The organism is Weissella ceti (assembly GCF_018394055.1).
Lineage (GTDB): Bacteria > Bacillota > Bacilli > Lactobacillales > Lactobacillaceae > Weissella > Weissella ceti.
On sequence record NZ_CP074441.1, the window covers coordinates 173015 to 230685 of the forward strand.

The window sequence follows — 57671 nt, forward strand, 5'->3', positions numbered from 1 at the left end:
AATTATATTTGGTATGCGGGTTTTTGATATGAGATATTAATCGTTAGAAGTGATCTCCACTACGAATAGTATTAGGTACAATAACAAAGTCTACATCCTTCAAAACAGCGATAGAGTCACCACCAGCATAAGAAATAGCAGATTGTAGATCTTCTTGCATTTCGTGGAGTGTGGCATAGATACTACCACGATATGGAACCATCAATTTTTTACCTTCTACGTTCTTGTATTCACCCTTTTGGAATTGAGAAGCTGAACCAAAGTAAGCTTTGAATGTCTTGCCATCAATGGTTAATAGTTCACCGGGATTTTCATCATGACCGGCTAGCATTGAACCAACCATGACCATTGTTGCGCCGAAACGTAAAGACTTAGCAATATCACCATTAGTACGTAAACCACCATCGGCAATAATGGGCTTTGTTGCAACTTGTGCACATTGTTCAATAGCAGCTAATTGCCAACCACCAGTACCAAAACCAGTCTTCAGTTTTGTGATACAAGCCATCCCCGGACCAACACCAACCTTAGTTGCGTCAGCACCAGCATCTTCTAATGCGATGACCGCATCAGGTGTCGCGACGTTACCAGCAATTACAAATGTATCAGGTAACTTCTCCTTAATGTACTTAATCATGTTGATCACAGTATCAGCATAACCATGTGCGATATCGATTGTGATATATTCTGGAATTAAACCTTCACTAGCTAATTCATCAATAAATGTGTATTCTTCTGGCTTAACACCAACAGAGATAGAAGCAAAAGTGTCTTTATTATGAGCATCTTGAATAAATGCTTTACGTGTAGACGGGTTAAAGCGGTGCATAACATAGAAGTAACCTTCTAATGCTAATTCTAGTGATAGTTTTTCGTCGAGCACAGTTTGCATGTTGGCGGGCATAACGGGTAGTTTGAATTGACGACCACCAAGTGACACGTGTGTATCAGCTTGACTGCGACTTGTTAAGACACAGCGACGGGGAATTAGTTGCACATCTTCGTAATCAAACACTTTTGTTTCTAACATGAAAAGCCTCTTTCTTTATTTAAAGTTCGTGTTTTGGTTGATTTATGATATCTATCACCAACCAAATAGTATTATACACGAATTATAAATAAGTAAAACACTAAATGTTCGCGAAATGGATAATTGTTAGATTTTCTAACGCGTATTGTTCGTTTTTTTGATATACTAGATAAGTAATATCTCGGGGTCGTTTTGGAATCGACTAGTATTGTTCGAGCTAGTACTGCGTTTAGGGGTTGTGGCCCTATAATCCACTCAGACGAATTAACTGCAAACAATTCAAACAACTACGCTGTCGCTGCTTAAAAAACAGCACACGTGATCATTCCTAGCTGTGATTGCCAGCTACCGAGTGGTTTTATAAATTTAGTAATCTGCGCGTAACGGCCTCCGATTGGGGTTTTTACGAAGAGGATAATCAATCTAGTCATTTGATCGCCGTGTTACATGGCGTGCACATGATGAATTTTAAATGATGTGACTATGAACGTAGATGTATTAGTGTCGTGGTGCTAGGACAGGGGTTCAAATCCCCTCGGCTCCATTAATTGGGTGTTACCGCACCTACGATGAAAAAACGCTGTCTCACATTGAGATAGCGTTTTTTTATTGCTCAAATGAGTATAAGTGCAGCACGTTGCAGAGAAGATTATTGTAAATATGAATAAAAAAATGGTAATGCGTTTTATTTCCTGCTTTTGCAAGTAAACAACCTGATAATAAATGGGCAACCCGTTATAGTTGATAACGTGGTGGGGCAATTTATTCTTGTAACCGACCATGTTGAGAAAGGCCTTATGCCAATTTAAGTGTACACACCCCTCATTTACTTAATTCTTAGGAGGTGCAAACATGAATAAAAGGAAAGGTTCTATTAGTGTAAATAATGTGATTGAGTGGGCGATTGGTATCTCAATTATTCTTGGTGCTATTGGTACGTTCATCGTTAAATTAGCTAAAGCTGATTATATACGTCGTAGTGATCCAAACGGCAAAAAGAAAAACGACCACTCCGGAGAGTAGTCGTTACACACATATTTACACTTAATTCTTAACCGCGTTAGGTAGCAGCAACTACCTAACGCTTTTTCTTTACTCCAATATCTTACAACGATTTAGTCGTGTCTGGCAAGTCAAGGTGAAAGTAGTAGATACCATGCTATCCACGAGTCATTTATTTATGTGTTGGTTAAATGATTTAGTCTATATTAGTTTGAGGATAGTTTGTATTTTTATGCTATGATTTATATATAACCAACATGGGAGTGAAAAAGATGACTGAATTTGAAAAAATGTTGGCAGAAGAGCTTTATGTACCAGCGGATTCAGAGTTAGAAGAACTGCGACATAAAGCACATCAATTGAGTCAATTATATAATCAATTGGATGAATCTGATACAGGACGTGCTGAAGTTTTGGGAAAGTTGTTAAGAGATATGGGAGATGGTAGTTATTTCCAGGGACCCATACAATTTGATTACGGAATAAATACTAGTGTTGGAAAGAATTTTTTTGCAAATTTCAACTTAACGATTTTTGATTGTGCAGAGGTGACGATTGGCGATGATGTGATGGTCGGACCAAATGTATCATTGCTAACACCGCTCCATCCGTTGCGTTTTCAAGATAGAAATGTGCGAGTGAATACAGACGGGCACATGGTGAATTATGAATATGCGGCACCGATAACAATTAATGATAATTGTTGGATATCAGGGGATGTCAAAATATTGGGCGGTGTGACGATCGGAGCAGGTAGTGTTATTGGGGCCGAGAGCGTTGTAACAAGAGATATCCCTGAAAATGTCATTGCAGTTGGAAATCCATGTCGTATTGTACGAGAAATAACAGAAGCAGATCGTATGAAATTACCAGAGTAAGAGGGAAAGAAAATGAGTATGTTTAAGCGAATCATGTCAGTGATTATTTGGCCAATTTTGGCTTACTTAATGTTCGAACTATTAGAATTTGTGACGTCTGTCGCGTTAGATGATGATATTTTGCAGTTTGCTCGTCGAGATGCCACTGAATTTATTTGGATATTCTTTGCATTATTTGTTTTCTTTATTGTGATTAGTGTCTTCGTATTGTTTTTAAATCATCGTTTGTTTGCATTGAAAGGCACATATGATGGTGCTTCTGCCTCTTTGAACATGGTCACAACCTTTACCAGTGTAACTGCATTGGTTGTGCAATTTGCCGGTGGTGAGATTCCAAAAGGCTTCTTGACCTTTACGCTAGGAACAATTTTGATCTCAATGTCACTATCAATTACGTCTAAAGTGTTGAAGTGGCGACGTGCACATAACATTAAGAAGAGTTTTAAGTAAGATATATTGACAATGTACATGAAAAGCCTGTTTTAAGCGATAATATGGGTGTTGTATGACGTAAAATTTGATAGAATGTTTAAAGCAGTGTCGGATAAAAATCCGAACATTCGAATGTAGGGGGAGATTGTCATGCAGGCGATAATTTATTATTTTATGATCATGCTTTTCGTGATTAGTACGATTTTTACACTTGTCTTCATGACAAACATTGACGACGAGGTAATTCCATTGTCATTACGTCGTCGTCTAATGTTCCCGCTTTATTTCGGGTTTACATACATTATTGCTTCACTATCAGATAATTCGATGGGAATGGTAATGATGGCATACGTACCAGCCGTGATTGCAATTGTATTTTCTGATTGGAAAACGGCGTTGGTTGTTGCAATTGCAAAACCGTTGATTAATACCTTGTATTTAGAAACACGATATTTTGAATATGAAATCCCTCATATCTGGCAATCAATTTTAATTAGTTGGGCAGCATTGTTAATCTTGATGCTAGCTTTTTATAAGTTTAGACATTCAAAGGCTTTTTATATGATTGTGGCGGTCGGAATGGGGATGTTAGAAGATATGCAGGCGTTCTTCTATCCTACTGATTTTAATGGGGCACATGTTGTTTTGGTTGTTAATGTATTTAGTTATGTTGTCATTTTATGGTTTGCGACTTCATTGCGTGATCGTTTACATCGTTACCAACAAAAGGTATCGGATGAACTATTACGAGATCCGTTGACTAATGTTTATAATTTAAAAGCTTTTAATGAAGGTAAGACCAATAATCCAGAAAAGAACCCATATGTGATTGGTGTGGTGGACGTTGATAAATTTAAGCAATTGAATGATACGTTAGGGCATAGTGCTGGGAATCGGGTCATTCAAATGATGGCAGATACGTTACTAGAAACGATGGACGCACATTTCCCAGACCAAGAAAAGAACAAAAAGGCATACCGTGTCTTCCGCTTTGGAGGAGAAGAATTCGTGGTTGTGTCTATGTACAATGGGAATCTTAAAACTGGAATGTTAGAATTAAAAGCAACATTAGATGAAGCAAATGTGTTATTTGATCAAAAGGTTCAGGCTGAATTTGATCGTCCTGCAAGTTTCTCGGGAGGGATTACTAATAGTAATTCGCATGAACGTGGATATGCATCGTTCCGTCAAGCCGATTCGTTGCTATACAAAATGAAACGTTCTAAGCCAGGTGAAATTGCAATCGATACAGAAACAAAGTAGTGATAAATACATGCTAGTCTTAGCACAAATGGGAACAATAGAAACGTACTACGATATTTATAATTAAGGAATAATTATAAATGTTAATCTGAGTACAGAGGGAGTTAGTGTGGCAGATTTATTAGATGAATTTTTGAGTTTTAGTTTGGTCACATTCTTAGTCTTAAGTACCATTTTTTCTCTGGTATTTATCACTAAGCTTAGTAAGAAGATTCCAAAGAATACGCGTCGCTGGTTAATGTACCTGTTGTACTTTGGGTTTACGTACTTAATTGTGTCATTGACTCATGCAACAGTCGGTATTGTAATGCTGGCATATGTACCAGCATTAGTCGTAATTATGTTTGATGATTTTAAAATTGCTGTGGTTGTGTCATTGATTAAGCCGATTATTACGTTGATGTTTTTAACGTTGATTGCACCAGGAGAAATTCGGGATTTGACGTTATCTTTTGAAATTAGTTGGATTACGTTGATGCTTTTGTTATGGATTTTCCGACGTGTTGGGCATCACATATGGGTGTATTATGCGGCGGCAATCATTTTGGCAGTCCTTGAGGATGAATTAGGCTTGCTAGGGCCATCTAATTCATCGTTAGTTGTTGTGGTTAGTATTGCCACATATATTCTGGTTGTGTCATTTATGCTATATCTACAAAAACATTTAATTGCAGATGAGCAAGCATATCTTGCAGAGTTGAATACTGATCCACTAACGGGTCTGTTCAATTTACGTGCGTTTAAACAAGATGTCGAAAACAGATATGTGAATAAAGAATATGTTATTTTAATTATGGACGTGGATAAGTTTAAAATGTTGAATGATACATTGGGACATCCAACCGGTAACTTAATTCTGCAACGAGTTGCAAACAAGACAAAAGAAATGTTAGCCATGAACTTTTCTGACATGGATTTTAAAGTCTATCGATTCGGTGGCGAAGAACTAGTTTGTGTGATTGAAAATCGTGGGAGTATGTGTCGTCTATCCGCGGAAATTAAGTTCTTGTTCAATCAATTGAATGAAGATTTAATGCATGACATGCAAGCAGAATATAAAGTTGATGTGACGTTCTCAGGAGGACTTTCAAGTAGTATCTGGAACGATTCTGATGCTGATGAAACATTTAAGCAAGCTGATCGTTTGTTGTATCAGGCGAAACGAGCAGGTGGTCACAAAATTGCAATCGATGAACACGTGTTAACGTGTGAAAAGTGTAATAACATCGGAGATAGTGTATTTGACTAGTAGGGAGAAAATAGGGATGAACGCAGAAGTAATGTTCAAGCGATTAGATGAAAGTATTCAACAAGTGGAAAAACGACACAAGTTCTATGTACGTTTAAATGCATGGACAAGTATGCTAAGTATTGTCTTGTCTTCAAGTATTCCGATTTTGATTAGCATGGCGAGCCGCCATGTGAGTCTTCTGTTGATTGTATCTATTTTTTCTGCGTTGATTACATTGATTCAAACATTCAAATCAACCTTTAACCTATCAGATAAGATTCAAAACCTAAGCGTTGTTGTTACAGCGATGAAGAAAGAACAACTACTTCTTGTGACACATACAGCGCCGTATGACGGTACTGATGAAGAAAACATGCATCTTTTGGCACATAAGCTAGCAGACAATGCGGATGAATTTATTCAACATTTAGAAGATAATAATAATTAATAAAAATATAGACGTATATAACTGGATAGATTCTAGTTATATACGTCTTATTTTTTTGATATTTTTAAGATATTATATATGTTTTACATGTGAAAAATGACGCGGTGTCATGTTTTGTTATATAAATAACAACATGATATAGTAAATGTGGTTAATGAATATATATTTTGGAGGATAGAGATATGGCAATTTTTCTACATATTTTGATTGGGTTGATGGCGTTTGTTGGAGCTGGTGTTTTGAGCATTAGTTTCATGGATAACATGCAAGAATTAAATGCAATCCAAAAGTGGTCAATGGTTGCAACTGTAAGTGCAATCGGTATTACTGCAGTATTTGGGTTCTATATTGCCGCTGGACCTATCGGCGCAGTTTTGTCAGCAGCATTGCTAGCTATCTTTGAATACGAATGTTTCTTCAAGATTCGTCAAGCAGCTTAAGCACAAAAAAAGCGTAACCATTACGGTTACGCTTTTTATTTATCTTCATTTCACTACACACATTAAATGATGAAGAAGATAGAATTACTTGTTCTTCTTAACGAATGTGTCGAAGTTAGCACCTACGCTAGCCAAGAATTCAACTGTGCTTTCGTTGTAGATAACACCGTTTTCGTCAGCCAATTCAGGAGTGTTTCCAATGTACAATTCTGGTTGTTGCATGATGTTCATGTCCAAGAAACCAAGAGTTGTCTTCAATGAGTGGTTAGCCAAGGCTCCACCGATACCTGCGATTGATTGTGAAGCAGGCAATACAGGCTTACCAGCCCAAACGTTTTGTCCCCAAGGACGTGAAGCAATGTCCAACGCATTCTTCAACGCAGCTGAGATGTTACGGTTGTGTTCTGGAGTTGCGATGATGAATGCATCTTGTGCGGCTACAAGTTCACGGAATTCAGTGTAAGCTGCAGGTGAATCCATGTCTGTGTCTTGATCGTATAGAGGCAAGTCACGAATTGATAGGTAAGTTACTTCTGCATCTGCAGGCAATCCAGCAACCAATGCCTTAGCAACACCTTCTGTGAATGAACCCTTACGTAGTGAACCAACAATTACACCATACTTAGTCATAATATATATCCTCTTTTTCTTTTTGTTTTCTTTTTAATTACTAAAAGTAATAAAGGACGTGTTTTAGAAAAACAACCCTTAAGTTGGAAAAAATGCAAAAAAATTGATTTAAAAATAAAATTTAATTGAAAATTGTGTAAATCAACGTGAGAAAGCGTTTACGTTTAGTGTGACATAATGCTAAACTATTTGTATAAAGTGTTAAACGTTTAACTGTTGTCGGGATAAATGTTATAAATAAGGTGACTTATTTGGACATCTCGGACACAAATTCCTGTGGAAACAGATGAACGAAATGATTACGTTCAGGTGCGTAACCAAAAGTTTGAGCTGATATTCAGTTCAATAAATCATTAAGGAGCGTATCATGCGTAAGACGAATCTTTTGAATACACAACTTTCAAATGCTATTTCAGAAATGGGGCATACACAATGGCTAACAATTGGTGATGCTGGCCTGCCTATTTTAAATGATGGTCGCAAAATTGATTTGTCTGTTATTCGTGGGCTACCAAAATTTATTGATGTTTTGACAGCAACCTTATCTGAAATGAAAGTACAAACAATTTATTTAGCTGAAGAAATTAAGGATAATAATCCAGAACAATTAGCTGCAATTGAATCTGTGATTGATTCAGATGTGGAAATAGTGTGGGTTGAACACGAAAAATTGAAGGCGATGAGTCGTGATGATAACAATATTGCGACTGTGCGTACAGGAGAAGTAACGCCTTATTCAAATATCGTTTTGGAATCTAATGTAGATTTTATTGGCGAAGCAATTAAATAATGGGTCTATAAATTAAAGAAAAAAGTAGAATGTTCATTCTATAGAAGAAAGATGTCATAAAATTATACAAAAAACCGGTCTAACACATGATGTACCATGTGTTAGACCGGTTTTTATATATTATTTTTAATGCCCACTTGTGACTTTGATTCCAATGATACTAATTAGAAGCAGTGCAATAAATAGCCAAGTCATTGGTGCAATGTGATCACCGAAGAACACAAAACCAACAATCACGGCACCAACAGCACCGATTCCTGTCCAAATTGGATAAGCGGTACTTAGGGGTAATGTCTTTGTGGCTTGTGATAGTAACCAGAAGCTCAAAATCATCCCAATAATAGTTAGAGCTGCATAATTAAGTTTAGAAAATCCTTCACTCAACTTTAGCGTTGATGCCCAAACGACTTCAAATAGTCCTGCTAATGTTAAATAAATCCATGCCATAATAATTGCCTCCCAATAGCGAATGTCTTATGTGAAATATGTAAGTATTGACCAATTTAGCACACTAATAATATAAGGGCAAGGCATGCATTGGTTAATCATGTATAATGAACCCAAGAGAAATGTTGAAAGGATGAAAGCATGGAAAAAGTTATTTTAAATTGGATCAATGCCAATATGATGCTAGTTGAAAGTATCGAAGCGCTTATCATTGTATTGTTAAGTTGGCTTATTGGAAAATATTTGGTGAGTCGCGTATACGACATGGTTACAAAACGACTAGTTAACCGTCATACATTAGCTACATTGGTACATGCATTAATTGTGCCAACTCGGTGGCTAGTTTATCTAGCTGGGATGTGCCTAGCAGCATATACACTACACTTACCTAAAAATATGATGATTATCGTTGGGCAAATAGCTGGGACGGTTTTAGCAATCTTAATTGCCGTTACTTTCTATAGTTTAATGCCCACTTTATTTGGCGCAGTCAATAAAGTTGGTACACATCTTGATGTTGATATTGATGAATTGGTATCGCCGTTTATGACCCGTATTCTCCAAGCAATTATTGTTGTTGTTGATTTCTTTGTGGTATTTGCTATTTGGGGAATTAATGTAGGGGCTTTGTTCACAGGAGTTGGGTTAGCTGGTTTGGCTGTTTCAATGGCTGCTCAAGATCAAATTCGTAATTTGTTAGGTGGAGTAGTGATTATTACGGAAAAGCCATTCACTATTGGAGACAAAATCAAATCTCCATCTGTATTAGGTGTGGTTGAAGATATTACTTTCCGTTCAACACATCTTCGAACACCTGATGGGGATCTGCAAGTCGTACCGAATGCGACGTTATCAAATGAGCCGATTAAAAACTTGTCGCGTGTGGATGTCCCACATATTACATTACAATTCGTACTGGCAAACGATACAACTAAACAACAATTAGATAAGCTATTTGATTCTATTTTGGCATTTTTACGAGAAGACGATCGTTTTATGGCTAAGCATATGGAATATCGGGTACAGGTTGATGAATTTACAGAGCGAGGAATATCTATTTCTGTAAACGGGCCATTGTCTGAATTTGGCGCTCAAGAAGTCGCTGATACAAAAAACGATTTAAATATTGAAATTTTGAAATTAGTAGAGTTACAAGAATTACAATTTAATTAACAAGTTTTGAAATCGTTTTCTTTTTACTTGTGTAAACGTTTTCCTTGTGGTATGATTTCAAACATTGAAACAAATGAGCAGGAGAAAAATCTGCCAAACGGAAGAGGAGAGTTTACATATGTCAATTTTGATTGCGCTGATTCCAGCACTAGCGTGGGGAGCAACTGGAATCGTTACAACAAAGATGGGTGGGTCTGCGGCCCAAGGAACACTTGGAATGACTTTTGGGGCATTGTTGTTTGCCCTAGCAACATTCTTTGGATTTGTTTTGCCAACTTACGGTGCTGAATTTGCAATGAACCCACGTATCTGGGTCGTTGGATTTATCTCAGGTATGGCATGGACTGTTGGTACTGCAGGACAATTCGTTGCCTTTAAGAAACTAGGTGTTTCTGTTGGTGGACCTTTGTCAACTGCAGGACAAATCGTGATGAACGCGTTGTTGGCAGCATCATTGTTGGGTGAATGGAGCACAGCAAAGATGTGGGTTATCGGATTGATTGCAATCGTTGCAATTGCTGCCGGAGCTGTTTTGACTGCTTTGCCAGATCCAGCCGACAAGACAGTTAACACACAACAAACACAATGGACAAGTGGTGGAATTGCGTTGATTATTTCAACAATCGGATACATGACTTACTTCATCGTGCCAAACTTGCTACGTAACGCTGGTTACATCAGTAACGAAATTGCAGGTAAGGATAACGGACTAGCATACATTACAGGTATCGTTGGACCACAAGCTATTGGACAAGTTCTAGGTGCATTCATCATTGTTATCTTCTTCATGAAGGAAGGAAAGACAATGTTTGAAATCGGAACTTGGCGTAACATTGTAACTGGACTTGTTTGGGGAATTGGAAACTTGTTCATGTTCATCTCAGCTGCTAACCCAGAAATTGGACAAGCAATGGCTGCCACATTCTCACAACTTGGTGTTATTGTTGCCACATTCGGTGGAATCTACATCTTGGGAGAAAAGAAGACAAGCCGTCAAATGGCTATGATTTTGGTAGGGACATTCTTGATTGTAGTTGGAGCGATTGTTATTTCTAACTTGGCTACATTCTAAAGCTAACTTCAATAAAGCGCTTATTTCTATGGAATAGGCGCTTTTTTTATGCAAAAAAACCAGAAAACGTTTCCATAGAAAAACATTCGTGATATAATCGGTATATACCAATTTAGAACTTAAGGAGAATTATTATCATGGCAACACTTAAATTTGATTCATCAAAGCTAGCGCCCTTCGTTCGCGAAGAAGAGTTGGACTTGATTCAACCTTTGGTCAACGTGGCTGATCAATCTTTGCGTAACGGAACTGGAGCAGGTTCAGACTTCCTTGGATGGATTGATCTACCAGTTAACTACGACAAGGACGAATTTTCACGTATCAAGCAAGCAGCAGAAAAGATCAAGAACGATTCTGAAGTTTTGGTTGTTATCGGAATTGGTGGATCATACCTTGGTGCACGTGCCGTGAACGACTTCTTGAGTGACTACTTTGACAATGCATATGACAACGCAGATCGTAAGATGCCACAAGTTGTCTTTGCTGGAAACTCAATTTCACCACAATACTTGAACTCATTGATTCGTATGATTGGTGACCGTAGCTTCTCAATTAACGTTATTTCTAAGTCAGGAACTACAACAGAACCTGCCATTGCATTCCGTGTATTCAAGGAATTGCTAGAAAAGAAGTACGGTGTAGAAGAAGCGCGTAAGCGTATCTACGCAACAACTGATGCCCACAAGGGTGCGTTGAAGACAATGGCTGATGAAGAAGGATACGAAGAATTCGTTGTTCCTGATAGCATTGGTGGACGTTTCTCAGTTTTGACTGCTGTTGGTCTATTGCCAATTGCTGCTGCTGGACACGATATCGACGCTTTGATGGCTGGTGCCGCTCAAGCGCGTGAAGATTACCAAAACCCAGATGTTAAGGAAAACGACGCATACGCATACGCTGCTTACCGTAACATCTTGTACCGTAAGGGATACACAACAGAATTGTTGATCAATTACGAACCAACATTGCAACAATTCGCCGAATGGTGGAAGCAATTGCAAGGTGAATCAGAAGGTAAGGATGGTAAGGGAATCTTCCCAGCATCAGGAAACTTCTCAACTGACTTGCACTCATTTGGACAATACATCCAAGATGGTCGTCGCAACTTGTTTGAAACTTTGATTCGTGTATCAGAACCTAAGGAAGACGTTGTCATCCCTAGCTCAGATGCTGAAGACGGGTTGGCCTACCTAGAAGGTAAGACAATGAGCTTCGTTAACCGCATGGCTTCAGAAGGAACATTGTTGGCCCACGTTGATGGTGGTGTGCCTAACATGGTCGTTGAACTAGACGAACAAAACGAATTCGCCTTGGGATACATGATCTACTTCTTCGAAATTGCCGTTGGTATCTCAGGATACTTGAATGGAATTAACCCATTCGACCAACCTGGTGTTGAAGCTTACAAGAAGAACATGTTTGCATTGCTAGGAAAGCCTGGATTTGAAGAAATCACAGCTGAATTGCGCGCACGTTTGTAAGAATTAAATTGAAGTAAATGAATGTTTCTACTGTATGTATGGTAGAAACATTTTTTATTTGTTACCTATTTGTTAGAAATAAATTGCCAAGTGGGTGGTTTTTAATAGTGAAAACTGGTAACATAATGCAGAAAGAATAAACAATTTTAGGAGATCTCAATCATGGCAACTATTGGTATGAATGATTTGAAGACTGGTTTGACAATTTTGTATAACAACTCAATTTGGCGTGTTTTGGAATTCCAACACGTTAAGCCAGGTAAGGGAGCTGCCTTTGTGCGCTCAAAGTTGAAGAACTTGCGTTCTGGTGCGGTTAACGAAATTACATTCCGTCCTGGTGACAAGTTTGAAACTGCAAACATCGTTAGCGAAGACATGCAATACTTGTACGCTGAAGGTGATGCACACACATTCATGAACACTGAAACTTACGAACAATTCTCAATTCCAGCTGACCAAATCAGCGACGCATTGAAGTTCATTTTGGAAAACATGATCGTTAAGGTTACTTCATACGAAGGTGAAATCTTGGACGTTGAAGTGCCAAAGACAGTTGAATTGACTGTTGCAGAAACACAACCTGGAATCAAGGGTGCTACTGCTAACGGTGGTGGAAAGCCAGCAACAATGGAAACTGGTGTTACAGTTACTGTGCCTGACTTCATCAACGTTGGAGACAAGTTGATCATCAACACTGACAACGGTGGATCATACTCAGCACGTGCCTAATTAGAATAATGTCTGATTTTATGGCATAATAGAATCAAACAACTATTTAATAAGGATGTCATAAAGTGCCGACCGGTTGCCGGCCGGCGCTTTTGTGTTAAAGAAGGAGAGTTCTCATGGCAGAAGAAACCATTGTATTACACCAAGTAGATGAAACGAATGGCTCAACACAAGTTAATGTTCGTGTGATTGACATTATTGCTAGCTTAGCCGCGCAAGAAGTTGACGGAGTCGCTAGTTTGCGTGGTTCAATGTCAGAACGAGCTCAAGAAGCCTTTGGTCGTCGTATTCAAGGTAAGGGTGTTGAACTAACACAAACAGAAGATGGCTTGGTCATTGATGTTTATGTACTATTGAAGTATGGAGTAAACGTACCAAAGGTAGCACAAGCTATCCAAGAACGTGTACAAACACAAATTTCAGCGATGACTGAAGTTGATGTTGCGACGGTTAACGTCCATGTTGAGGGGATGGTATCTTCTAAGACAGCGGCGTTGATTGATCCTAACAATCTCTTTGGAGAAGCCGTTGAAGAGGAGATTGAAGATTAATGCATGAATTAAATCGTCACCAACAACGTCAAATTGCGTTCCAAACGCTATTTGGACTAATGATGAACCCAGAAGCTGAAGCAGAAGTTATTGTGCAACAAGTGTTGGATGGTGACCCTGAAACAGTCTGGGAACAAGACTTGCCTGCGGATGTACTAGCTTTTGTTAACGGTGTTCGTGAAAACGAAGCGAACCTAAGTGTACAAATTGCAGACAACCTAGCGAGCGGATGGACTATTGATCGTCTAAACAAGACAGACCTAGTTTTGATGCAACTTGCTTTGTATGAAGCTCAAGAAACTGACACACCTAACAATGTGGCAATCAATGAAGCCTTGCAACTAGCGCATGAGTTTACAGATGAAAAGTCTCGTAAGTACATTAACGCTGTGTTGAATAAGGTGTTGACAGAGAATGTTTAATTCTCTATAATAGTTTATTGTTAAGGAATAAAGTAATAGCGCCCGCTATTCACCTAGTTGAGAAAACTCAACGGGTCAATCACTTGATACATTATCTAATGATGTTGACTAGCGGGTTGTCGTGTAAAAGCGGCAAGCCGCTTTTTATTTATATTTCAAGTTTTTCTGGAGGTAAGGATCATAGCAAACGCACGCCAACCGCAACAACCACAAGACCTAATCAATGACCGCATCCGCGCTCGTGAAGTTCGTTTGATTACCGATGACGGTGATCAAGGAGTCATGGCCAAGAATGATGCCCAACGCATTGCTGATGAAGCTGAGTTGGACTTGGTATTGGTGCAAGCAAATGCTAAGCCACCAGTAGCAAAGATTATGGATTATGGGAAGTTCAAGTTTGATTCACAAAAGAAGCAACGTGAACAACGCAAAAACCAAAAAGTCGTTAGCGTTAAAGAAATCCGCTTAAGCCCAACGATTGATGACAATGACTTTAACACTAAGAAGAAAGCTGCTATTAAGTTTTTGGAAAAGGGTAACAAGGTCAAGGTTTCAATCCGTTTCCGTGGACGTGCTATCACGCACAAGGAAATCGGGCGTGAAGTCATGGATAAGCTTGCTAACGAACTAGCTGAAGTCGCTAAGGTTGAAGCTAGAGCCAAGATGGAAGGGCGCAGCATGTTTATGGTGCTTGCACCCAAAGAAGCGAAGTAATTTAATTTTCAGTACGAAGGGGAAGAATTATGCCAAAGTTTAAGACACACCGTGCCTCAGCAAAGCGTTTCAAGAAGACTGCCAATGGTGGTTTGAAGTCAGGTAACGCGTTCACATCTCACCGTTTCCACGGTAAGACAAAGAAGCAACGTCGTCAATTGCGTGGAACTTCAATGATGAACAAGACAACATTGAAGAACTACATCAGCATGTTGGCTCGTTAATCATAACGATTACCAATTTACTAATTTAAAGCAATTACACATTAAGAAATACTGGAGGATTTATCCATGCGAGTTAAAGGTGGAACAGTGACGCGTGCACGTCGCAAGAAGATGATCAAGTTGGCCAAGGGTTACCGTGGTCAACGTAGCATTAACTACAAGGTTGCTAAGCAACAAGTTTGGAAGGGTTGGTCATACGCCTTCCGTGACCGTAAGAACACAAAGCGTAACTTCCGTAAGCTATGGATTGCACGTATCAACGCTGCAGCCCGTATGAACGGATTGTCATACTCACGCTTCATGAACGGTTTGTCATTGATGGGTTCAACTTTGAACCGTAAGATGCTTGCTGACTTGGCTATCACAGACCCTAAGGCATTTGCTGGTCTTGCTGAACAAGCTAAGAAGGCTTTGGCTGATAACGGACAACACGTTCCTTCAATCACACCAGCTACTATCGAAACTGAAATCCAAATTGCTACAGAAGCTGCTGCTCCTGCTGCTAAGGAAGAAGTTGCTGCTGGAAAGCCAACTGCAAAGAACACTGTTGCAGAAATCAAGGACTACTTGAAGGCTAACAACATCGAATTCGCTGCATCAGCTAAGAAGGCTGACTTGCTAGAATTGGTTTAATTAGCATAAAAGAAAAGACCTAACACTATGTTAGGTCTTTTTTGTTGGTTAGAAATGTAATGTCTCAAAATGTTATTTAATCGTGTAATTTTAAGCGTAAGACTTAGTCAAAATACGCCGATGACTAGCCAACTCAGTGCTAAGGAAGGAACGAAGGGCGCTGCCGCAGTGGTTCGCGTATCTAAGTGCTGTAAAATGACTTGGCATAGACATGCAACAAGTAACCATTCATACCAGGTGATAAGCGATACCAAGCAATATCCAATCCAGAGTAGATCGATATCCCCATTACCAATGAACCGTTCATCAAGTACAATGTTACAGATTAATATGGTTAAATATAATAAAAGTAATAATACGTTTTGTGGGTGGGATAGGATAATCATCGCAATTAACCCGATTACATACTTAATATGAAACGTTTGTGTACGCCAATCAATCTCTGCGATAGAAATAAGAACTAATAAAAATAAAAAATTCAGCATATTTTTCTCCAATCTTTGACATCTGTAAAGCGTTGTTCCTATGCGTTTTTGACAAATGACACGCCCGGGATTGTGGACCAACTAAATGCCTTTAAATAGGCTTTTTTATCAAAAAACTATTGCAAGTATTTGCGCAGAATGGTATATTATTATTTGTGCTTTGAGTGAGCAGGGTATTCGTAGAGATACGATGTGCTGAACTCTTTAGCGAAAAGTACCAATTCTTCCGCGTTATTAAGCGACACGCCTGGTAATGTGGACTAAACACTATAGAAAATATCTGAAAGGGGACTCTTAGACATGCCTACAATTAACCAATTGGTTCGTAAGCCTCGTAAGTCAAAGAGCACGAAGTCAAAGTCACCAGCTTTGAACTTCGGTTACAACTCACAAAAGAAGAAGTTGACGCGTGTTGACTCACCACAAAAGCGTGGTGTTGCTACCCGTGTCGGAACTATGACACCAAAGAAGCCTAACTCAGCTTTGCGTAAGTACGCCCGTGTGCGTCTTTCAAACTTGATTGAAGTTACAGCTTACATTCCTGGTATCGGTCACAACCTTCAAGAACACTCAGTTGTCTTGATCCGTGGTGGTCGTGTTAAGGACTTGCCTGGTGTGCGTTACCACATCATTCGTGGTGCTTTGGATACTGCCGGTGTAGATGGACGTATGACATCTCGCTCAAAGTATGGTACAAAGCGCCCAAAGAAGTAAAACATAGGGGGACATAAATAATGCCACGTAAAGGTTACACTAAGCAGGCTGAAGTCTTGCCTGATCCAATTTACAACTCAAAGCTAGTTTCACGTTTGATCAACCGTTTGATGCTTGATGGAAAGCGCGGAACTGCTTCAACAATCTTGTACGATGCCTTTGACATCATCAAGGAACAAACAGGTCAAGAACCATTGGCTGTGTTTGAAGAAGCTATGAACAACATCATGCCTGTCTTGGAAGTTAAGGCTCGCCGTATCGGTGGATCTAACTACCAAGTGCCAGTTGAAGTTCGCCCAGAACGTCGTGTGACATTGGGACTTCGTTGGTTGGTACAATACGCTCGTTCACGTGGAGAACACACAATGGACCAACGTTTGGCCAAGGAAATCATGGATGCCGCTAACGACACTGGTGCTTCTGTTAAGAAGCGTGAAGACACACACAAGATGGCTGAAGCCAACCGTGCCTTCGCACACTACCGTTGGTAAGATTAAAAAATTTGGCTACAGTCATTTGGCAGTAGCCATTTTTCTGTATTATGCGGTATAATAAGAAATATAAATTGGGTTGAAATACCCAAATATTTAAGGAGATTATTACTCATGGCTAATAAGCGTGAATACCCACTTAACCGTACGCGTAATATCGGTATCATGGCCCACATCGATGCTGGTAAGACAACTACAACAGAACGTATCTTGTACTACACTGGTAAGATCCACAAGCTAGGTGAAACTCATGATGGAGCTTCACAAATGGACTTCATGGAACAAGAAAAGGAACGTGGAATCACGATCCAATCTGCCGCAACTACTGCCGTATGGCGTGGATTCCACGAACAATACGACAAGGATGCATTCCGTGTTAACATCATCGACACACCTGGTCACGTGGACTTCACTATCGAAGTTGAACGTTCATTGCGTGTTCTTGACGGAGCCGTTGCCGTATTGGACGGAGCTGCCGGTGTTGAACCACAAACTGAAACTGTTTGGCGTCAAGCTGAAACATACGATGTTCCTCGTGTCGTGTTCGTTAACAAGATGGACAAGATGGGTGCCGACTTCGGTATGTCAGTTGACTCATTGAAGAGCCGTTTGGATGCAAACGCTAAGGCTATTCAATGGCCAATCGGTGCAGAAGATGACTTCGAAGGAATCATCGACTTGATCACTAAGGAAGCATGGTTCCCATCATCAGAACACGGTGAAGTTTGGGAAACTCGCGAAATCCCTGCTGATTACGCTGAATTGGTTGAAGAAAAGTACGACGAATTGGTTGAAGCCGTTGCTGACGTAGACGAAGAAATCATGGACTTGTACCTTGGTGGAGAAGCTATTCCGGAAGACGTTTTGAAGGCCGGAATCCGTCGCGCAACTTTGTCATTATCATTCTACCCAGTTCTTGCAGGATCAGCCTACAAGGACAAGGGTGTTCAAATGATGTTGGACGCGGTTGTTGACTACTTGCCATCACCATTGGACGTTAAGCCATACATCGCTGAAGACCCTAAGACTGGTGAATCAGTTGACTTGATCGCTAACGACGAAGACCCATTTGCTGCTTTGGCATTTAAGGTTATGACTGACCCATTCGTTGGACGTTTGACATTTATCCGTGTTTACACTGGTACTTTGCAATCAGGTTCATACGTAATGAACACTTCACGTGACAAGCGTGAACGTGTTGGTCGTTTGCTACAAATGCACGCAACTAACCGTACTGAAATCGAAGAAGTCTTCTCAGGAGACATCGCCGCTGCTATCGGTTTGAAGGACACAACTACTGGTGACTCATTGACAGCCGTAGAACGTCCTTTGATCTTGGAATCAATGGAATTCCCTGATCCCGTTATCCAATTGGCTATCGAACCAGCTACTAAGGCAGACCAAGACAAGATGTCTACTGCTTTGCAAAAGTTGGCTGAAGAAGACCCATCATTCCGTGCCGAAACTAACCAAGAAACTGGTGACACTTTGATCTCTGGAATGGGAGAATTGCACTTGGACATCATCGTTGACCGTTTGAAGCGTGAATTCGGTGTTGACGCCAACGTTGGTGCACCTCAAGTTGCTTACCGTGAAGCCTTTACTCAAACTGTTGAAGCGCGTGGATTCTTCAAGCGTCAATCAGGTGGTAAGGGACAATTCGGTGACGTTTGGATTGAATTCTCACCAAACGAAGAAGGTGCAGGATTCGCCTTTGAAGACGCTATCGTTGGTGGAGTTGTGCCACGTGAATACATCCCTTCAGTTGAAGCTGGTTTGCGTGACTCAATGAACAACGGTCCTTTGGCTGGATTCCCATTGGTTGACTTGAAGGCTAAGTTGTTCGATGGATCATACCACGATGTCGACTCATCTGAAGCTGCCTTTAAGATTGCTGCTTCATTGGCTTTGCGTGAAGCTGCCAAGACTGCTGGTGCCGTTATCCTTGAACCAATCATGAAGGTTGACATTGTTGTTCCTGAAGATAACTTGGGAGATGCCATGGGACACGTTTCTGCGCGTCGTGGTATGCTTGAAGGTCAAGAACAACGTGGTAACTCAATGATGGTTCTTGCTAAGGTTCCATTGTCAGAAATGTTCGGATACGCTACTACTTTGCGTTCAGCTACACAAGGTCGTGGAACATTCCAAATGGCATTTGACCACTACGAAGCCGTTCCTAAGAATGTCCAAGAAGACATTATTAAGAAGTACGGAAAGAACAACGAAGAAGACTAATCTATTAGTTGGATTTTGTTCTTAAAAGAAACACTCCTCTTTTTGAGGGGTGTTTTTTTGTGCAATCAATACTTATAAAAAAGTAGTGATTAACCTAGGTCAATTGACAACGCTTACTTAACAAGCGTATATTTAGCACATATTGATTATTAAAGATAACTTTTTGTTACCGAAGGAGAAAAAGTATGTTGAATGTTGGTTATGTGGGATTTGGAAAGAGTACAAATCGTTATCACCTACCTTATGTAGAACAACGATTGGATCGTATTAATGTTAAGCGTATCTATGCGCGTACATTGGGAAAGCGTCCAGAAGATGAAGCTAAGTGGGAAGCACGTGGTACGGTGTTTTCTAATGACATGGCAGATATTATTAATGATAACGAATTAGATTTAGTGATTGTTGTGACACCAGCACCGAGTCATTTTGAGACAGTTAAGACGCTTTTGTTGGCTGGTAAAAATGTGATGGTGGATAAGCCAATGGCACGTACAAAGGCTGAAGTAGAGGAACTAGTCTCAATTGCGAAAGAAAAGGGCTTGTTCTTAATGCCTTTCCAAAACCGTCGTTTTGATAGTGACTTTTTGACATTGAAGCATGTATTATCTACTGGCTATGTCGGTGAACCAGTAGAATTAGAATTACACATGGATCACTATCGTCCAAATGATGGTAGTGAAAAGGGAGACCATATTGACGGTGACTGGTATGGGCATGGTGTACATCTGGTTGATCAAATGGTTTCATTATTTGGTAAGCCTGAAGCGGTTAGTTATGACATTAAATCTATTCGTGTACCTGATAGTGTCATGGATGATAACTTTGAAGCAAACATGTTTTACGCGAGTGGCTTTAAGGCTACTGTGCAAGCGACTGAATTGGCCGCGGTACATTATCCAAAGTGGATATTGCATGGAACAAAGGGAAGCTACATTAAGCACAATATTGACCAACAAGAATATGACCTAAAATCAGGCATTATGCCTGGTGACATGAACTTTGGAATTGATGCACCGCAAGATTATGGTCAAGTAACTTACTATAATCAAAATGGTGATCGTTTAGAAAAGACAATCCAAACAATTACTGGTGATTATGGACGTGTGTATGATCATGTGTATGAAACATTGGTTAATGATGCAGCACCGCTTATTTCATTCGAAGAGATGACAAATGTCATTGATATTTTGGAACAAGGGGCCGTTGAATCTCGCCCACATACAACATGCTTTGCCTAAGTGATAAAAAAAGATAAACAAAAACCGCCTCAGTGGACATAACGTCTATTAAGTGAACTGAACCCCATTAGTTGGAGTAACAATCCAACTAATGGGGTTTTACTATGTTCTCAAAAGAAATTCAGTTACAAGCAATTCAGATGTATTTGGATGGTGTCCCTACGAGACACATTCAAAAAGAATTTAATATTAAAGGCAGCGGCACCTTATACACGTGGCTTCGCCATTATAAAACTGACGGTGAGTCCGGGTTAAATAAAACGAATCGTCGCAAGACAAAGTACACAGATTCATTTAAAATCGAAGTTATCACATGGCGACTGACTCATAATGTCTCTTACCCGATAACTGCGAAGAAGTTTGGCATACGAAGTTATATGTCGATTTGGCAATGGGAACGCGATTTAGAGACTGGTCGTCTCAAAACATCTAAACAAAGGCGGACCAGGATTATGTCACAACAACAAGATAACCGAATGAAGCAACTCGAAGAAGAAAATGAACGACTACGCATTAAGGTGGCTTACTTGGAAAAACTAGATGCCTTAGTTCAGAAAAAGTCTCAAATCAAGACAAAGCGCAAATAATTACTGAACTAAGGCGAGAATTCGACGTATCTTTAGCAGTCATTTTAGAAGTTGTGGGAATGTCTAGCAGCAGTTATCACGATGCCATTAAGCGTTCATACAAGTCAGGTAATACAAAACTATTAGAACAAATCAAAGCGATTAGAGCCGAACATAAAGAGTACGGATATCGTCGTATCACTTTAGAACTACGCAATCGCGGCATCATCGTAAACCACAAAACTGTTTTGAAAGTTATGAAGACCTACGGTCTTCTGTGTACTTCATTCAATCGCATCACGCGAAAGTACAACTCATACGCTGGACATATTGGACATATAGCTAAGAATCTTATTAATCGCCGATTCAGTACGGATCGTCCGTTTCAAAAAATAGTAACTGACGTTACCGAAGTACGTTGGGGACAAAAATCTACCAGTGAACGGGCTTATTTCACTGCGTATATTGATTCCTACACAGGAGAAATATTAACTTGGAATATTGATCGACACCCCACGGTGTCATTTGTCACAGAATCATTAGATGAATTATTAGCTATTCGTCCTAACCTGAACTACAGAATGACAATCTATTCTGATCAAGGATTTCAGTATCAAAATGCGGAATATGTATCACGACTAAAGCATAGTCGTGTTTTTCAAAGCATGAGCCGTAAGGCAACATGTCTAGATAACGCCATAGCAGAAAGCATCTTTCATCTAATCAAAGTAGGAACAGTCCATAACAATGACTATCAAACATACGATGAGCTAAAAGGTTCACTTTCAGACTATGTTTATTACTACAATAATAAGCGGATAAAAACAAAACTGGCCGGAAAAACTCCGGTACAATACCGATGTCTTTCCGACCAGTTATCTGCGTAAACTCTCACTCCAATTTTTGGGGTTCAGTTCAAAGGCGGTTTTTAATTTAGATAATTCCTGTACTTGTAGTACTTATTACGGCGATAACAAAAAGTGATATTCGGATTAAACTAGTTAACTTTGCGACAAAGAAAAAACGCCGAAGCAATAGCAACGACGAATAAGAACATTATATATCTTTAGAAACTGAGCGTGTTAACTTAGACAAAACGCCTTTATTTGCGTATCTTTAAAAATTAACAGAAATAAAATTTATCACGATTATGCAGGTTCGAAAATAGGCGAAGGAGAAACCTTTTTTCTTTCAAATGGTTCCATATCCGTTTTAGGTCGGCTTGTAGTATAATCGAGAGTAATGAAAAACGTCGTGGAGGTGCGTAATGCCAGATATTATTGAATTTAAAGAAGTCGCCATGCGCTATGGTGAAACTGAAGTATTAAAGTCGGTTGACTTGAATATTGAAGCGGGTAAATTTTATACCTTGCTGGGTCCTTCAGGATCTGGAAAGACCACCATTTTGCGATTGATTGCTGGTTTTTTGACACCAACCGCAGGTGATATTTTGTTCGAAGGAACAAAGATTAACAATACACCGCCTGAAAAGCGTAAGGTGAACACTGTGTTCCAAAACTACGCGCTTTTCCCGAATATGAATGTGTACGATAATGTGGCGTTTGGTATGACCCTTAAGGGGAAAAGCGACGCACAAATTAGTGAAAAAGTAACTGAAATGTTGAAGCTAGTGAAGTTGAATGGTTATGAAGACCGTGAAATTTCAGAGCTATCTGGTGGACAACAACAACGTGTGGCCATTGCACGTGCGTTGGCAAATGAACCAGAAATTCTCCTATTAGATGAACCTTTGTCAGCGTTGGACTACAAGTTGCGTAAGAGCATGCAATATGACTTGCGTGAAATCCAACAACGTTTGGGGATTACATTTATTTTCGTGACACACGATCAAGAAGAAGCTTTGGCCATGTCTGACTGGATTTTCGTTATGAACGATGGAAAGATTTTGCAAAACGGAACGCCGGTTGATATTTATGATGAACCGATTAACCATTTTGTTGCCGAGTTTATTGGGGAATCGAACATTGTGCCAGGAGTTATGAAGGCTGATTATCTAGTATCTTTTGCTGGTAAGGAATTTGAAAACGTTGACGGGGGAATGCGTGTTAATGAACCTGTTGAAGTGATTCTGCGTCCAGAAGATTTGGACTTGGTCGCTGAAGAAGATGGTAAGTTGGTTGTGACGATTGATGATCAATCATTCCGTGGTGATTACTATGAAATCACAGCCCACGATGATGATCAAAACACTTGGCAAATTCAATCAACTAACGGGGCTGAGATTGGTTCACGTAAGGGTTTGTTCTTTGATCCAGAAGACATTCACATTATGCGTATGAATGAATCTGAAGAAGATTTCGATGCGCGTCTTGAACAATATGATGGCGAAGAGGAGGATGAAGCATGACTCCGAAACGTCCCATGAATTATATGATTCCGTATCTTGCATGGATTTTCTTGTTTGTTCTAGCACCATTGGTGTTGTTAGTCTTTCAATCATTTCATGATGTAAATGGACAACTAACACTAGCTAACTACCAAAACTATTTTTCAGGTACGTACTTGAAGATGACATTCAATTCTGTTTTCTTTGCCTTTTTGGTAACAGCGATAACATTATTGATTAGTTATCCAACAGCGTACATTATGAGCAAATTAAAGAATGCGCAATTCTGGTTAATGCTCGTTATTTTACCAACGTGGGTAAATCTACTATTGAAAGCATATGCTTTTATTGGTTTATTTAGTCAATCAGGTAGTGTGAATGAATTCTTGACTTTTATTGGTATTGGACCACAACAAATGATGTTCACCAATGGTGCCTTCTTATTTGTTGCAGCTTATATTGAAATTCCATTTATGATTCTACCTATCTATAACTCATTGATTGAAATGGATCGTAGTTTAATTAATGCAGCGCGTGATTTAGGGGCGAATGCACGTCAAACACTTTGGCGTGTTATTGTGCCACTATCTATGTCAGGAGTTAAGACAGGAATTCAAGCTGTCTTCATTCCAACGCTATCATTGTTTATGATTACGCGTTTGATTGGTGGAAACCGTGTAATTACCTTGGGAACAGCCATTGAAGAACATTTCTTAGTGACGCAAAACTGGGGGATGGGTGCAACGATTGGAGTTGTCTTGATTGTTGCAATGGCGATAACAATGTATGTTACACGTGATGACAAAAAGAAGAAGCGAGGTCGTTAAGATGCGAGAAATTAAATCTAAATGGTCATATGCCTACCTTGGACTTGTATTCTTCATTATGTACTTGCCGATTTTCTATTTGATTTTCTTTTCATTTAACGCTGGTGATTATATGAGTGATTTCTCTGGATTTTCACTTCGTCACTATGCCGATATGTTTAGTGATCTGCGTTTGATGCAAATTTTGTTGAATACATTTATTGTGGCTTTCCTATCAGCACTGTTAGCAACCTTAATTGGTACCTTTGGTGCACTAGGAATTTACTACACAAAAAATAAGGGTATTCGTCAAACAATCTTGTCATTAAATAATGTTTTGATGGTTTCACCAGACGTTATTATTGGGGCAAGCTTCTTGATTCTCTTTACGATGTTAGGAATGCGTTTAGGTTTCGTGTCTGTCATTATGGCGCACGTTGCTTTTTCAATTCCGATTGTCGTGTTGATGGTATTGCCTCGTTTGAACGAAATGAATCCAGCATTGATTGATGCGGCGCGGGACTTAGGTGCTAATAATGGTCAAGTTCTAAGTAGAGTTGTGTTGCCATTTGCGTGGCCAGGTATTTTAGCAGGGTTCTTTATGGCCATTACGTACTCACTAGATGACTTTGCCGTAACATTCTTCGTTACTGGAAATGGATTCTCAACATTGTCAGTTGAAATTTATGCACGTGCACGACAAGGAATTGACTTATCAATTAATGCTTTGTCTGCGGTGATGTTCTTGATGTCTTTGGGATTGGTCGTGATTTACTACTTTATTTCACGTCGCGCCTCAAAGGGTAAGAAGCGTCGTGGTGCAGGAATGGTGGTGCGCTAATGAAAAAATTGATGTGGTTAACAGGAATTATTCTGGCTGTAGTGAGTGTGTTATGGGCTGGAACAGTGTATCTTGAAAAAGAACAGCATCGAGATTTGAATCAAAGCCGTTCTAAAGCCGATAATGTCTTAACAATTTTTAATTGGGGAGATTATATTGATCCAGAACTAATCAAGAGTTTCCAAAAAGAAACAGGGTACCAAGTAAACTATGAAACTTTTGATTCTAATGAAGCAATGTTTACTAAGATTAAGCAAGGCGGAACATCTTATGACATTGCGGTTCCATCAGAATACATGGTTTCAAAAATGCGCCAAGCTGATATGTTGGAACCATTGGATTATAAGCGTCTGACTGGATTAGAAACGCTTGATGAAAATTTCTTAAAGCAAGATTTTGATCCAAAAAACGAGTATTCACTCCCTTATTTCTGGGGAACACTAGGCATTGTCTATAACGATCAAATGGTTGATGGTCAAGATATTAAAACTTGGAACGACCTATGGCGTTCTGAATTCAAAAAGAAAATCATGTTAGTTGATTCAGCTCGTGATATTTTGGGGATGACACTTGTTTCAAATGGTAAGTCAGTAAATACTAAGAGTATTCCTGACTTAGCTGCTGCGGATGGTAAATTAGCAACGTTAATGCCAAATGTTAAAGCAATTGTTGCTGATGAAATTAAGATGTATATGGCGCAAAATGAAGCCGCAATTGCCGTGGATTACTCGGGTAATGCAGCAGAAATGATGAGTCGTAATGAGCATTTACATTATGTTGTGCCTGAAGACGGGGGCAATCTTTGGTTAGATAACTTTGTGATTCCAAAGACAGTGCGTAATCGTGAAGCTGCATACGCATTTATTAATTTCATGAATCGCCCAGAAAATGCAGCAAAAAATGCGGAATACGTTGGCTATGCAACACCAAATAAGGTAGCGAAAACTTATTTGCCTAAGGAAATTCAAGATAATAAAGCTTGGTATCCAAAGGCAGATGTTCTAGATAAATTAGAAGTTTACCAAGACTTGGGCGTTAAATGGACTGGTATCTATAATGATTATTTCTTAGAGTTTAAAATGCATAAGCAATAAGGGGAAATACTGTGAAGAAATTTAAGGTGGAATACGTCATTGGACTAGTAGTTGCTCTTGTCGTTTTCGGTGGATTTATTTTTATCTATCAACAACAAGCAAATGCTTATCAAGATAAGATTGCGCAAGAAGCGAAAGCAACTGCTGGTAAGAAGGCAAATAAGGCTGAATTAGACAAATTGGATTTTCCACAATTAACAAATGAAGTTGCAAAAGAAGATGCAGTTGTTAAGTTGAAGACCACTGCAGGTGATATTAAGATCAAAATCTTTAATAAATACACACCATTAGCAGCTGAAAACTTCATTACACATGCTAAAAATGGCTATTACAATGGAACAATCTTCCATCGTATTATGCAAGGGTTCATGATTCAAGGTGGTGATCCCAAGGGAACCGGTATGGGTGGTGAATCTATTTGGCATAACAAAGACACTAAAAAAGATAGTGGTAACGGATTTGTGAATGAGTTGAGTCCAGCTTTGTACAATATCCGTGGAGCCGTTTCTATGGCTAATGCTGGGCCTGATACGAATGCGTCTCAATTCTTTATCAATCAAAACAAAGATGATCAGGCTGTTAAGTTAGATAAGAATGCCTACCCAACTAAAATTACTGAAGCCTATAAGAAGGGTGGAAACCCAATGTTGGACGGTGGTTACACAGTCTTTGGGCAAGTCATTAGTGGCATGGACGTTGTCGATAAGATTGCGGCAGGCAAGGTTGAAAATAATGATGGTGGCGAAAACTCAAAGCCTGTCAAGCCAATTAAAATTACTGGTGTTGAAGTAGAAAAAGAAGGTCAAGTTAAGAAGTAAAAATATTGCAAGCTAGTTGAACGCTGTGATATACTGTCTTTATGCGATGAGTCGAGAAGATCATATTAGATCTTTACAAACGACCTACGTGAAGGGCCGTATGCCTGTAGGTTGTAAGGTTGGTTGTGGAACCGCCTTACTTGCACATGACTAACAGCTATTTATAGCTGGTGTACGTTGACTGGTGAGAAATCACCACCTGAGCTAGAACAGGTCTTTTCTAGCAATGCCAAGCGAAAACGTCGATCATTATATGATCGGCGTTTTTTGCTATCAGAGGGCGTTTCTTTTGGTATAATGAGTTATAAATAAGTAAAAATAGAGGTAACTATGCGAGTCTATTCATTTCAACGGTTACGTTTTTCACAACGTGTACTGATTAATACGTTAATGTTATTAGCATTAGCAGGATTGTTTCCACAGGGAATTCATATTTCATCAGTGTGGACAGCACTGTGGGCAGCATTTGTCTTGGGGATTTTAAATGCGGTATTGCGTCCAATCTTGCAACTATTTGCTCTGCCATTAACGATATTGACTTTTGGCGTTTTTGCTTTTGTGGTGAACGGCGCAGTATTGTGGTTAGCGTCATCCATTGTTGGAACGGGATTTCAATTCATGAGTTTCGGATGGGCATTGTTGATTTCAATTCATGAGTTTCGGATGGGCATTGTTGATTTCAATGATTATGGCAGCAGTTAATTTTATTATTACAAGTTACCTAACTGGTGAGTAATGACACAGGATACGAAAAAGAGGATGGGATGATGGGAAAGCGGATTACGGTAAAGAATCTATTAGCAAATACACACTTAGATGTTGTAACAGGTGAAGAGTACTTAGATCGAGTGATTTCAACAGCGGATATTTCACGTCCAGGATTGGAAATGACAGGATATTTCAATTACTATGCACCTGAACGTGTACAATTAATGGGAATTACTGAAACGGCCTTTGCACAACGCATGGGGCATGATGAATTAACCATGATTGCTCGCAAGATGATGCAACCAAATACGCCCGCCTTTGTTGTCTCAACAGGTCGTGAATTACCAGAAGAATTCATGCGTGTTGCAGAAGAAACACACGTGCCAGTTTTGTCTACAGAACTAACGTCATCACGTATTCTTTCTAACATGTCTTATTACCTAGACGGAGAATTGGCTGAACGTCAATCAGTTCACGGTGTATTAGTGGATATCTTCGGATTAGGAGTATTGATTACTGGAGATTCTGGAGTCGGGAAGTCTGAAACAGCGCTTGAATTGATTCAACGTGGACACCGTTTGATCGCAGATGACCGTGTGGACGTGTATGCGCAAGATGAAGAACGTCTCGTCGGTGAACCACCTGCAATTCTACGTAATTTGATGGAATTACGTGGAGTTGGAATCGTGGATGTTATGAATCTATATGGTTCTGGTGCTGTGCGATCACATGCTACGATTTCAATGAATCTTCATTTAGCCCAATGGCGTAATGACCAAAAGGTTGATCGTCTTGGGAATGGTGAAGAAACACTAACAATTCAAGGTGTTGAAGTCCCACGATTTGTGTTGCCGGTTCAAACTGGACGAAACTTAGCAGTGCTTATTGAAGCTGCGACAAAGAATTTCCGTGCTAAAAAGATGGGGTTCGACGCAACTGAAACATTTAACAATAATCTAAATAAATTGATTGAACAAAACGCAGCTGAAATGGACAAGTAAATCTTAAATATTTCAGCTGTGTATACTTTTTTGAAAACGCTTTAAATTTGTGATATCATACTGTTTGGGTATTCTGATTTATAAGCTAATAAGGAGAAATACTTTGACTGAACATAAAATTGCAGTACTTGGTGCAGGTTCTTGGGGAACAGCGCTAGCTAACGTTGCTGCTGAAAATGGACACAACGTTATGTTGTGGACATATAAAGAAAGCCAAGTGCCGGAAATCAATGAACTGCATACTAATGCGCAATACTTAGGGGATAATCCATTACACCATGGTGTAATTGCAACAGCCGATATGAAAACAGCTGTTGATGGTGCGGAGTTAGTGCTAAGTGTTGTACCAACAAAAGTCACGCGACAAGTTGTTAAGCATCTTGCACAAGTTCTAGTAGAACTTAATCAAAGCCCAATTGTTATGGCAGCTACCAAAGGACTTGAACCAGAAACATATTTACGTGTATCAGAAGTTTTGTCCGAAGAAATTCCAGCCAAGTATCGTCGTGGGTTAGGGGTTATTTCTGGACCTTCTCATGCCGAAGGTGTAATCAAGCATGATCCAACTTTGGTAACCGCTGTGAGTGAAAATCTTGCAATTGCTCAAGCAGTACAAGGATTGATGACCAATTCCGATTTCCGTATGTATACAGGTACCGATGTTATCGGTGCTGAAATCGGGGGAGCATTGAAAAATGTTATTGCAATCGGTGCAGGAGCGCTAGAGACACTTGGATATGATGCCAATGCGAAAGCTGCTTTGTTTACGCGTGGATTAGCTGAGATTGGTCGTTTGGGGCAAGCATATGGAGCCAATCCAATCACATTTATGGGATTGTCAGGGATGGGTGATTTGTTTGTTACGGCAACATCAGTACATTCACGCAATTACCGTGCTGGACAACAATTGGGTGAGGGTAAGTCTCTTGCACAAATTGAAGCTGACATGGGGATGATTATTGAAGGTATCTCAACAACAAAGGTTGCGCATGAGATTGCGCAAGCAAAGCACGTTGATATGCCAATTACTGACATGATTTATGAAGTATTGTATAATGATAAAGATATTAAGTTAAGTGTTTGTGAGCTAATGGGGCGTCCAACACATCAAGAAGGGAACTAAAAATTATGAAGCCAGTACGTAAAGCCATTATTCCAGCCGCAGGATTGGGAACTCGATTCTTGCCAGCAACTAAGGCTCTAGCTAAGGAAATGCTACCAATTGTTGATAAGCCAACAATTCAATTTATTATTGAAGAAGCGCTTGAATCAGGAATTGAAGAAATCGTTATTGTTGATGGAAAGTCAAAGCGATCAATTGAAGACCACTTTGACTCAAACCCAGAACTAGAAAACAACTTGCGCGAAAAGGGTAAGATGGAAATGCTGAAGATGGTTGAAGAAACAACAGATATCAACCTGTACTTTATCCGTCAATCACACCCACAAGGTCTTGGAGATGCTGTTTTGACTGCTAAGGCCTTCATTGGTGATGAACCATTCGTTGTTTTGCTTGGTGATGACATCATGCAAGATGAAGTTCCTTTGACAAAACAATTGATTGAACGCTATGAACAAACTGGTGAATCAACACTTGCTGTTATGGAAGTGCCACATGAACAGGTTTCTGAATACGGAGTTATCAACCCAGAAGAACAAGTTGAAACTGGATTGCACCGTGTTTCTAACTTCGTTGAAAAGCCAAAGCCTGAAGATGCACCTTCTGACTTGGCAATTATTGGACGTTACTTGCTAACACCTGAAATTTTCGAAGAACTAGAACGTACAGAACCTGGTAAGGGAAATGAAATTCAATTGACAGATGCAATTGATGCATTGAACAAGCGCCAACACGTTTACGCACACGAATTCAAGGGAAAGCGTTACGATGTTGGGTCAAAGATTGGTTTCTTGACTACTAACATCGAATTTGGTTTGAACCACAGTCAAACTGGAGACGCTTTAAAGACATACATCAAGGATCTTGCAAAGACACTTGACTAAACTTTAAATATTTAAGCAACGACTAATGTCGTTGCTTTTTTGTTTTTCGGTTACTTACTTTTTGTAAGCTTGACGGAATGGCAGATGGAGCGTAAAATAACGTTATCAATAAAGTACAGAAAGAGGCGACAGATGACACAAAAATATGATGTTGTGATTATTGGGGCTGGACCAGGTGGTATGACTGCGGCAACCTACGCATCACGTGCAAACATGTCAGTATTGATGTTGGACCGTGGCATTTACGGTGGACAAATGAACAATACGGCCGAAATTGAAAATTACCCAGGGTACGACAGTATCATGGGAGCAGATCTGTCTGAAAAGATGTACGCGGCATCAATGCAATTTGGTGCGGAATATGCCTTTGGAACAGTGATGAATATGGAACGTCAAGCAGATCAAACTTGGTTAGTAACAACTGATATGGCAACTTATGAAGCTAACTCAGTTATTGTGGCAACAGGTTCTGAATACAAGAAGTTACATGTACATGGTGAACAAGAATATTCAGGTCGTGGTGTTTCTTACTGTGCGGTCTGTGATGGTGCATTTTTCCGTGGACAACATGTTTATGTTGTTGGGGGTGGAGACTCAGCAGTGGAAGAAGCTGTTTACTTATCTGGAATCGTAGATCAAGTGACGATTGTACACCGTCGTGACACATTACGTGCACAACCAATTCTACAAAAGCGTGCTTTTGATGCTGAAAACATTGATTTTCTATGGAACACGGAAGTGACACAAATTATTGGTGATGATACCAAGGTTACGAACCTGAAGTTGCGCAACAATGAGACAGAAGTTGAAGAAATTGTTGATGCTGGTGGAATCTTTATTTATGTTGGTCTATTGCCAATGTCTGATTCAGTAGATGGGCTAGACGTAACTGATGAAGAAGGTTGGATTGTAACTAATGAACGTATGGAAACAAAACAACCAGGGTTGTTTGCATTAGGTGATGTCCGTAAGAAGGAATTGCGTCAAGTTACTACAGCTGTTGGTGATGGGGCAATTGCTGGTCAAAATGCTTACGCTTATAATGAATCATTACGTGATACGCAACGAGGATAAGCGATGATTGATTACAATGCAATTTTAGAAGAATTACGTACAGGCAAGCGAGAATCATTTGAATTGAATTCAGAAGATTTTACAGCTTTTTATGAAGTATGGCGTGACTATCCTTATCAAAATGCAATTGTTGGCCAGGCTGTTCGTGGCGGTAAGGTTACATATCGTCCAAAACAATAGAAGACCAATAAAACCTGTTTACATTTGTAAACAGGTTTTATCATTATTAGACTGCGTTTTTTGATTATGAAAATATCTGTGAAAGCGCTTGCCGTTCGTTTTCAAATCTGCTAGAATTTAAGAAGTGGAACGGTAGGACGCAAGTTTTACAGAACACCGATTTACTAAATAAACAATTAAATGCCTATAAGGCGATAAAAGGAGATTGAATCATGGACTCACGCGAATTTCACATTGTAGCAGAAACAGGTATCCACGCTCGCCCAGCAACTTTGTTGGTACAAGCAGCTTCAAAGTTCTCATCAAACATCCACCTTTCATTCCAAGGTAAGGAAGTTAACTTGAAGTCAATCATGGGTGTTATGTCACTTGGTGTTGGTCAAGGTGCAGATGTTACTATCTCAGCCGAAGGAGCCGACGAAAAGGAAGCTATGGACGCTATCTCAGAAACTATGAAGTCAGAAGGATTGATCGACTAATTTTTTTCTGAACAGATTAAAGCACTAAACATTGAACAATGAGGGAAGAGTGTATGACTAAGAAGATTAATGGGATTGCAGCATCAAACGGTGTTGCAATTGCTAAAGCATATAAGTTGGTCGATCCTGATTTGTCTTTTGAAACGCGTACTATTGACGACGTTCAAGCTGAAGCCGACCGTTTAACGGCGGCTTTTTTAGCATCAAAGACAGATCTTGAACAAATTCGTGATAAAGCAGCTGAATCAATGGGAAAAGAAGAAGCTGAAGTCTTTACTGCGCACATTATGGTTCTGGAAGATCCAGAGTTTACAGGTGGTGTAGCAGGAAAGATTGAAAACGAAAAAGTAAATGCCGAAGCTGCCCTAAAGGATATTTCAGACATGTATATTCAAATGTTTGAAAGTATGGGAGACGACAATCCATATATGGCAGAACGTGCAGCAGATATTCGTGACGTGACAAAGCGTATCATGAGTCATTTGTTGCAACGCACTTTGCCAAATCCAGCGTTGATTAACGAAGAAGTGATTATCATTGCAAATGATATGACACCTTCAGATACTGCGCAATTGGATCGCCGTTACGTGAAGGGATTCATTACAAACGTTGGTGGACGTACGGCGCACGCTGCTATTATGGCACGTACGTTAGAAATTCCAGCCATCGTTGGGTCTGAGGTTGCTACTAAGGAAATCGCCGAAGATGACATGGTTATCTTGGACGGTCTAGACGGCGTAGCAATTGTTCAACCAACTGATGACCAAATCAAGTCATACCAAGAAAAGGGTGAAGCTTATGAAGCCAAGAAGGCAACATGGGCACGCTTGAAGGACGAAAAGTCAGTATCTAAGGATGGAAAAGAATTTGTCATTGGGGCAAATATCGGAACTCCTAAGGATTTGGCTGGTGTCTTGGAAAATGGTTCTGAAGGAATTGGTTTGTACCGTACTGAATTCTTGTACATGGATTCAAAGGAACTACCAACTGAAGATGAACAATTTGAAGCATACAAGTCAGTTCTAGCTGGTATGGATGGTAAGCCAGTTACTGTTCGTACAATGGACATTGGTGGAGACAAGTACCTACCATACTTGCCACTTGACGAAGAAGAGAACCCATTCTTGGGATACCGTGCGATCCGTATTTCATTGGACCGCACTGATATCTTCCGTACACAATTGCGTGCATTGTTGCGTGCATCTGTTTATGGTGAATTGTGGATTATGTTCCCAATGGTGGCAACATTGCCAGAATTCCGTGCAGCTCGTGACATCTTCAATGAAGAAAAGACGAAGTTGCAAGCCGAAGGTGTAGAAGTAGCAGATAACATCAAGCTTGGTATCATGATTGAAGTGCCTGCTGCTGCTATCTTGGCTGACCAATTTGCGCAAGAAGTTGACTTCTTCTCAATTGGAACAAACGATTTGATTGGTTACTCAATGGCCGCAGATCGTGGTAATGATAAGGTTTCTTATCTATACCAACCATACAATCCTTCAATTTTGCGTCTTGTTAAGTACGTTATTGAATCAGCGCACAAGCATGGGAAGTTTGCTGCGATGTGTGGAGAAATGGCTGGAGACCCAATCGCCTTGCCTATCTTGATGGGAATGGGATTGGATGAATTCTCAATGTCAGCCACATCAGTGCTTCAAGCACGTGATTTGATGAGTAAGTTAGACACTACTGAAATGGCCAAGTTGGCTGAAGAAGCAGTGAACATGCAAACAAATGAAGATGTCATTGCGTTGGTACAAGCTAAGGTTTCTGAATCAAACGATTAATGACGACTAAAGCGTTGCTATCAAATGATGGCGACGCTTTTTTTGTTTTAGAAACACATGTTAGACTAGTAAAGAGAATGTGAACATATATCGAAAAATTTGAGAGGCAAGAAATATGCGACGTAAAATTGTGATGGCAAACTGGAAAATGAATAAGTTGCCAAGCGAAGCGACAAGCTATATTGCTGATGTAGGATCGCGCGTCTCTGCATACACGGATGTCGATAAAGTCTTAGCAGGGCAAGATGTTTTGCTCGAGAAAATGGTTGATGCAGCGAAAGATACATCAATTGTCATTGGGGCAGAAAATATGTATTGGAAAGAGCGCGGTGCATATACCGGGGAAACTAGTCCAGCTGCTCTATCTGATTTAGGAATTGCCTATGTAATTATTGGACATTCAGAACGTCGAAACTATTTCCGTGAAACTGATGAGATGGTTAACTTGAAGGTTTTGGCGGCTTTACGAAATGGAATTAAGCCGATCATTGCTATTGATGAGGCACTACAAGTTACAGCACATAATGACCAAATGCATTGGGTGGTAAATGAAGTGATTGAAGCACTAAAAGGAGTGTCTGCCTCTGATGTGAAGGAAGTACTTTTTGCTTATGAGCCAACACAAGCAATTGGAAGTGGGCAAGCGATGGATGCGCCAGCGGCTCAAAAACATGTGGCTCTTATTCGTGAAGCAATTGCCGACATGTTTGACGATGAAGTTGCTGCAGCAGTCCGTATTATGTATGGCGGATCAGTTAAGCCAGCAAATGCCTATGATATCTTGAAACAACCTGATATTGATGGTGTATTAGTTGGGGACTCAGCATTAGATCCCAATAACTATGTTGAACTAGTCCAATTGGCTCATCAAGCCGGTGTATGGCAAGATTAGTAAGTTTTCAAATGAGTTTTCAAAAAAAATAACAACTGAAAGTGAAATCATATCCCATGAGTGTGAAATATGTTACAATGAGACACGTAAGGGTAATAACCTATTAAACTTTCTATATCGTAAGGAGAAGAAGAATGTCTGCAATTACTGATATTTACGCACGCGAAGTCCTTGACTCACGTGGAAACCCAACTGTTGAAGTTGAAGTGTACACTGAAGAAGGTGGATTCGGTCGTGGAATCGTTCCATCAGGTGCCTCAACTGGTGAACACGAAGCTGTTGAACTACGTGATGGTGATAAGGCTCGTTACAATGGTAAGGGTACTTTGAAGGCCGTTGAAAACGTAAACACAACTATCGCTAAGAAGTTGATTGGTATGGATGTTACTGATCAAGTTTTGTTGGACCAAACAATGATCGCATTGGATGGAACACCAACTAAGTCAAAGTTGGGAGCCAACGCTATCTTGGGTGTATCAATCGCCGCTGCACGTGCTGCTGCTGACGAATTGGGAACACCTTTGTACAACTACTTGGGTGGTTTCAACGCTAAGGTTATGCCAACACCAATGATGAACGTTATCAACGGTGGTGCGCACGCATCTAACTCAGTTGACTTCCAAGAATTCATGATCATGCCTGTTGGTGCAAAGTCAGTTACTGAAGCTGTTCGTATGGGTTCAGAAACTTTCCACGCCCTACAATCATTGTTGAAGGAAGCTGGACACTCAACTGCTGTTGGTGACGAAGGTGGATTCGCTCCTGACTTCGGATCAAACGCAGAACCTTTCGACTTCTTGTTGAAGGCTATCGAAAAGGCTGGTTACACTCCTGGTAAGGATATCGCCATCGCCGCTGACATCGCCTCATCAGAATTCTTTGATGCAGAACGTGAAATTTACGTCTTGGAAGGTGAACCTTCAAAGAAGGAATACACTACTGACGAATTCATCGACTACCTAGAAGCATTGGTAGACAAGTACCCAATCGTTTCAATCGAAGATCCTTTGGATGAAAACCAATGGGATGCTTGGGTTAAGTTGACTGATCGTTTGGGAAAGCGCGTTCAATTGGTTGGTGACGACTTCTTCGTTACTAACACTGAATACCTAAAGAAGGGTATCGACATGGGAGCCGCTAACTCAATCTTGATCAAGGTTAACCAAATCGGAACTTTGACTGAAACTTTGGAAGCCATCGAAATGGCTAAGGAAGCTGGTTACACAGCCATCGTTTCACACCGTTCTGGTGAAACTGAAGACACAACTATCTCTGACTTGGTTGTTGCTACAAACGCAGGACAAATCAAGACAGGATCATTGTCACGTACAGACCGTATCGCTAAGTACAACCAATTGATGCGTATCGAAGACTTGTTGGGTGATAAGGTTGCTAAGTACAACGGTATTAACAGCTTTTACAACATCGACAACGATGCTCGTTCAGCCGTAACTGGTTGGGAAGCTTAATCTACGTCTAAAAGAAACAACTCACATTTTGTGGGTTGTTTTTTTGTTATCTGAAATTTTTGGGGCCCTGATTTGAGTTATACATGTCATTATGCTATGATAATCAAGTATAAATTCAATCGAAAAAAGGGGAGGCACCTGATATGTACGATACGTTATTGACGGCAATGTTGATTGTCGGATTCTTAATTATTGTTGCGGTGCTAATGCAACCATCTAAGCAACAAGACGCCCTATCTGCATTGTCAGGTGGTGGTGGTGATCTATTCGCAACTCAAAAAGCTCGAGGATTCCAAGCTGTTATGCAACGCATTACAGCGATCCTTGGCGGAATTTGGTTCGTGCTAGGTCTTGCATTAGTCTACCTATCTTCACATTAACAAATGAAGGGCCCCTCGTTGTTGTTTGGCGAGGGGTCCTTTCCGTACTCAGGTGATTGATTGATCACAGTCGGTATAAAACAAAAAGAAAAGAGAATAGCAATGACAGAAGACAATCTACAAAACCAACTATATGGTTTTCTAAAAGCCAATTCTAGTCAAGCTTTCCCAGCCCAAACACTAGTTGATGGGCTACGTTTAGACGAGACCAATGCTTTCACAAAAGTTGTGCAAGCACTTGCGGCCTTGGAACGTGTTGAAAAGATCAAAGTCACAGACGATGGTGATTTCCAATACAATGAACAAAAGGAAGGCGTGATTAGTAACTTCCGTGCAAATGACCGTGGATTCGGATTTGCACATTATGATGATAATGAACCAGATATCTTTATCAACCCAGACAACACGTTGTTCGCCCTACAAGGGGATGAAGTCCGTGTAAAGTTCCTATCTAAGGGAGACGGAGATCGTGGTCCTGAAGGACAAGTTGTTGAAATCGTGAACCATGGACGTAGCCAAGTTGTTGGAACGTACAAGGCCGGCAGCGAATATACAAACTTTGTGGGATCAATTAAGATCACTGATAAGAAGACTGCCTCATACCAATTCTTGGTTAAAGAAGGTGGTGTAGAAGCGAATGACGGTGAAGTCGTTGTCGCAACTATTGATGAATATCCTAACCAAGATACGCCTAAGCGTATGACTGGAACAATCTTGAAGTCTATTGGACATCAAGATGATCCAGGGGTTGATATCTTAGAAGTTGTTTACAACCACGAATTACCACACATTTTCCCTGAAGATGCGATGAAGGAAGCTGAAGAAGTTCCAGATGTTGTCTTGGATAGCGAACGCGAAGGCCGTGAAGACGTGACGGACCAAACTTTGGTTACAATTGACTCAATCGAATCAAAGGACTTGGACGACGCCGTTGTTGTTGAACGACTAGACAATGGAAACTTCCACCTAGGAGTTCACATTGCTGACGTTTCACACTACATTCAAGAAAAGACAGCATTGGATGCGGAAGCCTACAACCGTGGGACATCAGTTTACTTGACTGACCGTGTTATTCCAATGTTGCCACGTAAGATTTCTAACGGAATCGCTTCATTGAACCCTGGTGTTGACCGTTTGGCAATGTCATGTGAGATGGAATTCACACCAACTGGAGAATTGGTTAACCACCGTATTCACCAATCAGTGATGCGTTCCCACGCTCGTATGACTTACAAGGCCGTTAACGCGATTCTTGAAGGAGATGAAGAAACACGTGAAGAATACGCAGAACTAGTCCCTATGTTTGAAGCAATGAACATGTTGCACAATGCATTGGCTGCTAAGCGTAAGGAACGTGGAGCCATTGAATTCGATGCACCTGAAGCAAAGATTATTGTGGACGAAACTGGAAAGCCAACTGATATTGAACTACGTGAACGTGGAACATCAGAACGTATGATTGAATCATTCATGTTGGCGGCTAATGAAACAGTTGCGATGCACTATGACTTGGCCAACGTACCATTCATGTATCGTATTCACCAACAACCTGATAAGGAACGTGTTGCTAAGTTCTTCGAATTTGCCAAGGCGTTGGGATGCCCAGTTAAGGCGAACCCTGAAAAGGTTAAGCCAAGTGACTTCCAACAAATCCACAAGTACTTCTTGGGTCGCCCAGAAGAACAAATGGTTTCAATGATGATGCTGCGTGCTATGCAACAAGCTAAGTACTCAGATGATCCAGTTGGTCACTTTGGTATCGGTGCGGACTACTACACACACTTCACATCACCAATTCGTCGTTACCCTGACTTGATTGTGCACCGCTTGATTAAGTGGTACGAACAAAATGGTATGGGTGAAGAAGCGCAAGCAAAGTACCGTGGTAAGTTGGCTGAAATTGCATCAGAAACTTCAATGAAGGAACGTCGTTCTGTTGATACTGAACGTGATGTTGATGCGATGAAGAAGACTGAATTCATGGAAGATAAGGTTAACCAAGAATTTGATGCCGTTGTTAACGGCGTTATGAAGTTTGGAATGTTCGTTTCACTGCCTAACACAGTTGAAGGATTGATCCACACGTCTAACCTAACTGATGATTTCTACCACTTCGATGAATCACACCAAGCATTGATTGGGCGTCGTTTCCACCACATCTACCAAGTTGGACAACCTGTTAAGGTTCGTTTGGTACGTGTTGACAAGGAACAAAGCGCGCTTGATTTTGTTTTGGTAGACCCTAAGGATGCACCATTGACAGACATCAAGGTTCCTGAACCTCGTAAGCCATTCAATAAGAACGGTAAGAAACCTTTCAATGGACCTAAGGGTGGCAACTTCAACAAGAAGCCAAATGGTAAGCCAATGGATCATAAGGAAGCTCACGCAAAGCGTACAAACACTAAGCACAAGTAAAGTGGAGGTTTGAGATGGCCAAAAAGCAAAAAGTAACACAAGATGCCTTAGCAACAAATAAGAAAGCTCGCCATGACTATGCGATTGGTGAGACGTTTGAAGCGGGGATGGCGCTAACTGGTACAGAAATCAAGTCTGTACGAGCTGGTCGTGTAACAATCGCAGATGGCTTTGTTCAAATTCGCCATGGTGAAGCCTGGTTGGATAATGTGCATATTAGTCCATTCGAACAAGGAAACCAATTCAATCACGAACCGGTTCATCCGCGCCGACTATTACTGCATAAAAAGGAAATCCGCGCCTTAGCCGCGGCAACCGATCAACAAGGTAAAACAATTGTGCCGCTTAAAATTTATTTGAAGCGTGGTTTTGCCAAAGTACTTATTGGTGTTGCAACTGGTAAGCACAATTATGACAAGCGCCACGACTTAAAGAAACGTGATCAAGAACGCGATATTCAACGCGCACTACGTGACCGTTAAACCGAATTTAATTCAAATTAAGACACCCTTAGGGGTGTCTTTTTTAATTTAATTTTAATCTATTGTTAAGTTTTCTCACATATTCAGTCCACAAAAAGTAAGTTACATGCTAATATTTTATAAACTTAAAATTATGGAGGGTGTATGGATGAGAAAATGGCGCTTGGGTGTTTTGACCGCAGTGTTTGTGATGTTAGGTATGATGGGGGTCGTACCTAATGCTAATGCGGCAGATAAGCCACATTACACAGTCGCAACGGATACAACGTATGCACCGTTTGAATTTCAAGCGGATGATGGGAAGTATCGTGGAATTGACATGGATATGCTGGAAGCAATTTCTAAGTCAGAAGGATTTACATACGATTTGAAGCCAATGAGCTTCAATGCTGGAGTACAGGCTGTCCAAGCGAAGCAAATTGATGGGCTGCTAGCAGGAACGGCTATTACGGATGAACGTAAGAAGGTATTTGATTTTGGAACGCCTTATTACCGTACAGGCGTGGTTGCTGCGGTGAGTACCAAGACAGATAATATTAAGAGCTTGGATGATCTAAAGGGCAAGAACGTTGCGGCTAAAACCGGAACAGCTGCGACTGTATACGCCGAAGAAATGGCAAAGAAACATGGCTTCCGATTGACATACTTTAATGATTCAAACACGATGTTTAACGACGTGATGGTTGGTAATTCAGTGGCTACTTTTGAAGACCAACCAGTCATTGCTTACGCAATTAAGCAAGGGTTGAACATGAAGATTATTACTGAACCAGCTAAGGCAGGTTGGTATGGATTTAGTGTTAAGAAGGGTGAAAATAAAGAATTTTTGGCATCTTTCAACGCTGGATACAAGAAGTTAGTTGATAGTGGTGAATTCGATAAAATCGTTGAATACTACCTAGGAGACACTGGGTATTCATATCAAGGTGCTTCAGCTTCACCGAAAGAAACGACTATTTTTACATTGATTGCGGATAACAAGAATGCATTATTGAACGGTCTTTGGAAGACATTGCAATTAACATTTATTGGATTTATTTTGGCCGCTATCTGGGGTATCTTACTAGGTGTCATGGGCGTTTCAAAGAATAAGATTATTCGTGGTATTTCTTCAACGATTGTCTACATTTTCCGTGGACTACCGATGCTAGTGTTGGCATTCTTTATCTACATTGGGGTACCAAGTTTGATTGGTACAAAGGTACCAGCCTTTACAGCCGGAATTATTACATTACTACTTAACGAAGGAGCGTATATTGCATCCTTCGTTAAGGGAAGTTTCTTGGCCGTTGATAAGGGACAACTAGAAGCTGCACGTTCATTAGGATTGCCATATCGTAAGGCAATGGCTAAGGTCGTTATGCCACAAGGATTACGTGCAATGATGCCAAGTTTTGTTAACCAATTCATTATCACATTGAAGGACACATCATTGTTGTCAGCAATCGGTATTATTGAATTAACACAAAGTGGAACATTAATTATCGCGCGTAATTTACAAGGGTTCCGTGTTTGGGTCATTATCGCAATGATTTACTTAATCGTGATTACACTATTAACGTGGCTTTCAATCTGGGTAGAAAAGAGGACTAAATAATGACAGCAATTGTTGAAGTTAAAGATGTACACAAGAGTTATGGCAAAAACGACGTGTTAAAGGGGATTAGCTTAGACGTTAATGAGGGAGAAGTTGTCGTTATGATTGGTCCTTCTGGATCTGGAAAGTCAACTTTCTTGCGCATGCTAAACCGCTTGGAAGAAATTGATGCCGGAGTCATCAAGATTGATGGTCAAGATATCTATGCCAAGGAAAATAACATTGATGCAACTCGCGAAAAGATTGGAATGGTTTTCCAACACTTTAATCTATTCCCGCATTTGACTGTGTTAGAAAACATTATCTTAGCGCCTACTGAATTAGGTCGCATGGACAAGGAAACAGCTAGCGAAGAAGCGATGCGTTTATTAGCGCAAGTTGGTTTAGCAGATAAAGCAGACGCAAAGCCAGCAACGCTATCAGGTGGGCAAAAGCAACGTGTTGCGATTGCACGAGCATTAGCAATGAAGCCTGAAATTCTGTTGTTTGACGAACCTACTTCAGCGCTTGACCCAGAAATGGTTGGGGATGTATTAGGTGTTATGAAGCAATTAGCTGAAGATGGCATGACCATGGTTGTGGTAACCCATGAAATGGGGTTTGCTAAACAAGTTGCTGACAAGGTTGTCTTCTTTGCAGATGGTATTATTCGTGAAGCAGGGACACCAGAAGACGTATTTAACAACCCACAAGATGCACGTACACAAGAATTCTTGAATAAGGTTTTGAACGTGTAATTTACGAACTGAAAATAAGAGGTTATCACCTAAGTGATAGCCTTTTTGTTTGGTCTAAAATCGGGTACAATGACCAAGACAAGAAACGATGAGGTGCAAGATGACAACAAAAAATATGCAAGAATGGCAACACGCGTTGCAACAATATTTACCAGAAAATTATTGGCAAGAAGCTGAAAAATTCCTAGACAACGTATACAGTGAAGGTACGATTTATCCAGCACGTGAAAATGTATACGCAGCCTTAGAAACAACGGCATTGTCAGATGTACGCGTGGTTATTCTGGGGCAAGATCCTTATATTAATCCAAACCAAGCACAAGGTTTAAGCTTTTCAGTGCCAAGTGAGACAACATTGCCACCATCATTACGTAATATCTTTAAAGAAGTGGCGACTGACTTGGAAATTGACGAACCGACCGATGGTGACTTACATCGTTGGGCAAAACAAGGAGTACTGTTATTAAATGCAGTCTTAACTGTCCCTGCCGGAAAGTCAAATGCACATGCAAAACTAATTTGGGAAAAATTGACAGATGCGATTATTCGAGTTGTTGCAGAACAAGCACAACCAACCGTGTTTATTTTGTGGGGGGCATTCGCGCAAAAGAAGGAAAAGTTGATTAAGGGTGAAGGTAATCTGATTTTGAAGGCGCCACACCCAAGCCCATTATCTTCATATCGTGGATTCTTTGGTTCTCGTCCATTTAGTCAAACAAATACTTATCTCCTTGAAAAAAATGAAAAAACAATTGACTGGTCGTAACACTGGTTTAAATCTTTAAATCATGTGATAATAAACACATAGTCAAAAAGGTTGAAGATAATTTGGGAGGAACATCATGGATTTATTTGAACAACTATCAAACGAAGTTAAAGGACAAGGCGTTCGCCTAGTTTTCCCTGAAGGGGATGATGCACGTATCCAAGAAGCTGCCGTTCGTTTAGCAGAAGAAGCATTGGTTGAACCGGTGCTGTTGGGAAACCGCGCGGTTATTGAAGAAACAGCCGAACAAACAGGGCGTGACTTGCAATTGGTGACAATCATTGACCCAGCGAATTACGATCCAAAGTTGAGCCAAGAAATGGTTGCTGCATTGGTAGAACGTCGTAAGGGGAAGGTTGATGAAGCTAAGGCAGCACAACTTTTGCTAGACGTGAATTACTTTGGAACTATGTTAGTTTACATGAACGAAGTAGATGGAATGGTTTCAGGTGCTGCTCATTCAACTGGTGACACAGTTCGTCCAGCCCTACAAATTATCAAGATGGCCCCAGGTTCATCACGTATCTCAGGTGCGTTTGTGATGCAAAAGGGAGACGAACGTTACGTATTTGCTGACTGTGCGATTAACTTGGATCCTGATGCACAAACACTGTCAGAAGTGGCATTGCAATCTGCACAAACAGCGAAGATTTTTGGTATTGAACCCAAGGTTGCTATGTTGAGTTACTCAACAAAGGGGTCTGCTGGTGGTGAAGGTGTTGAAAAGGTTGTTGAAGCAACTAAGATGGCCCAAGAAGCTGCACCTGATGATGTGCAAATTGATGGAGAACTACAATTTGATGCTGCGTTTGTTCCTGAAGTTGCTGCATCAAAGGCGAAGGATTCAGAAGTTGCAGGAAACGCAAAGGTCTTTGTATTCCCTAACTTAGAAGCTGGAAACATTTCATACAAGGCTGTGCAACGTTTGGGTGGATTTGAAGCAATTGGACCTATTCTACAAGGATTGGCTAAGCCAGTTTCTGATTTGTCTCGTGGAGCAAATGTAGAAGATGTATATAAGGTTTCAATTATTACTGCGGCACAAGTTTTGCAAGCTAAATAGTTTATTATTGGATATAAAAAAGCACCCATCGAAGACCGTCGATGGGTGCTTTTTTTACGATATACATGTCAGATTAATTGCTATAAAGTTCTGCTTGTTGCTTTTTGAATTTAGTCTGGTGTATGAAGTATATTTAGTTGTTTTTTTAAAGTTAGAGTACTTATGAATATTGAATTTATCTTGTTTAGAAACTGTCGAAAAGGGTGAAAAATGGTATAATCAGAATTATGAGAATGAAAATGAATTCAGTAGAAGAAACACAAAAAGTAGCAGCAACATTAGCATCAATCATCCAACCGGGCGATACACTATTATTGAACGGTGACTTGGGTGCAGGAAAAACAACATTTACACAAGGATTTGCTCGTGCGCTAGGTATGAAGCGACCATTGAAAAGCCCAACGTTCACCTTAGTACGTGAATATCAAACACCTAAATTCCAATTGAATCATCTTGATGTTTATCGTTTAGGTGAAGAAGGTGGGGCAGAAGATCTAGGTTTGAGTGAATACTTTAATCCTAATAGTGTCACTATCGTTGAGTGGTCAGAATTTATTGCTGAAGATTTACCACAAGATTTCTTGCAAATTGATCTAACCCGAATTGAACATGACATTGCGGATACGCAACGTCAAATTACCATTCAAGCGCAAGGAGCAATGAGTAATCAACGCCTACAAGAACTGGAGAATTTATTAGATGGAACTATTTATTAGACCTGTTGAGCCAGAAGACTCACAAAATCTATTGATTCTATTGGCGCAATTAACTAAAGAATCAACAACTTTTATGGTGATGCAAGATTTGTCTGTTGTATCAGTAATGGGCGAAGCAGATAGTATTGCGTACATGCAATCAACAACTAATAATGTGATATTAGTTGTTGCTGATGAAAATAATAACTTGTATGGATTAGCTTCTGCAGTTGCAGGGATCAGTGGCGATCATGCGGAAATTGGTGTAGCTGTCCTAGAACAATATCAAGGTAATGGACTAGCGCAAGCGTTGATTGAAGAATTATTAGCGTGGGCACACGATTATAGCTCGGTTACTGCGTTGGAATTGACCGTGCAATTGCATAACAAAGCTGCCGTACACATTTACGAAAAATACGGATTTACATGGGTTGAAGGGACTGAAAAAACCATTCAAAATACGAACGGCGAAGATGTCGAAACGAAAGATATGGTGCTTTCAGTATAAGGTGAAACTATGAATTTTATTGCAATGGACTTTGAAACGGCTAGTGCACAACGCCATAGTGCCGTTTCGTTGGGAATCGCGGTTGTGCGTGATGATAAAGTTGTCGATCAATTTTACACATTATTAAAGCCTGATACAGCATTTGATGCACGTAATACACAAATTCATGGTATTACAGCAGCAGATGTTGCAGATGCACCAACGTTTCCACAAGTTTGGCCAATGATTCAACCATTTTTCACACCTAACCAACTTGTCGTGGCGCATAATGCTCCTTTTGACAATAGTGTCTTACGAGCCAGTTTAGAGTATTATCGTTTGCCGATGGCCCATTACTTGTCAATTGATACAGTAAGGACTTCGCGGAAACTATATCCTAATCTGCCAAATCACAAATTAAATACGATGGCCGAAGCGCTGGCCATTGATTTACATCAGCATCATAATGCACTAGATGATACCGTTGCTGCTGCTAAAATCTTAGTTAAGCAAGCACAAACGTTTGGTGTAGATGCGGTGAAGCCATTTGTTAAAAACATTTAATTAGGAGCAGATTATGCAAATTGAAGATTTAAAAGTAGCGTTTCCAACGCTAAATATAGAAACGCATGTTGATCTATCCGCCTATACAAATACACGCGTTGGTGGAGTAGCTGACGGTATCTTTTGGCCGGCATCAAAAGAAGAATTAATTGCCGTTGTAAAATATGCATCAGAGCATGATTTGCCTGTATTGGTATTGGGAAATGCGTCAAATTTGATTATTACTGACGAGGGCGTTCGTGGGCTAGTTATTTTCTTAACTCATCTAACGGATATCACAGTGACTGATACAACCATCACTGCTGCTGCAGGTGCGGCAATCATTGCCGTCAGTGAACAAGCGCAACGTGAAGGATTAACAGGATTAGAATGGGCAGCTGGTATTCCGGGATCTGTTGGAGGGGCTGTGTACATGAATGCTGGCGCTTATGGCGGACAAGTTGACGGATGCCTAGCAACCGCTGATATCTTACATCCTAATGGAGAAATCGAAACATTGACGAGCGACCAACTTGAATTTGGGTACCGTCACAGTGTGGTTCAAGGAACAGGTGATGTCATTCTTTCCGCTACGTTTGAACTGGTACCTGGTGACCATGCTAAGATTCGCGAAACGATGGAAGATTTCAATGAACGTCGTGCAAGTAAACAACCACTAGAATATCCATCTTGTGGCTCAGTCTTTAAGCGTCCTGAAGGGCATTTTGCTGGGAAGTTGATTATGGATGCCGGACTACAAGGTTTTACAATTGGTGGGGCACAAGTATCACGTAAACATGCTGGTTTCATTGTTAACTTTAATGATGCAACGAGCGCAGACTACGTGGGCGTTATCCATCATGTTCAAAAAGTTGTTTTTGAACAAACCGGGATCAGCTTGGAAACAGAAGTTCGTATCTTAGGTGAGTAGTTAATTAAGCTAAATAACGACAAATGAAAAGGAGTAGGGGATGCAAGGATTCTTAGATTATGTCAATAATATTAGTATCGTCCAAATAATTGATGTACTGATTGTTTGGTGGTTATTATTCCGTTTATTTATGTTGATTCGCGGAACAAAGGCTGTCATGTTACTTCGTGGAGTTGGGATCGTCGTAATCGTGAAGTTAGTTAGTTGGTATGTGGGATTGAGTACTATTTCGTGGCTAACTGATCAAGTTATTAATTGGGGTGTGATTGCGTTGGTGGTTGTTTTCCAGCCAGAAATTCGCCGTGGACTTGAACACTTGGGACGTCGTCCATTCATTAAGCAAAAGCAAGAAGTGATGCAGGCACAACACTTGATTGATTCACTGGATGATGCCATTCAATATATGTCAAAGCGTCATATTGGAGCGCTGATGTCTATTCAAATGGAAACAGGACTAGAAGAGTATGTTGAAACAGGAATTGAAATGGATGCTGAAATTTCTAGCCAATTGTTGATTCAAACGTTTATCCCTAACACGCCATTACATGATGGAGCCGTGATTATCCGTGATATGCGTCTTGCCGCTGCGGCAGCATACCTACCATTGTCTGATAGTGCTTTGATTCCAAAAGAATTAGGAACACGTCACCGCGCTTCTGTTGGGATTTCTGAAGTAACAGATGCTCTAACAATTGTTATTTCTGAAGAAACAGGGGCTGTATCAATTACACGTAATGCAGAATTAATGCAAAATTTGCAACGTGATGAATACTTGAAATATTTAGAACGCCAATTGTTGCCTAAACAAGACGGACCGGAAAAGCCATGGCACATCTTTCTATCTGCGATGAAACTCCGAAAGGAGGATAAGTAAATGCGTCCGAATTTTGAAAAAACATTATATTTAATGGTATGCTTATTGTTAGCAATCTTACTTGCGGTTTATGTGGGTGGGCAACGTGGTTCAAATATTACACGTGAAGCACCAAGCGATGGTAAGATTGGTGACTTTAGAGGATTAGTTACAACCAAAACAGCGGTTGTCACAGTACCTCTTCAGTTAAACGGATTAGATGCAGATAAGTACTATGTTGCTGGTGCGCCAGAGACAGTCAAAATTGAGATTGAAGGAGCCTCTGCATTAGTTACTACAGCGCAGAATACCAAAAACTTCCAAGTATATGCTGATTTAACCGATTTAGACACTGGCGAGCATCGTGTCACGCTAAAAGAATCAGGTTTGAATAATGGATTAACGTTCAAGATTAACCCGGAATTCCTGGACCTAACAATTACTAAGCGTGCAACAGCAACACATGATGTCCAAGTAACCTATAACGAATCAGCAATTGCGGAAGGTTATCATACTGGTAAGGTATCCACGTCTGTTGATAAGGTGGAAATTTCTGGTCGTGCAGATGCTGTCTGGGCAGTTAATCGTGTGATTGCCAATGTGCAATTGAAGCGTGATACAAATAAGACAGTGAATCAATCTGTAGTACTACAAGCAGTTGACGCTAATGGTACACCAATTAACGTTGCGATTTCTCCACAAATTGCGAAGGTAGAAATTCCTATCGAAGCAGGTGAGGGAAATCGAGATATTCCGGTGAAATTTGTTGGTGAAAATGGGGATCTATCTAAATTTGAAATAACTGGTAGTTTAAATGAAGTTCGAGTATCTGGGCTAGTTTCTGAATTAGATCTATTAAAGTCAATTGAAGTACCGATTGATTTAAAAAATGTGACTGAAGAAACAACAACGGAAGTTGAAATACCAACCCCTAAGGGAACGACAATTAAAAATAATAGGCTACAAGTTACAATTAAACCAAAAGGATAGTTATTAAAAAGGAGAGAGATATGGTTGAATTACATTACTTTGGGACTGATGGAGTCCGTGGGATTGCAAATAAGGAACTAACACCAGAACTGGCATTTCGTTTGGGACGTATGGGTGGAGCTGTGTTGACTCGTCACGCTGAAGGGCGTCAACCAAAGGTTTTGGTTGGGCGTGATACACGTATTTCTGGTGAAATGTTAGAATCTGCATTGGTAGCAGGACTATTGTCTGTTGGGATTGAAATTTTGAAATTAGGAGTTATTCCAACTCCGGGTGTTTCATACCTAGTACCAACACAAGAAGCAGATGCAGGGGTACAAATCACCGCATCACACAATCCTGCGCAAGATAACGGAATTAAGTTCTTTGGAAATGATGGATTCAAGCTTTCTGATGAATTGGAAGCAGAAATTGAAGCGCTTTTGGATGCACCAGTTGATGAATTACCTCGTCCAGCTGCTGAAGGATTGGGAACTGTATCATTATTCCCAGAAGGTGCCGGAAAGTACTTGTCATACCTACAAACTACAACACCAGATGATCTTTCAGGCATGAAGATTGCTATTGATGCTGCGAATGGTGCAACTTCATTCTCAGTGGCAAAGTTGTTTGCTGACTTGGATGCTGACTTTGTAACAATGGCAACAAACCCAGATGGGTTGAACATTAATGAAGGTGTTGGATCAACACACCCTGAAACAATTGCAGCATTTACTGTTGAAAACAATGCACAAGTTGGATTGGCCTTTGACGGAGACGGAGACCGTTTGATTGCAGTTGACGAAAAGGGTGGTGTTATTAACGGTGATAAGATTATGTTCATCGTAGGTAAGTACCTATCTGAACACGGACGTTTGCGTCAAGACACAATTGTAACAACTGTTATGTCTAACATCGGCATGTACAAGGCGATGGATGCCAACAACATTTCATCTGTTAAGACAGCTGTTGGTGATCGTTACGTTGTTGAAGAAATGGTCAAGAGTGGTTACAACGTTGGTGGTGAACAATCAGGACACATCGTATTCTTGGATTGGGCATCAACTGGTGACGGAATGCTAACTGCGCTACAATTGTTGCAAGTTATGAAGGACACTGGTAAGCCATTGTCAGAATTAGCTGCTGAAATGACTGAATATCCACAAGAATTAATCAACGTACAAGTAACTGACAAGAAGGCGGCTTTGGATAACCAAGCAATTCAAGCAATTATTGCTGATGTTGAAGAACGCATGGCTGGAGACGGGCGTGTCTTGGTTCGTCCTTCAGGAACACAAGACTTGCTACGTGTCATGGTTGAAGCACCAACTGATGAATTAGCTAACGAATACGTACATGCAATTGTTGACGTTGTTAACGCTGAAGTCGGTGTAAACTAAAAGGAAAAAAGAAGGAAGATAAACCAATGGACGCAGAAAATTATCAAACGTTTGATATTATTGAAGAAATCACACGTAACGATGGTTCAACATATAAGGAAATTGGGAATCTTTTACACAATGGACAAGCAGAATATGCAGCAGAACAAGGGATGATTAAATCAGTCCGAATTCTAAAGATTAATATTCCGCATTCTACAAGTGTTGAAAAGTATGAACGCTATGTGAATGAAAATTTTGATATTCCCGCGCAAGTAGCCATTCCTGAATATCAAGAGTGGACTAAGACAGATGAAATCTCTGAATTAGTGGATCAAATTATTTCTGATAATAACGTTAGTTAATAGTAGTAAAACACCGGTAAAGTTTTTACCGGTGTTTTTTTATTTGTTCTATCAATGAAGAGTAAATAGTGCATATGAAATTTTTTGTGCATAATATAAGTTTAAATATATCCATTTAGAATGTAATGACATGTAATAGTACTCAATTTAGCGTTATAAGTTGAAAAAATAAGACGAAGTTAGTTGTTAAATAGGACGTGACTCAATATAAGTACTAAATATCTTTTAGTAAAACGTTTAACAGGTTTATTTGTTTTACAAAAATGTTTACTAAGTAAAATGGCTGTGCTACAATATTTTTAACAACGAAACACCTTTTAAGATTGAATCCAGAGAGATTCGCAAGGGTGGCTTCAGCAAATGGGAAACAAGAACGCTATGTACTCTTTTTCCACACAGTATTTGTCGAAAGCCCTGCGGATCACATTGATTCGTAGGGCTTTTTCTATACCAGGAGGCAGGCATGCAAAACTTTGTGAACTTAAATGACTTAACAACTCAAGAAATCCGCGACATGATTGATCTAACACTAGCTTATAAGGCAGGTAAGGAACCGAAACAAGAACGACGTTTGGTTGCAAATCTATTCTTTGAAAATTCAACGCGTACACAAACGAGTTTCCAAGTTGCGCAACTTAACTTGGGCTGGGAACAAGTACATATCAATCCATCAACGAGTTCAACGCAAAAAGGTGAGAGTTTGATGGACACGCTAAAGACTCTAGGTGCGGTCGGGGTAGATACAGTTGTTATTCGTCACAGCATGAACGACTGGTACCAACCATTGATTGAAGAACAATCAGACTTGATGCCACACCTAGTTAACGCAGGAGACGGAAACGGCCAACACCCATCACAAAGTTTGCTAGATCTTGTGACAATCTACGAAGAATATGGTCGCTTTGAAGGATTGAACATTCGTATCGTTGGAGATTTGGCACATTCACGTGTTGCGCGCTCAAACGCTGAAATCTTGACGCGCTTGGGAGCAACAGTCAGCTTCAGTGGACCAGAAGAATGGTACCCAGCTGACTTTGACCAATTTGGCGCATACGCACCACTGGATGAAGGGCTAGCAGAACAAGACGTTGTGATGTTCCTGCGTGTTCAACACGAACGACTAGCGGATATGGAAAATGTAGATTTCTCAGCAGTAAACTACCACCGCAATCACGGGTTGAATCAAGCACGTTACGATCAACTAAAGGCCGATGCGATTATCATGCATCCAGCGCCAGTTAATCGCGACGTTGAAATCGCGGATGAATTGGTTGAAGCCGAGAAGTCACGAATCTTTAAGCAAATGACAAACGGTGTATACGCACGCATGGCCATCTTGAGCTCATTGGGGGATGCATAATGACAAGTTTACTAATTAAGAATGCCCAACTAATTGTGGCAAACAACGATTTAACGCAAAACGATGTTTTGGTTCGTGATGGACGTATCGCTGAAATTGCACCAAAGTTGACAGTTAAGGCAGACAAGGTATTGGATGCAAAGGGAGCCTTGCTGACACCAGGTCTAATTGACATTCACGTTCACTTCCGCGAACCAGGGTTTGAATATAAAGAAACAATTGCTACTGGATCATACGCCGCTGCTCGTGGGGGATTTACAACAGTCGCAGCAATGCCGAACTTGAACCCAGTGCCAAGCACGGTAGAAGCATTTGAACAAGTTCAAAACTTGAACAAGAAAAACGGCGTTGTGAACATTGAACAATATGCGGCCATCTCAGCTGGTCTAACGGCGGATGAAGTTGGTGAAATGGAAGGATTGGCAAAAGCCGGCGCTGTCGCATTCACAAATGACGGTAAGGGTGTTCAAACAGCTGCAACAATGCGAGATGCCATGAAGTTAGCGGCAGCAGCAGACTTACCACTAGTTGCGCATCTAGAAGATGAGTCATTGATGAACGGTGGCGTGATGAACTTGGGAGAACGATCTGAAGAATTGGGACTACCAGGAATTGATCCATTGGCTGAGTCATCACAACTAGCGCGAGATCTAGTATTGGCAAAGGCAACAGGCGTGCACTACCACGTTGCCCACCTGTCAACCGCAGATTCAGTTGAGTTGGTGCGTATCGCTAAGCAACAAGGGGTGAAGGTATCCGCTGAAGTATCACCACATCATCTACTACTAGATGAAACAGATATTGATGGTGACAATGCATTATTCAAGATGAACCCACCGCTACGTACCATGCATGATCGCTCAGGTGTGATTGCTGGATTGCTAGACGGCACAATCGATATGATTGCGACTGACCATGCACCACATTCAGTTGAAGAAAAAGAACGCAGCTTTATCGGCGCAGCATTTGGGATTACAGGAATTGAAACAAGTTTCCAACTAATCTACACACACTTCGTTCGCTCAGGTATCGCAACGTTAGCTGATGTGATGAAGTGGATGGTAAGTGGGCCAGCAAAGCAATTTAATTTAGATGCACCAACAAAAATTGCAGTTGGTGAACGTGCAAACTTAGCATTGTTCGATCTAGATACAGCACACACCATCACAGCAGATGAATTTGTATCAAAGGGTGTTAACACACCATTTATCGGGGAAGAAATTTACGGACAAACAACAACAACCATCGTAAACGGTGAAGTTGTCTATCAAGCAAATTAAGGGGAAAAACATGAAGCGCTATCTCGTATTAGAAAATGGGTCAGTATATGCAGGAGAAGGATTTGGGGCAAAGAAATCCGTCGTTGGGGAATTAGTATTTAATACAGGGATGTCAGGTTACCAAGAATCAATCACGGACTTGTCATACAAGGGACAAATTTTGACATTCACATACCCATTGATTGGGAACTACGGAATTAACCGTGACGATTTCGAATCATTCACACCAGCCGCAACAGCGATTGTAACGCACGAAATTGCACGCCGTCCTTCGAACTGGCGTTCAGAAATGTCAATTAGCGAATGGGCAGAACGTAATGACTTGCCTGGAATTACAGGGATTGATACACGTGCCCTAACAAAGGAATTGCGTGACTCAGGTGTTATGAAGGCGACGATCGTTGATGAAGTCACAACAGACCTAGTAACTGAACTGAGCCAAGCAGTCCTAACAAACGAACAAGTTGCGGAAGTTTCAACAAAGAAGCCATACGTTAACCCCAACATGGGACCAACAATTGCGTTGATTGACTTCGGATTGAAGAACTCAATCTTGCGTGCATTGGCTAAGCGTCAAGTAAACGTGATTGTTTTCCCTTCAACAGTAACAGCAGAAGAAGTGCTGGCTGTTAACCCGGATGGTGTTCTACTGTCAAATGGACCTGGTAACCCAGAAGATGTCGCACACATTTTGCCAGTTATTCGCGAATTGCAAGCCGTTAAGCCTTTGATGGGAATTTGTTTGGGACACCAACTATTTGCCCTTGCCAACGGCGCAAAGACATACAAGATGAAGTTTGGACACCGTGGATTTAACCACGCGGTTAAGACAATTGGACTTTCACGTTCAGACTTTACATCTCAAAACCACGGATATGCAGTTGATGCAGATTCATTGGTAGGAACAGACCTAGAAGTAACACAAGTTGAAATTAATGATGGATCAGTTGAAGGAATTCGTTTGACAAATCGACCAGCCTTTTCAGTACAATACCACCCAGACGCAGCGCCTGGACCACATGATGCTGAATACCTATTCGATGATTTCTTAACAATGATTGCAGCTGACAAGGGGGAAGCAAACAATGCCTAAGCGTACAGATATTAACAAGATTTTGGTAATTGGTTCAGGACCAATTGTGATCGGACAAGCAGCCGAATTTGACTACTCAGGAACACAAGCGGTAATGTCTTTGAAGGAAGAAGGCTATGAAGTTGTTTTGGTTAACTCAAACCCAGCAACAATCATGACGGACACTGAAATGGCAGACCAAGTGTACATCGAACCACTAACACTTGAATTCTTGGAACGTATCTTGCGTAAGGAACGCCCAGACGCAATCGTACCAACGCTAGGTGGACAAACAGGCTTGAACATGGCTAAGGATTTGGCTGAAGAAGGTATCTTGGCTGACCTAGGGATCGAATTGTTGGGAACAAAGTTGTCAGCCATTGAAGAAGCGGAAGACCGTGAAGAATTTAAGGCTTTGATGGAACGTTTGAACGAACCAGTTCCTGAATCAACAATCGCCACAACAATCGAAGAAGCGGTTGATTTCGCTGAAGGGAACGGATACCCAGTTATCGTTCGTCCAGCCTACACACTAGGAGGAACTGGTGGTGGTATCGCGGCTACTCGTGAAGAATTGCTAGAAATTGCTGAAACTGGGTTGGAATTGTCACCAGTAACACAAGTGTTGATTGAACGCTCAATCGCTGGGTTCAAGGAAATTGAATTTGAAGTTATGCGAGACCGTGCTGACAACGCCTTGATCGTTGCCTCAATGGAAAACTTTGATCCAGTCGGTGTGCACACCGGTGACTCAATCGTTGTAGCACCAGTTCAAATACTTTCAGACGTTGAACTACAAATGATGCGTGATGCAGCTTTGAAGATTATCCGTGCTTTGAAGATTGAAGGTGGCGTTAACATCCAAATGGCTTTGGATCCAGAATCAATGAAGTACTACATCATCGAAGTTAACCCTCGTGTGTCACGTTCATCAGCGCTAGCCTCAAAAGCAACTGGTTACCCAATTGCGAAGATGGCAGCTAAGATTGCAGTTGGTTTGACACTAGATGAAATCATGAACCCTGTTACAGGGACAACAAAGGCTGAACTAGAACCAGCGTTGGACTACGTGATCGTTAAGATTCCACGTTGGCCATTTGACAAGTTCCAATCAGCTGATCGTCATCTAGGAACACAAATGAAGGCAACTGGTGAAGTTATGGCCATCGGTCGTAACATCGAAGAAGCCATGAACAAGGCTGTTCGTTCACTAGAAATTGGTGTGACAGGAATGGACGATATGCGCTTTGAAGAAGTAGGGACAGAAGAATTGCTAGACCTACTAATGCCAGCGCGTGATGATCGTTTGTTCATGATTACTGAATTGCTACGTCGTGGGACAACACCAGAAACAATTCATGATCGTACAAAGATTGACTTCTTCTTCTTGGACAAGCTAGTACGTATTATTGAAATCGAACAAGCTTTGACTGAAAATGTCGCAGATGCAGACACATTGGAATTGGCTAAGAAGAACGGATTTGCCGACGCAACAATCGGTGGATTCTGGAACATGTCAGGGGATGACGTAAAGGCTTTGCGTCAAGAACACAGCATCATGCCAGTTTACAAGATGGTAGACACTGTGGCGGCGGAATTCGAATCACAAACACCTTACTACTACTCAACATACGAAAAGGAAACAGAATCAGTACGTTCAGAACGCGAAAGCGTCTTGGTACTAGGTTCAGGACCTATCCGTATCGGGCAAGGAGTTGAATTTGATTATGCAACTGTTCACGCAGTTAAGGCAATCCAAGAAATGGGTTACGAAGCAATCATCATGAACTCAAACCCAGAAACGGTTTCAACTGACTTCTCAGTTTCAGATAAGCTTTACTTTGAACCACTAACAATCGAAGACGTTATGAACGTCATTGATTTAGAACAACCAAAGGGTGTTGTTGTGCAATTTGGTGGACAAACAGCTATCAACTTGGCTGCGCCATTGGCAGAACGTGGTGTTCAAATCTTGGGAACAACAGTGACTGACTTGGACAAGGCTGAAGATCGTGAAGAATTTGACCAAGTGATTAAGCGTTTAGCTCTAACGCAACCAAGTGGAAAGACCGCAACAACAATCCCAGGTGCGCTAGCTGCAGCAGATGAAATTGGCTACCCAGTTTTGGTTCGCCCTTCATACGTGCTTGGTGGACGTGCGATGGAAATTGTTGGAAATTCAGCTGAATTAGAAGATTACATGCACCGTGCGGTACAAGTATCTAACGACCATCCAGTCTTGATTGACTCATACCTAGTTGGAGATGAAGCAGAAGTGGATGTTTTGTCAGATGGTGAAACAGTGGTTATTCCTGGAATCATGGAGCACATTGAACGTTCAGGAGTGCACTCAGGTGACTCAATGTCAGTCTACCCAACACAAACTTTGTCACAAAAGGTTAAGGATGAAATGGTTGAAGCGTCAATCGCTTTGGCCAAGGAATTGAAGACAGTCGGATTGATGAACGTGCAATTCGTTATCCACGATGACACAGCATACGTTATCGAAGTTAACCCACGTGCATCACGTACAGTACCATTCATCTCAAAGGTGACAGGACTACCACTAGCACAATTAGCAACAAAGGGTATGTTGGGACAACGCCTAGCAGACTTAGGATTGGTTACTGGGGTTGTGCCTGAAAGCGAAAATGTCCACGTTAAGGCGCCAATCTTCTCATTCACAAAGTTGCCAATGGTTGACTCATTGCTTGGACCTGAAATGAAGTCTACTGGTGAAGTTATGGGATCTGATAGCACTTATGCTAAGGCGTTGTACAAGGCCTTTGAAGCAGCAAGCACAAAGATTCCAACATTCGGAAATGTTTTGTTCACAATTGCCGATGACGGTAAAGAAGAAGCTTTGGACTTGGCTAAGCGCTTTAATGCACTTGGTTTCCAAATTGTGGCAACTGAAGGAACAGCGCACTTCTTGGCTGACAACAACCTGCGTGTCACAGTATTGGATAAGATTGGACAATCAGATAACAATGCAGTGACAGCAATGCGCGATGGAAACTTGCAACTAGCAATCAACACAACTAAGGCTGACGAAGCCGCAGATAGCGACGGACTAATGATTCGTAATGCAGCCATCGAAAATGCAGTACCACTATTTACAAACTTCGACACAGTCGACGCTTTGTTGCATGTGCTAGAAGCACGTGCTTTTGATGTCAACCCAATGGCATAAGAACATGTTGTAAGAATTAACTGGAGGAAAAGTCATGACAACACCTATTTTTATTGCGTTAGATTTTCCAACTGCCGATGAAATGTGGGACTTCTTGTCTGCATTTCCAACGGACAATCGACCAGCTGTAAAAGTTGGGATGGAATTGTTTTATGCAGAAGGACCAAATTTAGTAAAGGATCTTAAAGCAGCCGGCTTTACGGTCTTTCTAGATTTGAAGCTTTATGATATTCCAAATACCGTTGGCCAAGCAGTGAAAAATTTGGCGAAATTAGATGT

The 57671-nt window shown here is 40.7% G+C and carries 61 protein-coding genes, 1 other RNA gene and 1 pseudogene (1 of these 63 cut by a window edge); 60 read left to right on the top strand and 3 right to left on the bottom strand.

The genetic code is table 11. The annotated features are described in order from the left end of the window. Positions 1 to 43: 43 nt before the first annotated feature. Entirely contained in the window at positions 44 to 1030 is a 987-nt protein-coding gene (locus tag KHQ31_RS00835) for a GMP reductase (RefSeq protein ID WP_213409139.1), read from the bottom strand. A gap of 183 nt (positions 1031 to 1213) precedes the next feature. Between KHQ31_RS00835 and ssrA the strand changes: the two genes are divergently transcribed. The 8 genes from ssrA (at position 1214) to KHQ31_RS00875 (ending at position 6724) form a co-directional block, all read left to right on the top strand. After that, positions 1214 to 1577, top strand: a transfer-messenger RNA (tmRNA) gene (gene ssrA, locus KHQ31_RS00840). Between the two features lie 305 nt (positions 1578 to 1882). Continuing rightward, positions 1883 to 2053, top strand: coding sequence for a hypothetical protein (locus KHQ31_RS00845; RefSeq protein ID WP_213409140.1), 171 nt, complete (start codon positions 1883 to 1885; stop codon positions 2051 to 2053). 251 nt (positions 2054 to 2304) lie between these two features. After that, positions 2305 to 2910 carry a sugar O-acetyltransferase gene (locus KHQ31_RS00850; RefSeq protein WP_213409141.1) on the top strand — a complete coding sequence of 202 codons (606 nt, stop codon included), beginning with the start codon at positions 2305 to 2307 and terminating at the stop codon, positions 2908 to 2910. 12 nt (positions 2911 to 2922) lie between these two features. Continuing rightward, positions 2923 to 3360: a hypothetical protein gene (locus tag KHQ31_RS00855; protein WP_213409142.1), complete on the top strand. Its 438-nt coding sequence runs from the start codon at positions 2923 to 2925 to the stop codon at positions 3358 to 3360. Between the two features lie 132 nt (positions 3361 to 3492). Then, a complete protein-coding gene (locus tag KHQ31_RS00860; protein ID WP_213409143.1) occupies positions 3493 to 4605 on the top strand; it encodes a GGDEF domain-containing protein in 1113 nt (370 codons plus the stop codon). Positions 4606 to 4714: 109 nt separating this feature from the next. Further along, positions 4715 to 5854 (top strand): GGDEF domain-containing protein, encoded by a 1140-nt coding sequence (locus KHQ31_RS00865; RefSeq protein WP_213409144.1) that lies wholly within the window; start codon positions 4715 to 4717, stop codon positions 5852 to 5854. A gap of 16 nt (positions 5855 to 5870) precedes the next feature. Then, positions 5871 to 6284 carry a DUF4231 domain-containing protein gene (locus tag KHQ31_RS00870; protein WP_213409145.1) on the top strand — a complete coding sequence of 138 codons (414 nt, stop codon included), beginning with the start codon at positions 5871 to 5873 and terminating at the stop codon, positions 6282 to 6284. Between the two features lie 182 nt (positions 6285 to 6466). After that, entirely contained in the window at positions 6467 to 6724 is a 258-nt protein-coding gene (locus KHQ31_RS00875) for a hypothetical protein (RefSeq protein ID WP_213409146.1), read from the top strand. Between the two features lie 84 nt (positions 6725 to 6808). On the opposite strand, the gene KHQ31_RS00880 is transcribed toward KHQ31_RS00875, so the two are convergent. Further along, positions 6809 to 7354 (bottom strand): NADPH-dependent FMN reductase, encoded by a 546-nt coding sequence (locus KHQ31_RS00880; RefSeq protein WP_213409147.1) that lies wholly within the window; start codon positions 7352 to 7354, stop codon positions 6809 to 6811. A 367-nt stretch (positions 7355 to 7721) separates the two neighbouring features. On the opposite strand from KHQ31_RS00880, the gene rbsD reads away from it, so the two are divergent. Then, on the top strand, positions 7722 to 8144 hold the full coding sequence (gene rbsD, locus KHQ31_RS00885; protein WP_213409148.1) for a D-ribose pyranase: 423 nt from the start codon (positions 7722 to 7724) through the stop codon (positions 8142 to 8144). A gap of 126 nt (positions 8145 to 8270) precedes the next feature. Here rbsD and KHQ31_RS00890 read toward each other — a convergent pair whose 3' ends face one another. Then, the gene (locus KHQ31_RS00890) at positions 8271 to 8591 is read right to left on the bottom strand and encodes a DMT family transporter (RefSeq protein WP_213409149.1); all 321 of its coding nucleotides are present in this window, start codon (positions 8589 to 8591) and stop codon (positions 8271 to 8273) included. A gap of 141 nt (positions 8592 to 8732) precedes the next feature. Here KHQ31_RS00890 and KHQ31_RS00895 point away from each other — a divergent pair, with 141 nt between their 5' ends. The 51 genes and pseudogenes from KHQ31_RS00895 to pyrF form a co-directional block, all read left to right on the top strand. Then, entirely contained in the window at positions 8733 to 9764 is a 1032-nt protein-coding gene (locus tag KHQ31_RS00895) for a mechanosensitive ion channel family protein (RefSeq protein ID WP_213409150.1), read from the top strand. Positions 9765 to 9882: 118 nt separating this feature from the next. Then, the gene (locus KHQ31_RS00900) at positions 9883 to 10836 is read left to right on the top strand and encodes a GRP family sugar transporter (RefSeq protein ID WP_213409151.1); all 954 of its coding nucleotides are present in this window, start codon (positions 9883 to 9885) and stop codon (positions 10834 to 10836) included. Positions 10837 to 10973: 137 nt separating this feature from the next. Next, positions 10974 to 12317 (top strand): glucose-6-phosphate isomerase, encoded by a 1344-nt coding sequence (locus tag KHQ31_RS00905; protein ID WP_213409152.1) that lies wholly within the window; start codon positions 10974 to 10976, stop codon positions 12315 to 12317. A gap of 162 nt (positions 12318 to 12479) precedes the next feature. Next, positions 12480 to 13046, top strand: a complete 567-nt coding sequence (gene efp, locus KHQ31_RS00910; protein ID WP_213409153.1) for an elongation factor P — start codon at positions 12480 to 12482, stop codon at positions 13044 to 13046. Between the two features lie 116 nt (positions 13047 to 13162). Then, positions 13163 to 13597, top strand: coding sequence for an Asp23/Gls24 family envelope stress response protein (locus KHQ31_RS00915; protein ID WP_213409154.1), 435 nt, complete (start codon positions 13163 to 13165; stop codon positions 13595 to 13597). Beyond that, positions 13597 to 14019 (top strand): transcription antitermination factor NusB, encoded by a 423-nt coding sequence (gene nusB, locus KHQ31_RS00920; protein WP_213409155.1) that lies wholly within the window; start codon positions 13597 to 13599, stop codon positions 14017 to 14019. Before KHQ31_RS00915 ends, nusB begins: the two co-directional genes overlap by 1 nt. A 180-nt stretch (positions 14020 to 14199) precedes the next feature. Next, positions 14200 to 14733 carry a translation initiation factor IF-3 gene (gene infC / locus KHQ31_RS00925; protein ID WP_213409688.1) on the top strand — a complete coding sequence of 178 codons (534 nt, stop codon included), beginning with the start codon at positions 14200 to 14202 and terminating at the stop codon, positions 14731 to 14733. A 29-nt stretch (positions 14734 to 14762) separates the two neighbouring features. After that, positions 14763 to 14957 (top strand): 50S ribosomal protein L35, encoded by a 195-nt coding sequence (gene rpmI, locus KHQ31_RS00930; RefSeq protein ID WP_213409156.1) that lies wholly within the window; start codon positions 14763 to 14765, stop codon positions 14955 to 14957. 66 nt (positions 14958 to 15023) lie between these two features. Further along, positions 15024 to 15434: pseudogene (gene rplT / locus KHQ31_RS00935) on the top strand (50S ribosomal protein L20); the annotation flags it as partial. Positions 15435 to 15512: 78 nt separating this feature from the next. Continuing rightward, the gene (locus KHQ31_RS07855; RefSeq protein ID WP_265583745.1) at positions 15513 to 15590 is read left to right on the top strand and encodes a HeH/LEM domain-containing protein; all 78 of its coding nucleotides are present in this window, start codon (positions 15513 to 15515) and stop codon (positions 15588 to 15590) included. Positions 15591 to 16375: 785 nt separating this feature from the next. Next, positions 16376 to 16789, top strand: coding sequence for a 30S ribosomal protein S12 (gene rpsL / locus KHQ31_RS00940; protein ID WP_213409158.1), 414 nt, complete (start codon positions 16376 to 16378; stop codon positions 16787 to 16789). A 20-nt stretch (positions 16790 to 16809) separates the two neighbouring features. After that, a complete protein-coding gene (gene rpsG, locus KHQ31_RS00945; protein WP_009495480.1) occupies positions 16810 to 17280 on the top strand; it encodes a 30S ribosomal protein S7 in 471 nt (156 codons plus the stop codon). A 114-nt stretch (positions 17281 to 17394) separates the two neighbouring features. Next, on the top strand, positions 17395 to 19518 hold the full coding sequence (fusA, locus tag KHQ31_RS00950) for an elongation factor G (RefSeq protein ID WP_213409159.1): 2124 nt from the start codon (positions 17395 to 17397) through the stop codon (positions 19516 to 19518). 185 nt (positions 19519 to 19703) lie between these two features. Beyond that, positions 19704 to 20756 (top strand): oxidoreductase, encoded by a 1053-nt coding sequence (locus KHQ31_RS00955; RefSeq protein ID WP_213409160.1) that lies wholly within the window; start codon positions 19704 to 19706, stop codon positions 20754 to 20756. Positions 20757 to 20860: 104 nt separating this feature from the next. Further along, on the top strand, positions 20861 to 21343 hold the full coding sequence (locus tag KHQ31_RS00960) for a helix-turn-helix domain-containing protein (protein ID WP_213409161.1): 483 nt from the start codon (positions 20861 to 20863) through the stop codon (positions 21341 to 21343). After that, positions 21343 to 22209, top strand: coding sequence for an IS3 family transposase (locus KHQ31_RS00965; protein ID WP_264336111.1), 867 nt, complete (start codon positions 21343 to 21345; stop codon positions 22207 to 22209). Before KHQ31_RS00960 ends, KHQ31_RS00965 begins: the two co-directional genes overlap by 1 nt. A 380-nt stretch (positions 22210 to 22589) precedes the next feature. Continuing rightward, on the top strand, positions 22590 to 23690 hold the full coding sequence (locus tag KHQ31_RS00970) for an ABC transporter ATP-binding protein (protein WP_213409162.1): 1101 nt from the start codon (positions 22590 to 22592) through the stop codon (positions 23688 to 23690). Then, positions 23687 to 24496 carry an ABC transporter permease gene (locus tag KHQ31_RS00975; protein ID WP_213409163.1) on the top strand — a complete coding sequence of 270 codons (810 nt, stop codon included), beginning with the start codon at positions 23687 to 23689 and terminating at the stop codon, positions 24494 to 24496. The genes KHQ31_RS00970 and KHQ31_RS00975 overlap by 4 nt, the downstream gene beginning before the upstream one ends. A 1-nt stretch (position 24497) precedes the next feature. After that, positions 24498 to 25316 carry an ABC transporter permease gene (locus KHQ31_RS00980; protein ID WP_213409164.1) on the top strand — a complete coding sequence of 273 codons (819 nt, stop codon included), beginning with the start codon at positions 24498 to 24500 and terminating at the stop codon, positions 25314 to 25316. After that, positions 25316 to 26410, top strand: coding sequence for an ABC transporter substrate-binding protein (locus KHQ31_RS00985; protein ID WP_213409165.1), 1095 nt, complete (start codon positions 25316 to 25318; stop codon positions 26408 to 26410). Before KHQ31_RS00980 ends, KHQ31_RS00985 begins: the two co-directional genes overlap by 1 nt. Before the next feature lie 11 nt (positions 26411 to 26421). Next, positions 26422 to 27228: a peptidylprolyl isomerase gene (locus KHQ31_RS00990; RefSeq protein ID WP_213409166.1), complete on the top strand. Its 807-nt coding sequence runs from the start codon at positions 26422 to 26424 to the stop codon at positions 27226 to 27228. Positions 27229 to 27558: 330 nt separating this feature from the next. Beyond that, the gene (locus tag KHQ31_RS00995) at positions 27559 to 27930 is read left to right on the top strand and encodes a phage holin family protein (RefSeq protein WP_213409167.1); all 372 of its coding nucleotides are present in this window, start codon (positions 27559 to 27561) and stop codon (positions 27928 to 27930) included. A gap of 65 nt (positions 27931 to 27995) precedes the next feature. After that, positions 27996 to 28937: an HPr(Ser) kinase/phosphatase gene (gene hprK, locus KHQ31_RS01000; RefSeq protein WP_213409690.1), complete on the top strand. Its 942-nt coding sequence runs from the start codon at positions 27996 to 27998 to the stop codon at positions 28935 to 28937. A 103-nt stretch (positions 28938 to 29040) separates the two neighbouring features. Next, a complete protein-coding gene (locus KHQ31_RS01005) occupies positions 29041 to 30060 on the top strand; it encodes an NAD(P)H-dependent glycerol-3-phosphate dehydrogenase (RefSeq protein WP_213409168.1) in 1020 nt (339 codons plus the stop codon). Positions 30061 to 30065: 5 nt separating this feature from the next. Further along, positions 30066 to 30941, top strand: coding sequence for a UTP--glucose-1-phosphate uridylyltransferase GalU (gene galU, locus KHQ31_RS01010; RefSeq protein ID WP_213409169.1), 876 nt, complete (start codon positions 30066 to 30068; stop codon positions 30939 to 30941). A gap of 132 nt (positions 30942 to 31073) precedes the next feature. Continuing rightward, positions 31074 to 32015: a thioredoxin-disulfide reductase gene (trxB, locus tag KHQ31_RS01015; protein ID WP_213409170.1), complete on the top strand. Its 942-nt coding sequence runs from the start codon at positions 31074 to 31076 to the stop codon at positions 32013 to 32015. A 3-nt stretch (positions 32016 to 32018) separates the two neighbouring features. Then, positions 32019 to 32195 (top strand): hypothetical protein, encoded by a 177-nt coding sequence (locus KHQ31_RS01020; protein WP_213409737.1) that lies wholly within the window; start codon positions 32019 to 32021, stop codon positions 32193 to 32195. Positions 32196 to 32407: 212 nt separating this feature from the next. Then, positions 32408 to 32674 (top strand): phosphocarrier protein HPr, encoded by a 267-nt coding sequence (locus tag KHQ31_RS01025; protein WP_213409171.1) that lies wholly within the window; start codon positions 32408 to 32410, stop codon positions 32672 to 32674. A gap of 53 nt (positions 32675 to 32727) precedes the next feature. Next, the gene (ptsP, locus tag KHQ31_RS01030) at positions 32728 to 34461 is read left to right on the top strand and encodes a phosphoenolpyruvate--protein phosphotransferase (RefSeq protein ID WP_213409172.1); all 1734 of its coding nucleotides are present in this window, start codon (positions 32728 to 32730) and stop codon (positions 34459 to 34461) included. A gap of 115 nt (positions 34462 to 34576) precedes the next feature. After that, positions 34577 to 35353: a triose-phosphate isomerase gene (tpiA, locus tag KHQ31_RS01035; protein WP_213409173.1), complete on the top strand. Its 777-nt coding sequence runs from the start codon at positions 34577 to 34579 to the stop codon at positions 35351 to 35353. A gap of 134 nt (positions 35354 to 35487) precedes the next feature. Further along, positions 35488 to 36822 (top strand): phosphopyruvate hydratase, encoded by a 1335-nt coding sequence (eno, locus tag KHQ31_RS01040; RefSeq protein ID WP_213409174.1) that lies wholly within the window; start codon positions 35488 to 35490, stop codon positions 36820 to 36822. A gap of 143 nt (positions 36823 to 36965) precedes the next feature. Beyond that, complete coding sequence (gene secG / locus KHQ31_RS01045; RefSeq protein ID WP_213409175.1) at positions 36966 to 37202, top strand: preprotein translocase subunit SecG; 237 nt, start codon at positions 36966 to 36968, stop codon at positions 37200 to 37202. A gap of 102 nt (positions 37203 to 37304) precedes the next feature. Further along, positions 37305 to 39620 (top strand): ribonuclease R, encoded by a 2316-nt coding sequence (rnr, locus tag KHQ31_RS01050; protein WP_213409176.1) that lies wholly within the window; start codon positions 37305 to 37307, stop codon positions 39618 to 39620. Between the two features lie 14 nt (positions 39621 to 39634). Beyond that, positions 39635 to 40102 (top strand): SsrA-binding protein SmpB, encoded by a 468-nt coding sequence (smpB, locus tag KHQ31_RS01055; protein ID WP_213409177.1) that lies wholly within the window; start codon positions 39635 to 39637, stop codon positions 40100 to 40102. Positions 40103 to 40250: 148 nt separating this feature from the next. After that, on the top strand, positions 40251 to 41699 hold the full coding sequence (locus KHQ31_RS01060; RefSeq protein WP_213409178.1) for an ABC transporter substrate-binding protein/permease: 1449 nt from the start codon (positions 40251 to 40253) through the stop codon (positions 41697 to 41699). Continuing rightward, a complete protein-coding gene (locus KHQ31_RS01065; protein WP_319606732.1) occupies positions 41699 to 42436 on the top strand; it encodes an amino acid ABC transporter ATP-binding protein in 738 nt (245 codons plus the stop codon). Before KHQ31_RS01060 ends, KHQ31_RS01065 begins: the two co-directional genes overlap by 1 nt. Before the next feature lie 100 nt (positions 42437 to 42536). After that, positions 42537 to 43202 carry a uracil-DNA glycosylase gene (locus KHQ31_RS01070; protein ID WP_213409179.1) on the top strand — a complete coding sequence of 222 codons (666 nt, stop codon included), beginning with the start codon at positions 42537 to 42539 and terminating at the stop codon, positions 43200 to 43202. A 76-nt stretch (positions 43203 to 43278) separates the two neighbouring features. Then, complete coding sequence (gene pta / locus KHQ31_RS01075; RefSeq protein ID WP_213409180.1) at positions 43279 to 44265, top strand: phosphate acetyltransferase; 987 nt, start codon at positions 43279 to 43281, stop codon at positions 44263 to 44265. Positions 44266 to 44504: 239 nt separating this feature from the next. Then, positions 44505 to 44981: a tRNA (adenosine(37)-N6)-threonylcarbamoyltransferase complex ATPase subunit type 1 TsaE gene (gene tsaE, locus KHQ31_RS01080; RefSeq protein ID WP_213409181.1), complete on the top strand. Its 477-nt coding sequence runs from the start codon at positions 44505 to 44507 to the stop codon at positions 44979 to 44981. Then, entirely contained in the window at positions 44965 to 45468 is a 504-nt protein-coding gene (locus tag KHQ31_RS01085) for a GNAT family N-acetyltransferase (protein WP_213409182.1), read from the top strand. Before tsaE ends, KHQ31_RS01085 begins: the two co-directional genes overlap by 17 nt. A gap of 9 nt (positions 45469 to 45477) precedes the next feature. After that, positions 45478 to 46011 (top strand): 3'-5' exonuclease, encoded by a 534-nt coding sequence (locus tag KHQ31_RS01090; protein WP_213409183.1) that lies wholly within the window; start codon positions 45478 to 45480, stop codon positions 46009 to 46011. A 13-nt stretch (positions 46012 to 46024) separates the two neighbouring features. Beyond that, entirely contained in the window at positions 46025 to 46921 is an 897-nt protein-coding gene (gene murB / locus KHQ31_RS01095; protein WP_213409184.1) for a UDP-N-acetylmuramate dehydrogenase, read from the top strand. 40 nt (positions 46922 to 46961) lie between these two features. Further along, the gene (gene cdaA / locus KHQ31_RS01100) at positions 46962 to 47795 is read left to right on the top strand and encodes a diadenylate cyclase CdaA (protein ID WP_213409185.1); all 834 of its coding nucleotides are present in this window, start codon (positions 46962 to 46964) and stop codon (positions 47793 to 47795) included. Next, complete coding sequence (locus tag KHQ31_RS01105; protein WP_213409186.1) at positions 47796 to 48764, top strand: CdaR family protein; 969 nt, start codon at positions 47796 to 47798, stop codon at positions 48762 to 48764. Between the two features lie 20 nt (positions 48765 to 48784). Continuing rightward, positions 48785 to 50143 carry a phosphoglucosamine mutase gene (glmM, locus tag KHQ31_RS01110; protein WP_213409187.1) on the top strand — a complete coding sequence of 453 codons (1359 nt, stop codon included), beginning with the start codon at positions 48785 to 48787 and terminating at the stop codon, positions 50141 to 50143. Between the two features lie 26 nt (positions 50144 to 50169). Further along, positions 50170 to 50487: a hypothetical protein gene (locus KHQ31_RS01115; protein ID WP_213409188.1), complete on the top strand. Its 318-nt coding sequence runs from the start codon at positions 50170 to 50172 to the stop codon at positions 50485 to 50487. 463 nt (positions 50488 to 50950) lie between these two features. Beyond that, complete coding sequence (locus KHQ31_RS01120) at positions 50951 to 51847, top strand: aspartate carbamoyltransferase catalytic subunit (protein WP_213409189.1); 897 nt, start codon at positions 50951 to 50953, stop codon at positions 51845 to 51847. After that, on the top strand, positions 51847 to 53127 hold the full coding sequence (locus KHQ31_RS01125) for a dihydroorotase (protein ID WP_213409190.1): 1281 nt from the start codon (positions 51847 to 51849) through the stop codon (positions 53125 to 53127). Before KHQ31_RS01120 ends, KHQ31_RS01125 begins: the two co-directional genes overlap by 1 nt. Positions 53128 to 53137: 10 nt before the next feature. After that, the gene (locus tag KHQ31_RS01130; RefSeq protein ID WP_213409191.1) at positions 53138 to 54220 is read left to right on the top strand and encodes a carbamoyl phosphate synthase small subunit; all 1083 of its coding nucleotides are present in this window, start codon (positions 53138 to 53140) and stop codon (positions 54218 to 54220) included. After that, positions 54213 to 57392 carry a carbamoyl-phosphate synthase large subunit gene (carB, locus tag KHQ31_RS01135; RefSeq protein WP_213409192.1) on the top strand — a complete coding sequence of 1060 codons (3180 nt, stop codon included), beginning with the start codon at positions 54213 to 54215 and terminating at the stop codon, positions 57390 to 57392. Before KHQ31_RS01130 ends, carB begins: the two co-directional genes overlap by 8 nt. Before the next feature lie 34 nt (positions 57393 to 57426). Continuing rightward, positions 57427 to 57671 carry the start of an orotidine-5'-phosphate decarboxylase gene (pyrF, locus tag KHQ31_RS01140; RefSeq protein WP_213409193.1) on the top strand. It continues 481 nt past the right edge of the window, so 245 of the gene's 726 nt are visible here — the first part of the coding sequence; it begins with the start codon at positions 57427 to 57429; its stop codon lies beyond the right edge, outside the window.

Bases quoted from the DNA above. Each gene is read 5' to 3' on its own strand.
- tpiA (WP_213409173.1), top strand. From the start codon at position 34,577: ATGCGACGTAAAATTGTGATGGCAAACTGGAAAATGAATAAGTTGCCA.
- KHQ31_RS01085 (WP_213409182.1), top strand. From the start codon at position 44,965: ATGGAACTATTTATTAGACCTGTTGAGCCAGAAGACTCACAAAATCTA.
- KHQ31_RS01125 (WP_213409190.1), top strand. From the start codon at position 51,847: ATGACAAGTTTACTAATTAAGAATGCCCAACTAATTGTGGCAAACAAC.
- KHQ31_RS00970 (WP_213409162.1), top strand. From the start codon at position 22,590: ATGCCAGATATTATTGAATTTAAAGAAGTCGCCATGCGCTATGGTGAA.
- KHQ31_RS00880 (WP_213409147.1), bottom strand. From the start codon at position 7,354: ATGACTAAGTATGGTGTAATTGTTGGTTCACTACGTAAGGGTTCATTC.
- KHQ31_RS01025 (WP_213409171.1), top strand. From the start codon at position 32,408: ATGGACTCACGCGAATTTCACATTGTAGCAGAAACAGGTATCCACGCT.
- KHQ31_RS00985 (WP_213409165.1), top strand. From the start codon at position 25,316: ATGAAAAAATTGATGTGGTTAACAGGAATTATTCTGGCTGTAGTGAGT.
- KHQ31_RS01130 (WP_213409191.1), top strand. From the start codon at position 53,138: ATGAAGCGCTATCTCGTATTAGAAAATGGGTCAGTATATGCAGGAGAA.
- trxB (WP_213409170.1), top strand. From the start codon at position 31,074: ATGACACAAAAATATGATGTTGTGATTATTGGGGCTGGACCAGGTGGT.
- KHQ31_RS01070 (WP_213409179.1), top strand. From the start codon at position 42,537: ATGACAACAAAAAATATGCAAGAATGGCAACACGCGTTGCAACAATAT.
- KHQ31_RS00960 (WP_213409161.1), top strand. From the start codon at position 20,861: ATGTTCTCAAAAGAAATTCAGTTACAAGCAATTCAGATGTATTTGGAT.
- rpmI (WP_213409156.1), top strand. From the start codon at position 14,763: ATGCCAAAGTTTAAGACACACCGTGCCTCAGCAAAGCGTTTCAAGAAG.
- rpsG (WP_009495480.1), top strand. From the start codon at position 16,810: ATGCCACGTAAAGGTTACACTAAGCAGGCTGAAGTCTTGCCTGATCCA.
- galU (WP_213409169.1), top strand. From the start codon at position 30,066: ATGAAGCCAGTACGTAAAGCCATTATTCCAGCCGCAGGATTGGGAACT.
- smpB (WP_213409177.1), top strand. From the start codon at position 39,635: ATGGCCAAAAAGCAAAAAGTAACACAAGATGCCTTAGCAACAAATAAG.
- KHQ31_RS01020 (WP_213409737.1), top strand. From the start codon at position 32,019: ATGATTGATTACAATGCAATTTTAGAAGAATTACGTACAGGCAAGCGA.
- tsaE (WP_213409181.1), top strand. From the start codon at position 44,505: ATGAATTCAGTAGAAGAAACACAAAAAGTAGCAGCAACATTAGCATCA.
- KHQ31_RS00955 (WP_213409160.1), top strand. From the start codon at position 19,704: ATGTTGAATGTTGGTTATGTGGGATTTGGAAAGAGTACAAATCGTTAT.
- KHQ31_RS00870 (WP_213409145.1), top strand. From the start codon at position 5,871: ATGAACGCAGAAGTAATGTTCAAGCGATTAGATGAAAGTATTCAACAA.
- KHQ31_RS00915 (WP_213409154.1), top strand. From the start codon at position 13,163: ATGGCAGAAGAAACCATTGTATTACACCAAGTAGATGAAACGAATGGC.
- murB (WP_213409184.1), top strand. From the start codon at position 46,025: ATGCAAATTGAAGATTTAAAAGTAGCGTTTCCAACGCTAAATATAGAA.
- cdaA (WP_213409185.1), top strand. From the start codon at position 46,962: ATGCAAGGATTCTTAGATTATGTCAATAATATTAGTATCGTCCAAATA.
- KHQ31_RS00890 (WP_213409149.1), bottom strand. From the start codon at position 8,591: ATGGCATGGATTTATTTAACATTAGCAGGACTATTTGAAGTCGTTTGG.
- secG (WP_213409175.1), top strand. From the start codon at position 36,966: ATGTACGATACGTTATTGACGGCAATGTTGATTGTCGGATTCTTAATT.
- glmM (WP_213409187.1), top strand. From the start codon at position 48,785: ATGGTTGAATTACATTACTTTGGGACTGATGGAGTCCGTGGGATTGCA.
- hprK (WP_213409690.1), top strand. From the start codon at position 27,996: ATGGGAAAGCGGATTACGGTAAAGAATCTATTAGCAAATACACACTTA.
- carB (WP_213409192.1), top strand. From the start codon at position 54,213: ATGCCTAAGCGTACAGATATTAACAAGATTTTGGTAATTGGTTCAGGA.
- nusB (WP_213409155.1), top strand. From the start codon at position 13,597: ATGCATGAATTAAATCGTCACCAACAACGTCAAATTGCGTTCCAAACG.
- KHQ31_RS01120 (WP_213409189.1), top strand. From the start codon at position 50,951: ATGCAAAACTTTGTGAACTTAAATGACTTAACAACTCAAGAAATCCGC.
- KHQ31_RS00995 (WP_213409167.1), top strand. From the start codon at position 27,559: ATGCGAGTCTATTCATTTCAACGGTTACGTTTTTCACAACGTGTACTG.
- KHQ31_RS00860 (WP_213409143.1), top strand. From the start codon at position 3,493: ATGCAGGCGATAATTTATTATTTTATGATCATGCTTTTCGTGATTAGT.
- efp (WP_213409153.1), top strand. From the start codon at position 12,480: ATGGCAACTATTGGTATGAATGATTTGAAGACTGGTTTGACAATTTTG.
- rnr (WP_213409176.1), top strand. From the start codon at position 37,305: ATGACAGAAGACAATCTACAAAACCAACTATATGGTTTTCTAAAAGCC.
- pta (WP_213409180.1), top strand. From the start codon at position 43,279: ATGGATTTATTTGAACAACTATCAAACGAAGTTAAAGGACAAGGCGTT.
- KHQ31_RS01105 (WP_213409186.1), top strand. From the start codon at position 47,796: ATGCGTCCGAATTTTGAAAAAACATTATATTTAATGGTATGCTTATTG.
- fusA (WP_213409159.1), top strand. From the start codon at position 17,395: ATGGCTAATAAGCGTGAATACCCACTTAACCGTACGCGTAATATCGGT.
- KHQ31_RS01060 (WP_213409178.1), top strand. From the start codon at position 40,251: ATGAGAAAATGGCGCTTGGGTGTTTTGACCGCAGTGTTTGTGATGTTA.
- rbsD (WP_213409148.1), top strand. From the start codon at position 7,722: ATGCGTAAGACGAATCTTTTGAATACACAACTTTCAAATGCTATTTCA.
- ptsP (WP_213409172.1), top strand. From the start codon at position 32,728: ATGACTAAGAAGATTAATGGGATTGCAGCATCAAACGGTGTTGCAATT.
- KHQ31_RS01090 (WP_213409183.1), top strand. From the start codon at position 45,478: ATGAATTTTATTGCAATGGACTTTGAAACGGCTAGTGCACAACGCCAT.
- KHQ31_RS00895 (WP_213409150.1), top strand. From the start codon at position 8,733: ATGGAAAAAGTTATTTTAAATTGGATCAATGCCAATATGATGCTAGTT.
- KHQ31_RS00875 (WP_213409146.1), top strand. From the start codon at position 6,467: ATGGCAATTTTTCTACATATTTTGATTGGGTTGATGGCGTTTGTTGGA.
- KHQ31_RS01115 (WP_213409188.1), top strand. From the start codon at position 50,170: ATGGACGCAGAAAATTATCAAACGTTTGATATTATTGAAGAAATCACA.
- KHQ31_RS00975 (WP_213409163.1), top strand. From the start codon at position 23,687: ATGACTCCGAAACGTCCCATGAATTATATGATTCCGTATCTTGCATGG.
- eno (WP_213409174.1), top strand. From the start codon at position 35,488: ATGTCTGCAATTACTGATATTTACGCACGCGAAGTCCTTGACTCACGT.
- rpsL (WP_213409158.1), top strand. From the start codon at position 16,376: ATGCCTACAATTAACCAATTGGTTCGTAAGCCTCGTAAGTCAAAGAGC.
- KHQ31_RS00850 (WP_213409141.1), top strand. From the start codon at position 2,305: ATGACTGAATTTGAAAAAATGTTGGCAGAAGAGCTTTATGTACCAGCG.
- KHQ31_RS00855 (WP_213409142.1), top strand. From the start codon at position 2,923: ATGAGTATGTTTAAGCGAATCATGTCAGTGATTATTTGGCCAATTTTG.
- KHQ31_RS00900 (WP_213409151.1), top strand. From the start codon at position 9,883: ATGTCAATTTTGATTGCGCTGATTCCAGCACTAGCGTGGGGAGCAACT.
- KHQ31_RS00905 (WP_213409152.1), top strand. From the start codon at position 10,974: ATGGCAACACTTAAATTTGATTCATCAAAGCTAGCGCCCTTCGTTCGC.
- KHQ31_RS00980 (WP_213409164.1), top strand. From the start codon at position 24,498: ATGCGAGAAATTAAATCTAAATGGTCATATGCCTACCTTGGACTTGTA.
- KHQ31_RS00835 (WP_213409139.1), bottom strand. From the start codon at position 1,030: ATGTTAGAAACAAAAGTGTTTGATTACGAAGATGTGCAACTAATTCCC.
- KHQ31_RS01065 (WP_319606732.1), top strand. From the start codon at position 41,699: ATGACAGCAATTGTTGAAGTTAAAGATGTACACAAGAGTTATGGCAAA.
- KHQ31_RS00845 (WP_213409140.1), top strand. From the start codon at position 1,883: ATGAATAAAAGGAAAGGTTCTATTAGTGTAAATAATGTGATTGAGTGG.